Origin of the sequence: Antarcticirhabdus aurantiaca (genome assembly GCF_009765365.1) — a bacterium.
In the GTDB taxonomy this organism is placed as follows: domain Bacteria; phylum Pseudomonadota; class Alphaproteobacteria; order Rhizobiales; family Rhizobiaceae; genus Antarcticirhabdus; species Antarcticirhabdus aurantiaca.
This window is the reverse complement of the sequence record NZ_VTOM01000015.1, coordinates 55,744-109,383: the sequence shown is the minus strand read 5'-3', so window position 1 is coordinate 109,383 and position 53,640 is coordinate 55,744. Positions and strand designations below refer to the sequence as shown.

The window sequence follows — 53,640 nt, the reverse complement described above, 5'->3', positions numbered from 1 at the left end:
CGGGGTCCGCTTCCATGCGGGCCGCCATCTCCAGCATGGTCTCGGGCCGCATCAGCGAATCGGCGTCGAGGATCAGCATGTACTCGTAGGCGCCGCCCGAGCGGGTGACGAAGTCGGCGATGTTGCCGGCCTTGCGCCCGGTGTTCTTCTCGCGGTGCCGGTAGTAGAGGCGCCCGGAGGCGCCGAGCGCCTCGGCGACGCGCTGCGCCGCGCGCTTCTCGGCGACGACGCAGTCCGGCTTCGTCGAGTCGGACAGGACGTGCATATCGAAGCGATGCGAGGGGTCGATCTCCATCAGCCCGCGCAGCATGGCGGCGACGCGCGCGAAGACGGCGGTGGCGTCCTCGTTGTAGACGGGCACCAGCACGGCCGTTCGGCTCGACCCGCGCCAGGGCACGGCCGCCGAGCGGGGCGGCGTGCCCCGCCGGGACAGGATGCCGGCGACCGCGGTGTTGAAGCCCCAGGCAAGCCAGATGCAGCATACCAAGAGGAGCGCGACCATCGCCCAATGGATCGGCGAGGTACCGTTGGCCGTGATGACCACGCCGAACAGACTGGCCGCCGCGAAGGCGAGAAGGAAGGCGCTGCCGATGAACACGGCGCGCTTGAGGGTGATGGACCGCACGCGAACGCTCCACGAAGACGGGCCTCGCAAGGCCCCAGATACATCGACGGCCCGGCCGAGAACGGCCGGGCCTGCTCGCGACGTTCAGGAAGATAGAAGACGGCGAACGGTTATCAAACCTCGCCGCGCCGCGCCCATGCGAAGGGCACGATGCGGGGGAGGAAGCTGCGCGCTTCGCGCAGAAGCGGCTGCTGGTGCATGGAGAGCGGCGCCACCGGGGGCGGCAGAACCAGACCGTCGACGATCTCGCGCGCGTCCGGGTCTCCGGACATCGCAGCGGACAGGACGGTCTGGGGGTCGAGGTCCGAACGGCCGGTCATCGCGTTGCGCTCGGCAATCGACTGAAGCACGGCGTCGTCGGACAGATCCGGTCGGTTGACCATGATGCCGGGGGTCATGTCTTGGCGATCCTTTGGGAGAGGAAGCGTTCTAATGGCCGATTGGGGATGAATGCGGGATGAATGCGGATGCGTTCCGGTCGAGACCTATTGCTCTTCCGTCCACTGGTAGAGCCAGGTCTCCGTCTGAATGCGCTGCAACATGGAAAGTTTCCCGCTAATTTCAACGGGACCCGAATCTGTTCTTTCCAGCTCCACCGTCAGGCGCCATCCGCCGTCCGGCAGACGGTCGACGTTGGTGAAGTGGAGACGGGCATTGTCGCTGAGGCTGACGACCGGATCCGGCCGGGCGTCGTTGGGCAGGTTCGCCAGCGTGCCGCCGGCGAAGTTCACCGCGAAGCGCCGGGTGTTGACCGGGTCGCTCGACCCGCTGTTGCCCCCCAAGCCCGCATAGGTGCCGGTGACGTAGGCGAGGCCGTCCGTTTCCTGCGAGTGCATGCCCCAGGACATGCGGTAGCGGAACTCGTAGGTGCTGCCCGGCTGCGGCGCGTTCTCCGGCACCCAGAAGGCGGCGATGTTGTCGTTGGTCTCGAGGTCGGTCGGGATCTCGACGAGGAGCACGGAGCCCTTGCCCCACTCGCCAACCGGCTCGATCATCAGCGAAGGCCGCAGGTCGTAGCGCGACTCGAGATCCTCGTAGTGCGAGAAGTCGCGGTCGCGCTGCAGGAGACCGAAGGCGCGCGGGCTCGTTTCGCCGATCACGGAGAGCGAGAGCTGCTTGGGGTTCTTCAGCGGGCGCCAGAAGCGCTCGCCGTTCGACCGCTCGATCACCAGGCCGTCGCTGTCGTGGACCTCCGGGCGGAAGTCGTCGCGGTCCGGCGGATCGTTCTCGCCGAAATGGAACATCGAGGTCAGCGGCGCGACGCCCAGGCGCTCCACGGCGTTGCGGAAGTAGAGCCGGCAGGTCACGTCCATGACCGTCTGCGGGCCCGGCTCGATCCGGAAGGCGTAGGCGCCGGTCAGGCTCGGCGAATCGAGCTCGGCCATGATCGAGACGTGCTTGTCGCCGGGCTTGGGCGTCGTGACGTAGAAGGCGGTGAAGGAGGGGAACTCCTCGGGCGTGCCCGTCGCCGTGTTGATCGCGATGCCGCGGGCCGACAGGCCGTAGCGCGACCCCATGCCGAGCGCCCGGAAGTAGCTGGCGCCCAGGAAGGTGACGAGCTCGTCGAAGTAGTCCGGCCGCTCCAGGGGCGAATGGATGCGGAAGCCCGCGATGCCCGGCAGCGGGATGTTCTGGAAGCGCGCGGGATCGAGCGGCGGGTCGTAGGAGAAGTCGGCCGGACCGAAGTTCGCCGGCTGGAAGGTCGTGCCGTCGCCGACGAACAGGTGCACGGCGGTGCGGAACAGGAAGCCGGGATAAAAGGCGTGGAGCTGGAAGTTGACCGGCTGCTCGCGCCACAGCGCGTGATCCGGGCGGAAGCGGATCGAGCGCAACTCGTCATAGGTGAGGTCCAGCAGTTCCTGCGGCACTTCCTGCGGCGTCTGGTAGGGCGCCTTGGCGCGCTCGGCCATCCGGGCCGACAGCGCCTCGAAGTCGAAGGGCTGCGGCGGCGCGGGCGCCGCCTCGGGCGCCGGAGCCGGCGGTGGGGCAGGGGGCGCCGCGGGCGGCTCCTGCGCGACGGACAGGCCGCCCATGAAGGGCAGCATCGAGGCGCCGAGCGCAGCCTTCAGGGCGAGGCGCCGGGTAACGAAGCGGAATTCGATCACGGGAGGAAAGTCTTTGCGTGGCGATGCGTCTGCGGTGTGAGCATATGCGAAAAGAAGCCCCTTCGCCAGCCGCGGAACGGCGTTGCGGACGAGCGCCATGGCCGCGTGACCTGGCACCAAGGCCCTATCCGTCCAATCTTTCCGCCGAAATCAAGGCGGCAGCGCGAGCCTTGTCGCACTGCCGCATGGTTGTACAGTTAAAACTCGGTAAACCGGCCCTCGCCGGGGACCGTCAGCGCAGGCGCCGTAACTTCACGGCGAGAACCTCGTCGGTCTGGCGCAGGGTGCGCACCACCGAGCCGATCTCGGAGTTCTCGAGGGCCGCGCAGAGCTCGCCGTCGAGCCGCTCCCAGACGCTCCTCACCCGGGCGCGGACCGCTTCTCCGTCCGGCGTGATTCGCACCATGGTGCGCCGCGCATCTGAATCGTTCGAGCTGCGCTGCACGAGATCCTTCTCGATCAAGCGGTCCAGCATCTTGGATACGGTGGAGGGGCGCACGGACAGCTGGTCGGCCAGGAGCGACACGCTGATCGGCTCGCCCGGCACGAGGCGCATCAGGAGCTGGTCCTGACCCGGATGAAGGTCGATCTCGCTCAAAAGCAGGGCGAGAAAGGCGCGGGTCGATTTCGATATGGACAAAAGCAGCGGCACAAGCTGAGCACGCCCTTCTTGTTCCACGGGAAGGGCCGAAGCAGTCGACATGCCGATCACGCTCGCAAGATGACAACCATCCGCGCTTTATGGGAGATCCGAAGGCACCCGACATTATAGCGTTATAGTTTGGCACCCAATTTTTTCAGGGTTCCTTACTTTTTGGCGCGGAACGGACCGATTCGCCGGACAACGGGCTTCGAAACGGGTGTAAGAGCCCGGTGCGGGACCAGTCGGCGGGCCGAGCGGGACCCCGCGCGACGCTCTCGTTTCGGGGTTGCGAGGAGGGATGCGATGGCGGCGGATGTCAGGGTGATCTGCGCGATCGGGCGCAGCGGACAGCTCGGCCTGAACGGGCACCTACCCTGGGAGGGCAATCCCGGGCGGCCCTTCGTGGAGGACGTCGAGCGCTTCTTCGAGATCTCGCGCGGCCACGTCCTCGTCGCCGGGCCGACGACGATCGGGGCCGTGCCGGACTTCGCGCGCGAGACCCGCACCCTCGTCACCATCCGCTCGCACGAGGATCCGCGCGAGGTCCTGTCGCGCTTTCCCGACCGCGTCGTCTTCATCGGCGGCGGTCCGAAGGTGTGGGACGTCTATGCCCCCTTCGTGCGCCACTGGGACGTGAACGTCCTGCCCTATGACGGGGAAGCCGACCGCTGGTTCGATCCGGCCTGGCTCCTGGCCGGCGGCGCGGCGCGGCGCGGCTGATCGTCCGTCAGTCGGCGAGAGCGGCGCCCAGCGCGCGCGGATCCATCCCGCACTCCGCGGCGATCGCGGCGCAGACGCCGTCCGCGAGGCGGCGGAGGACCGGCGAGGCTTCGTGCGGCGCCTCGTCCAGCCGGGCGGGCGAGACGAGGCGCAGGCTGTTGGTGGCGAGAAGCGGCGCGCCGACGGCCTCCTCCAGGAGGAGCGGCCGCTCCTCGGCGGCAAGGCCCAGCCGGCCGGCATTGTCGAGGATCCAGCCGCGCAGGGTGCCGGGCAGGACGCCGTCCGCCAGCGGCGGGGTCAGAAGGACGCCCCGCCGCACCACGAAGAGGTTGGCCAGCGCCGTCGAGGCAAGGCGCCCGGCCGCGTTGAGGAACAGCGCCTCGTCGGCACCCGCGCGGCGCGCCGCGTGGTTGGCGAGAACGGCGTCGAGATAGGCGAGCGACTTCACGCGGCTCGTCGGCGACGTTTCGTTGCGGCGGATGTCGGAGAGCGCGAGGCGGAGCGGCGCGAACATCGCGGCGGGCGCGAGGGGCGCCGCCGAGCCGAGAAGGGTCGGGCGCGGCTCGGGCGGGAAGCCGAGGCCGCGCGGACCCGGCCCGCGCGTCACCGTCAGCCGGATCGAGCCGGTGCCGCAGCGCGCGGCAAGGGCGTCGTGCGCGCGCACGAGGGTTTCGCGCGGCACGGCGATCGAGAGCGCGGCGAGAGCATCGGCGAGGCGGTCGAGGTGGCGCTCGCGAAAGGCCGCGCGGCCGTCGATGACCAGCGCCGTGTCGAAGACCCCGTCGGCGAGAAGCAGCCCCCGGTCGGACGGGTCGATCGCGGCGTCCTCGAAGCGATCATTCCGCCAAACGACGCTGCCGCTCATGCCAAGCCTCCGAAAGGTCAAGGAAGTTGCGCAGCATCCGGTCGCCCTCCGGCGTCAGCACGGATTCGGGGTGGAACTGGATGCCGTAGGTCGGGTGCTCGCGATGACTGAGGCCCATGATCTCGCCGTCCTCCGACCAGGCGTCCGCGGCGAGGTGGCGCTCCATCTCCGGCGTCGGGCGCACGATCAGCGAGTGATAGCGGCCGCAGGCGGCGGGGGTGGGGAGGCCCGCGAACAGCCCGGCGCCCTCGTGCGAAACGTCCGAGGCGCGCCCGTGCATCGGCCGCCCGGCGCGCTCGACGCGGCCCCCGAAGGCTTCGCCGATCACCTGATGGCCGAGGCAGACGCCGAGGATCGGAAGGCGCCCCGACAGGGTGCGGACGGCCTCCAGCGAGATGCCGGCCTGGGCCGGCGCGCAGGGGCCCGGCGAGATCACCAGCGCTTCGGGCGCGAGGTCGGCGATGGCCGCCAGATCCAGCGCGTCGTTGCGCCGGACCACCACCTCGGCGCCGGCCCGCGCGAGGTAGCGCGCGACGTTGAAGACGAAGGAATCATAGTTGTCGACGACGAGGATCATGGGGAACCGGCGGACGGGCGCGCTCCGAAAGCGGACAGGATGCGGCCGGCCTTGGCCAGCGTCTCGCGATATTCCGCCGCACCCTCCGACAGGACCGTGATGCCGCCGCCGGCCTGGAAGCGGGCGGTGCTCTCGCTCATCGAGACGGTGCGGATCGCGATGTTGAGATCCATCGCCCCGTCGAAGCCGATATAGCCGATCGAGCCGCAATACGGGCCGCGGGCGGTGGTCTCGATCTCGGTGATGATGTCCATGGCCCGGATCTTCGGCGCGCCCGTGATCGAGCCGCCGGGAAAGGTCGCGGCGAGAAGGTCGAGGGCGTCGCGGCCCGGCGCGAGCCGCCCCGTCACGACGGAGGTGAGGTGGTGGACCGAGGCGTAGCTTTCCAGGCCACACAGAACCGGCACCGCGACCGAGTCGGGGTCGCAGACCCGCGACAGGTCGTTGCGCATGAGGTCGACGATCATGACGTTCTCGGCCCGGTCCTTCTCGGACGCGAGAAGCGCCTCGGCCGCTCGGGCGTCGGCCGCCGGGTCGGCGAGGTCGCGGGCCGCCGTGCCCTTGATCGGGCGCGTCTCGACGCTCCCGTCGGTCATGAGCTTCAGGAAGCGCTCGGGGCTGGAGGAGGAGACGGCGAGCGGTCCCGTTTCCAGAAAGGCCGCGAAAGGGGCGGGGTTCGCCGCCCGCAGCGCGAGATGGAAGGCGAAGGGGTCGAAGCCGTCCGGAAGCGCCGCTTCGAAGGTCTGGGCGATGTTGGCCTGGTAGATGTCGCCGGACAGGATGTAGTCGCGCACCCGCTCCACCGCCGCGGCGAAGCGCTCGGGCGTGAAGTTGGAGGTGACGGGAACGCTTCCCGGCGCCGGCGCGAAGGGGCGGGGCCGCGGCGGGGCCGGCCCGGTCAGCGCCGCCTCGAAGCGGGCGAGCCGGGCGTTCGCGCGGGCGCGGCGGGCGTCATCTTCCATTTCGGGGAAGCCGGACGCGAAGAGCCAGGCGCGCTTGTCGATCACGTCGAGCGCGACAACGGTGTCGTAGAGGCCGAGCCGCAGCGAGGGCTGCACCGCGTCGATGTCGGCCGGTGCGTCGAGCCGTTCCAGGTGGTGGGCGAACTCGTAGGCGACGTGGCCGAGCGCGCCGCCCCGGAAGGGCGGAAGGTCGGGCCGCGGCGCCAGGCGGAAGCGCGACAGGGCGGCGCGGATCGCCTCGATCGGGGGACCCGCCACGCGACGCCCGTCGACGAGCGCGCCGATCCGGTCGACCGCGAGGCGCGAAAACGGGTCGGCGGCGACGAAGGCGTGGCGTGCGAGCGTCGGATGGGGCATGGCGCTGTCGAGGAGCGCGAGGTCGCCGAAGGGACGCAGGCGCGCCGCCGCCTCGGCCGGATCGAGAAAGGCGATCTCGCGGATCAGCATGGGGGTCGTCGCCTCGACTGCACGTCTCCTCCCGCATGCCCGGTTTGGGCCTCCGCGTCAAAACCTCTTCGAGCCAGCCGCGCCAGATGCTTGACCACCCGGCCGACGGGGCGGGACGCGGCCCTTCACGCATCCTTTCGTCGCGCGTCATTGCACCGCCGCAGGATAGGATTAAGTCGGTGCCCGGCGCGGGCTCGGTCGAGCGATCCGACCCGCTTCAACAGACGAGCAGCCAGCCTCGCCCGACGAGGCCAGAACGATCGCCCGCCGACTTGCCGGCCCCGGCCGACAACAAGCGGAGCGGGCGAATGAGGAACGAGCAGACATGTCCCGCAGCCAGGCCGTCAAGGCCGCTCCCTCGCGCGCCCTCGTCGAGCGCTACGCAACGGTGCGCGCCCGGAGCCTCTTCCTCGCCGAGCCCCTGACCGACGCCGACGCGACGGTCCAGACCGGCCCCGACGCATGCCCCGCCAAGTGGCACCTCGCCATGCCCACCGCCTTCTTCGAGACGGTGGTTCTCAAGGCGCACCTGCCGAACTACCGTCCCTTCGACGAGCGGCTCCTGGCGCTGTTCGATCCCTTTCCCGAAAGCGCCGGCCCGCGGCTCGTGCGCGCCGTGCCGGGCCTGATCACGCGCCCCTCGCTCGACCGGGTGCGCGAGTGGCGCGCGCATGTCGACGCGGCCATGTCGACGCTGCTCGGCGAGGGGGCAGTCGGCCCGGACGTCGAGGCGGCGGTGGAGCTCGGCTGCAACCGCGAGGAGCGCCAGGGCGAGCTCCTCCTCGTCGACATCCTGCATCTCTTCTCGTGCAATCCCCTGAAGCCGAACTATCGCGAGGCCGAGCCGCGGCGCATGGAGAGCGCCAGCGTCGACATCCCGCTCTGGATCGGCTTTCCCGGCGGCATCGCCGAGATCGGCCGCGCGCCCGAGGACGGCGGCTTCGCCTTCGACGCCGAGCGCCCGCGCCACCAGGTGCTGCTGCGCCCCTTCGAGCTGGCCGACCGGCCGGTCACCAACGGCGAATGGATGGAGTTCATCGAGGACGGCGGCTACCGCTCGCCGCTGCTCTGGCTCGCCGACGGCTGGGAGCAGATCCTGTCCGAGAAGTGGTCGCACCCGCTCTATTGGGAGCGCCGCGACGGCATCTGGTGGACGATGACGCTGCGCGGCATGCAGCCGGTCGACATGAGCGCGCCGGTCGCGCATCTCAGCTATTTCGAGGCGGACGCCTATGCCCGCTGGGCCGGCCGCCGCCTGCCCACCGAAGCGGAGTGGGAACGGGCGGCCGAGGACGTGCCGGTGACGGGCAATCTCTACGAGCGCCAGGCGCTGCGCCCGCGCCGTGCCGACGGCTCCCAGCCGGGCTTGAAGCAGGTGTTCGGCGACGTCTGGGAATGGACCGCCTCCGCCTTCGCGCCCTATCCCGGCTTCAAGCCGTCAGCCGGGGCGCGGGCGGGATCGGACGCCCGCTTCGCCAACAACCGCTACGTCCTGAAGGGCGGCTCGTGCCTGACGCCGGCCAGTCACATCCGCGCGAGCTACCGGATGGCGCAGCAGCCGCACCGGCGCACGGCGATGGCGGGGCTGCGGCTGGCGCGCGACGCTTAGTCAACAGGAGGATCGCGGCGGGAACCCAATTGCGCCGCGATCCGTTCCGCTTGGGAGATCGGAGGGCGCCGTCCCACGCCGCGGTGCCCGGAAGAAGCGAGTCCCTCCATGCGCGCCATCGGCCCCCTCGTTCTGTCGGGCCTCGTTCTTGCCGGCTGTGTCGGCGACGGAACCACGCCTTATCCCAACCTCAACCCGATCGAGGGCGCGCGCGTTTCGGCGAACCCGTTCCCGCGCGGCAGTGCCGCCTTCTGCGCCCAGTACGGCCGCCAGACCGCCGCCAACCGCTACGAACAGCTCGTCAGCCGCAGCGAGAACGGGCTCGGCTACCGGCTCATCCTGGAGCAGCAGGCGCGCCGTGCCGGCGCGGATGCGGAAGCCCGCTGCCGCCAGCGCCAGGGGCGCCGCGGCTGACGCGCGGATCCCGGCCGGCAGGGCGCCCTCAGGAGGCGACGCGTTCCGACAGGAGGTAGAGGTCCGAGACCTGCCAGCGCGACATGCCCCAGCGCTCGAAGTGGAGCCCGTCGATCTCGCGCCGGGTCAGTTCCACGACGCCCATATGGCGCGGGTCGTGCCGGATCGTCTCGAACAAGGCTTCCACGCGGTCGCGCGGTCCTTCCAGGATCTGGACGCAGCGTCGGTCCTCGAAGGCGATGCAGCCGGTGATGCCAGCCTGTTCGTTGTTGCGCTTGGCCTGGGCGAGAAGAGCGGCGCGAGCGCCGGCGGACGCATCGAGGAGTTCGCTGGCGTAGCAGATGTGAAGAAAGGGCACGTCCTGTCCGTTGCACGTCGATCGGGCGGCGCGAAAGCCGTTAGATAGGCAATCGATCGGCGATGCCAAGCGGCGGGCCAGACGCCGCCGTCGGTTCAGCGGCTCTCGCCCGCTTCCCCGTGCGCGCCGTGCTCGTGCTCGGCACCCGCGCTGCCGGCTCCGGCATTGGGCGCTTCCACGGCGAGCTCGACCTCGACGCGTGCGCCCGACGCGAAGTCCAGCGTCATCGGCACGCGCGTTCCCTGCGCGAGCGGGGCCTTCAGCCCGACGAGCATGAGGTGCAGGCCGCCGGGCCGCACCGATACCGTTTCGCCGGGCGGCAGCTCGATGCCGGCCTTGATCGGCGTCATGCGCATCACGTCGCCCTGCATCGTCATCGAGTGGAACTCCACCCGCTCGGCGGCCGGCGTCGAGGCCGCGACGAGCCGGTCGGCGGTCGTCCCGTCGTTGCGGAGCGCCATATAGGCTCCTCCCACCGCGGCGCCGGGCAGCGTCGCCCGGGCAAAGGGATGATCGATGGCGATCGAGCCGGCGCGATAATCGTGCGCGGCGGCGAGCGCCGGACACAAGCAGAGAGCGAGGACGAGGCTGCGGAGTGACGGGCGCACGGGAGGTCTCCGACGGAACGGTGCAGGGCGCGCCGGCGGCTCCGAGATGCCGGTCGGCGGGTGTTGCCGGCCCCTCATGTCAGAGGAGCGCGTTCCTGTCATCGGCGAGGCGGCGCGCCGGGCGGCTTCCCCGCGGCTCCTGGCGTGCAGACAGGAAGCGAAATGGCGCCTTGCCGCCTTGGGCGACAGGCGTTTAACCCCGAAGGCGGGCCAAGCCGGAACCAGAATCAGATGATGCTTCGAGACGATCTGTCCTTACCACTGAAGGTCAGCGCGGACTCCGCGGAGCACGTGCTGATCCGCAAGCTGGACAGCATCTTCGACCTCGACGAGGAGGACCGACAGGCCCTGCTCGACCTGCCGGTGACGCTTCGCGACGTCGCGGCGGGCCAGGACATCGTCACCGAAGGCGACGAGCCGAGTCAATGCTGCATCGTCCTCGAAGGCCTGACCAACTGGTACAAGATGATCCCGGACGGCCGGCGCCAGATCGTCGCCTTCCACCTGCCCGGCGACATCCCGGATCTCCAGAGCCTGTATCTCGGCGTTCTGGACTGCAGCCTCGCCGCCAACACGCCCTGCCGCCTCGCCACCGTCCGGCACGAGGACCTGAAGGCCATATGCCGGGCGCGGCCGCGCATCGCCGCGGCGCTCTGGCGCTCCTCGCTGATCGACGGGGCGATCTTCCGCGAGTGGATCCTCGGCATGGGCCGGCGCTCGGCGCGCGAGAACGCTGCCCATCTCCTGTGCGAGATGCTGGTGCGGCTCGACGCGGCGGGTCTCGCCGTCGACCACCAGTTCGCCCTGCCGCTCACCCAGATCGAGATGGCCGACGCGCTCGGCCTGACGCCCGTCTCGGTGAACCGCGCGCTGCAGGACCTCAGGGCCGAGCGGCTCGTGGCGATCAGCCGCCGCTCGGTGCGGATCCTCGACTGGGCCGGGCTGAAGCGCGTCTGCCACTTCGACCCGGCCTATCTCCATTGCCGCAGCGCCCTGGCGAACGCCGACTGAGGCTTCTCAAAGAAGGCCGCGTTTGGCGAGGTTTCGCATGAGGTCGGCGGCGCCCATGGCGCCTCCTTCGACGGCGTCGGTGGGGGCGGTGCGGTTGACGAGGGCGCCGAGCTTGTCGGTCGCGATCGAGACGACGTCGCCCGCCTTGTGGGTGAAGCCGCGGCCCGGCTCGTCGCGGTCCTCGACGGGAGCGAACATGGTGCCGAGATAAAGCACGAGCCCGTCGGGATAGCGGTGGTGGGCGTTGATCGCCTGGCCGACGAGGTCGGCCGGGTCGCGGCTGATCTCGCGCATGGAGGAGCGGCCCGTCAGCGCGTAGCCCTCCTCGCCCTCGACGGTCAGGCTCAGCTCCAGGGCGCGCACGTCCTCGAGCGTGAAGTTGTCGTCGAAGAGCCGCAGGAACGGCCCGACGGCCGCCGCGCCGTTGTTGTCCTTGGCCTTGCCCAGAAGCAGCGCCGAGCGGCCCTCCACGTCGCGAAGGTTGACGTCGTTGCCGAGGCTCGCCCCGACGATGCGCCCGCTCGAGGCGGCGGCCAGCACCACCTCGGGCTCGGGATTGTTCCAGGTGGAGGCGGGATGAACGCCGATCTCCGCGCCCGAGCCGACGGTGGAGAGCGGCTGGCCCTTGGTGAAGATCTCCGCGTCCGGCCCGATGCCCACTTCCAGATACTGGCTCCAGGCGCCCGCCTCGATGAGGGCGGCCTTGAGGCGGGCGGCCTCGGCGCTGCCGGGCTTGAGCGCCCGGATGTCGGAGCCCACGAGGTCGAGGATGGTCTGGCGCACGCCCGCCGCCGCGCCCGCATCGCCCCGGATGCGCTCCTCGATGACGCGCTCCAGCATGGACACGACGAAGGTGACGCCCGCCGCCTTCACCGCCTGGAGGTCGATGGGCGAGAGGAGGTGCGGGCGCGCGGCGTTCCGGTTCCGCGGGTCGGCGTTGAGAGCCAAGTCGGCGACGCTGCCGAGGTCCTCGCCGGCGGGTGCGGCGCGAAGGGCGCTCGCGGGATCGTCGGTCTCGCACAGGTCGCGGACGGTGGGGAAGGCGGCGGTGAGGTCGAGGGCGCGGCCGTTCTGGATGCGCACGACGGCGGGGCCGGCGACGTCGGGGCGGAAGACGCGCCCGACCAGCGCCGCGCCGCTCGCGCCTGCCGCCTCGGCCAGAGCCAGCGTCGCCCGGTGATGCTCGTGTGTGATCATGCCCGTCCTCCAAGACGTCGAATGCCTGCCGCGCCTCCCGCGCTTCGGCCGGCTTATAGCCGCGCGGTGCGCGGCGCCGACAGGGGAATTCCCGCAGGCAGGCTCGCATTCTCCGGCGACCCGAGGTCTTTTCCAAACATCGTTCCGTTTTCGTTCTTGACGATATTCCTCGTTCGTTCTATTGATTCGGTTACGCGCAGCACTTCGGCGGGACGAGCGCCCGCCGATCAGAAGCGATCCCTCCGGCCCAGGACTGCTGTCGGCGGAGGCGTGCCAGGTAGCACCTGGAGCTGGTCACGACGGGAACCGGCTGGTGAGCGACAAGGGCCAGCGGATCTGCCGAGAGGCGCGTCCGCCGGGCCCTGTCAGCTCGTTCTCTTTCCCGCATTCCGTTTCGTATGCCGAGCCTCGTGGAATCGCCTCGATTGCTCGCTTCAGCGCTCGGCCGTCGCCTCGTCCTCGAGCACGGCGAAGAGGCGGGCCGCCGCCTCGCGCGCGGCGCCGGGCTGGCCGCGCCCTATCGCCTCGAAGAGCGTCCGAAAGACGGGAAAGGTCCGGCGCGCCACCTCGGGCTGCTCGAAGGCCGCGTCGTCGCCGCTGCCGCCGGCGCGCATCTGGTCGATGAGCTGGGCGAAGAGCGGATTGCCCGTCGCCTCGTGGACCGCCCGCCGGAAGGCGAGGATCTCGGGGGCGGCCGTTCCCCGCGCGCGGTGGGCCTCTTCCAGCGCGTCGAGCAGGCGACCCAGGCGCTCGATGTCGGCGTCGGCGGCCCGGCGCGCCGCCATCATCGCGGCTTCGACCTCCAGCGCGCGGCAGACGTCGAGCGCGTGGAGCGGCGAGCGGCTCGCCGGACCCGGCTCGATCGAGAGCGGCAGATGGATCGTCTCGGCCGACACGGGCTTGAGAAGAAACGAGCCCGAGCCGCGCCGCGTTTCGACGACGCCGAGCGCCTGGAAGTGGCGCATGACCTCGCGCACGGTGGAGCGGCCGATGCCGAGCGCCGCCATCACCTCGTGCTCCGAGGGCAGCTTGTCGCCCGGCTTCAGCGTCGAGCGGGCGATGTATTCCGCCATCACCGCGATCGCCTCGCGCATGCGGCTCGTCGGCGCCGCGCGCCTCGCATCCTCGCCCGTGCTGGTGCCCATCGCCGCCTCCGTCTCGCCGCCGACCTGTGGCGGCAAGGACGCGGCGCTGTCAACGCGCCGTCGATCGGGCGAAGACGGGGTTGGTGCCGCCGAGGCGGGCGATGCCGATGCCGGCGGCAGCGCGCCCTCGGTCGGCGGCGCCGCCGTCAGCGCCGCGCGCGGGCGCGATCGACGGCCGGGCTGATCCGGTCGCCGTCGGAGATGCGTCCGCCCTCCCGCGAGCGGCCGGAAACGCTGTACCACTCGCTGCGGGCGTCGTGCTGCTTCCAGATCACGCTGCCGACGCGGCGGTGGCTCCAGCATGACTTGTGCCGGCTGTCGCCGCCGGCAGTCCGCTGCCAGCGGATATCGACGCACAGCCGTCCCTTGTCGTCGACGCGCCAGCTGCCGGTGCCGACGCGCTCGTCGGGCGCGTTCTCGTAGGCCTGGAGCGCCCCGGACGGGGCGAAGTAGATTCCGGTCGGCCGTTTCTTCCACGCCCAGGTCTTTCCGGCATAGATCTGCCGTATGGCTGCAGCATCGGCCGGCCTGGATATTGCCGGAAGCTGGGCCGACCACGTGGAAGTCGATAGAAAAGCCAGTATCAGGAGGCTCGATTCGATAAGGCGATACGCAGGACTCATTTCATCCTCCCTTTCTTGTTGAGTAGGAGGAGCGTAAAGGCGCGACGAATCAATCGCCGAACTTGATCCAGGTTTATGGTCTTGCGAAAAAGCCGTTCTTGTTGTCAGCAGGCCTCAAGAAAAGGAGGCAGGCGTCGGCTGCCGGTCGAGCGAGCGCCGGATCTTTTCTTCGCGCCGGGCCGTTTCATCCCCCATTTGGGGGATCCCTCGCGAGGCTGCTCCCGTTAAAGCTTGACGTACCGGCAGATATGATATGCCGTTGGGGAATGGGCAGGGAGGCGGCATGTCGGTAGTCGATGCCCAACGGTTCGAAGCGGTCACGGGCGGCCTGTTGTCGGAGGACCGGCAGCACGTGCTGATCCGGCTGCGCGACGCCGAGGACCGGGAGCTGGTGATCGCGCTGCCGATCGCCGAGCTCCCCCGGCTTCTCTACCTCGCCGATTCGTTGAGCAGCCAGGATGCCGGCGGCGCGCGCGACGGGCGCAGGACCGTGTTCGGCGCCCATCGCGTCGAGGTGGGGGATTCGGAGGACGGCCGGCTCACCGTCCTGTCGCTGTTCGGCGCGTCCGGCGCCCCGTTCCGCTTCGCCATGAATCGCGCGACCGCCCACGACCTGCACGTCCAGCTCGCCGGAATGACGCCGAGCCTGGTGCCGCGCGCGCGGCGCAGCTGACGGCAGGAACGACCCGACCATGAGCGGACATCGCCCCATCCTGACACCCGCCGAGACGGCGCTGCTGGCCAGCATCGAGGACGGCTTCGCGCCGGAGGACAGCGTCGGCCGTCCCTTGCAGTCGATGACGGACCGGGAATTGCAGGTCGTCGACGCGCTGCTCGGTCGGCGTCTCTGCCAGGTCTCTCCCGGCTGGGGAGACGCCTGGTGGGTGCGCCTCACCGAGCGCGGCCGGCTGCGGATCCGCGAGATCGACCCGTCCGATCCCGTCAGTTGACCGGACCGGGCACGATGTCGACGTTCTCGACGATGTGGTAGCCGAGCGGGTCGATCGTGAAGCCCGTCACTTCCGCCCGCGTCGCCACCATGAAGTTGGCGTGCGCGATCGGCACCCAGGGCACGTCCTCGTGGAACAGGACCTGCGCCTCCTCGTAGAGCGCGCTGCGGCGGGCGACGTCGGAGCTCACCTTGGCTTGGGTCACCAGCGCGTTGAAGGCGGGGTTGCACCAGCGCGCGACGTTGTTGCCGCCGGTGCGCGCGGCCGGGCAGCCGAGCAGCGTGTGGAGGAAGTTGTCGGGATCGCCGATGTCGGCGAACCAGCCGAACAGGGCGAGCGAGAAGTCGCCGTCCTGCATGGCCTGCCGGTACTCCGCCCAGGGCATCGTCTTCAGCTCGACCTCGATGCCGATCCGGCCGAGATCGCTCGCCACCAGTTCGGCGACGCGCCGCCCGTCCGGGAGATAGGGCCGGTTGATTGGCGGGTACCAGAGGTCGAGGCTGATGCCCTTGGTGAGCCCCGCCTCCGTCATCAGCCGCCGCGCCTCGGCGAGGTCGTGCGGGAAGGGCGGAATCTCGGCATTGTAGCCCCACATGGTCGGCGGCATCGGGTTCGTCGCCTCGGTGCCGGTCGCCCCGTAGACGCTGGCGATGATCGAGGCCTTGTCGATCGCGGCGTTCAGCGCCCGCCGGACCCGCACGTCGTCGAAGGGCGGGCGCGTCGTGTTCATCGCGAGGTAGCCGATGTTCAGCCCCTCGGCGGTGTAGAGCCGGAGGTCGCGGTTGGCGCGCACCGTTTCGGCGTCCTCCGGGGTCGGAAAGGCGGAGATGTGGCATTCGCCGCCCTGCAGCTTGGCGAGCCGCGCCGTCGGCGAGGGGGTGATCGAGAAGACCAGCGTGTCGATCACCTGGCGGCCGCGCCAGTAGTCGGGAAAGACCCGGTAGCGGAGCGCCACGTCGGGACGGTAGTCGACGAGCATGTAGGGCCCGGTGCCGATGGGGCGGGTGTCGAGAAGCTCCGGCCGGCCGATCCGCTGCAGCGTCTGGGCGTATTCTGCCGACAGGACGGAGGCGAAGGGCAGGGCGAGGTCGGCGAGAAAGGGCGCTTCGGGGCGCGTCAGCCGGATGCGAACGGTCCGCTCGTCGAGCGCCTCGACGGCTTCGAGAAGGTCCTCCATGCCCGTATCGCGGAAATAATCGAAGGTGCCGCCGACCGGCTCGTGGAATGGATGGTCGCCCTTCCACTGGCGCTCGATCGAGAAGACCACGTCCTCGGCGGTGAGAGGGCGGGTCGGCGTGAACACGTCGTTGGCGTGGAAGCGCACGTTCTCGCGCAGGCGGAAGGTGTAGGTCCGCCCGTCCGGCGAGATGGTCCAGGACTCGGCGAGCGCCGGCCGGATGTTGGTCGTGCCGATCGCGTATTCCACCAGCGTGTTGAACATCGGATGGGCCGCGTCCATCGCCGTGCCGGTGACGGCGAGCTGCGGGTTCAGCGTTTCGGGGCTGCCCTCGGAGCAGAAGACGAGGGTCTTGGCGGCGGCGGGAAGGGGGATGAGGGCGGCGAGCCCGACGAGAACGGAAAGAACGGCTTGCCGCCAGCGGACTGTCATGAACGGGGCCCCGCTCGATCGTTGAAACGCGCGCCGCGTCGTCGCTCCTCGCGAGCTCGCGCGCAGGATGAAACGGCTAGCGCGGCGATGTTTCAGGACGATTGCGCCTGACGATGCGGCCCCCTCAAGGGGCGAGCGCCTCGACGAGGCGGGCGGCCGGGACGGCGAGCGCCACCGGCCGGCCGTCGGCGAGCGCCGAGGCCACCGTCATGCCGACGAGGGTTCCGGTTTCGGCGTCGAGGAGCGGCCCGCCGGAAAAGCCGTGCGAGGCGTAGCAGTCCGATACGATCAGCCCCGCGGGATCGGTCCCTTGCAGGCTGCAGGGCGGGGCGGAGGACAGGACCTCGCTGCGCTCCTGCGCGTAGCCGGCAGCGGTCAGCGGACGCCCCGGATCGGGCAGGCGCTCGGCCAAGCGGGCCGGCGCGAAGGCTTCCGGCACGGCTTGCGCGAGCCGGAGCACCGCGAGATCCTTCGGCAGGGCGGTGGCGGGCGCCTTTGGATCGTAGCCGTCGGCGATCTCGATCGCGGCGACGGTGGCGTGGAAGCCGTAGCTGCCGCGGTCGAAGCCGAAAAGCACGTGGATCGAACCGGCTTCCAGGAAGCGGCCGCTGCGCCGGTTGAACAAGCAGTGCGCGGCGGTGACGGCGACGCGCGGGCCGAGGAGCACGGCGGCGCAGCGCCCGTAGGCGCTGTTGTTCATCCGCCCGACCGAGGTCCAGGGGGCGGCGCGCGCGTCGAGGGTCGTCAGCGACGGCGGGGTCGCCGGCTCTTGCGCGCCGGCCGGCGAGACCAGGGCGAGCCCGAGGACCAGGACCGGAGCGAAACGGGAAAGCGGGGAAAGCGTCGTCACGACACGGAGCTTAGCGGCTGCGGGCGGCCTCGGCCAGCTTCGCGCCGGGTCGGGTCGGCAGACTGGATCGACGCGTCTTGAGGCGGCGCCAGAACCGCCGACGCGCCTGCACGAACCGGAGGACCTTCGCGATGCCGCTCCTGCCCTTGTTCTATCTTCATCACCGCGCCGACGGCACGGCCGTTCTGGTGTCGCGCGGCCAGGGCCACGGCCAGGCTCAGGCCGCCGAGGCGAGCCGCGACGTTGTCGCCCGTCTCCCCGAGCGCCCGGCCACCGCCGGCCTGCTCGCCGCCCACGCCTGAAACGCCGCAACCAGGCGTTCAGCAAAGGTTCAGGCAGGCCGAGGCCATATGCCGGTCCGGCTTTCGCGCGGGTAACGTCTTGAGGGCGCCGCCGCGTCGCGTCGCCGGCAGGCCGAGGCCCCGCGCCCGTCGAGCGGCACTCCGCCGCGCGCCGCGTCGTGTCGGGCGCGTCGGCGCAGCGGAGTGCCCATGAACCGTCGATCCCTTCTCGGCTCCCTTCTCGCTCTCGCCGCCTCGCCGGCGCTCGCGGCGCTGGCGCGCGACGCCTTCGCGCCGGCGGAGCCGTTCTCGTTCGAGGCGCTCAAGGTGCGGGCGGCCATGCTGGCCGAGCGTCCCTTCGCGCAGCGTCCGAAGGTCGCCCCGGAGATCGTCGGCCGCATCTTCTACGACGACCACGGCGCGATCCGTCCCGTGGCCGAGCGCGCCCTGTTCCGCGGCGAGGCCTTCGAGGTCACGCCCTTTCACCTCGGGCAGTTCTTTCCGCGCCCCGTGCGCCTCCACGTCGTGTCGGGCGGTCAGGCGCGCGAACTCGTCTACGACCGCACGATGTTCCGCATGCCGGCGGACAGCCCGGCCCAGAAGATGCCGGACGATGCGGGCTTCGCGGGCTTCCGCGTCCATGAGGCGGGTCGCGGGGCCGAGGACGGCGACTGGCTGGCCTTTCTGGGCGCGAGCTATTTCCGCGCCTCCGGCGACCTGTCGCAATACGGCATCTCCGCCCGCGGCATCGCGATCAACAGCGGCGGTCCGGGCACCGAGGAATTTCCCGAGTTCACCGAGTTCTGGATCGAGGCGGCGCAGAACGGCCGCGGCCCGACGGTCTGGGCGCTTCTCGACGGGCCGAGCGTTTCGGGGGCCTTCCGCTTCGAAACGCAGCGCGCCCCCGAAACGCTGACCGACGTCGAGGCGACGCTGTTCTTCCGCCGCAGCGTCGCGCGGCTCGGCATCGCGCCGCTCACCTCGATGTTCTGGTACGGCGAGGGCGAGCGCGAGGCGACCTACGACTGGCGGCCGGAGGTGCACGACAGCGATGGGCTGCAGATCGAGACGGGGCGGGGCGATCATCTCTGGCGCCCGCTCGACAATCCCCGCCACCTCGCGCTCAGCGCCTTTTCCGACGAGAACCCCAAGGGCTTCGGCCTGATGCAGCGGGACCGCAACGGCGATCATTATCTGAGCCAGGTCTTCTTCGAGCGCCGGCCGAGCCTCTGGGTCGAGCCGCGCGGCGATTGGGGGCGCGGCTCGGTCCAGCTCGTGGAGATCCCGACGAGCGGCGAGTTCATGGACAACGTCGTCGCCTTCTGGACGCCGGAGCGGGCGCCGGAAGCGGGGGAGCGGCTGGACGTTTCCTACCGCCTGCGCTGGTGCGAGGACTGGTTCGCCGGCGGCGGACTTGCCCGCGCGACCGCCACCCGCCTCGACATGCCCAAGCGCGACGGCGGCAAGCTGCACCGGATCTTCTACGTTTATTTCGACGGTGCGGGCCTCGCGGCCCCGGGACCCGTGGAGGCCGTGGCAAGCGCGTCCGACGCCGAGGTCGCGGGCCTGTCCGTGCAGGTGCCCCCGCAAGGCCCCCGAACGGCTCGGCGCGTGACGTTCAACCTCGTCGTCGACGGGGCGCGCAAGGACCCGGTGGAGATCTCGCTCCACCTCACCCGCGGCGGCGCGCGGGCCTCCGAAACCTGGCTCTACCGGCTGGAGGTATCAAACGACGTCGCGCCGGAACAGGCATCCGCCGGCTGAGAGCCGGGCGGCCTTTCCGGCTTCGAGGCGCCTTCACATCAGCCGGGCGAACGCGTCCTCCCGCAGGCGTCCGGCCTCGTGCGGCTGGGGCTGCCACAGCATGCGCCGCATGAAGGCGGCCTCGCCGCGCGGCGCTCCCTCGCCGTACCAGGGCTGGGCGGGATCATAGACCCTTCGTTGCTCGCGCGCCGCTTCCAGCCAGTGCTCCAGGGCCCGCCCGTCCGGGCAGCCCTCGCTCATCCAGATCTGGTGCGCGCGGCTCCGGAGAGCCTCGGTGTCCTCGTAGAACGTCATGGCGGACCCTCGTCCTTTGCGCCTCCCTTGGATCCATGTAGACAGGGAACAATGTCGGGCAAATGGCGGGCGGCCGCGGGTTCGTTTACGCGGCTATGAAATCCGGGCGCCGACCTTCGGGATCACGGGAGCGGGCATGACAATCTACGCGCTCGACGGCATCGCGCCTCGCCTGCCGGCCGGCTTCTGCTTCGTGGCGCCGAGCGCCGAGGTGATCGGCGACGTGGTCCTGGGCGAGGATGTCGGCATCTGGTTCGGCGCCGTGCTGCGCGGCGACAACGACCTGATCACCATCGGCGCGCGCACCAACATCCAGGACATGACGATGGTCCACGTCGATCCCGGCCTGCCGGTGACGATCGGCGAGAACTGCACGATCGGCCATCGCGCCATCGTCCACGGCTGCACGATCGGCAACAACACGCTGATCGGCATGGGCGCGACGATCCTCAACGGCGCGCGCATCGGCTCGAACTGCCTGATCGGCGCCGGCGCCCTGATCACCGAGAACAAGGTGATTCCCGACGGCTCGCTCGTCATGGGCGCGCCGGGCAAGATCGTGCGCGAGCTCGACGCGAACGCGGTCGAGGCGCTGAAGCGCTCGGCCGACGTCTACGTCCTCAACGCCCGCCGCTTCGCCGCCGGCCTGTCGTCGCGCTGACGCGAGGCGCCTCGCGCAGCATTCATTTTGCCGGCGGTCCAGAAAGCCTTTAAGCTGGACGCCGATGTCCGACCTTTCGCTTTCCAAGCCCTCGCGCTTCGCCATCCTCGCCAATCCGACGCGCTTCCTGGAGCTGTCGGGGCGGCTCCAGCCCTGGCTCTACGGGCTCGCCGCGCTGCTTCTGGCGGCGGGGCTCGTTCTCGGCTTCCTCGCGCCCGAGGACTACCAGCAGGGCCGGACCGTGCGGATCATGTTCATCCACGTGCCCTTCGCCTGGCTCGCCATGATGGCCTGGACCGTGATGAGTGCCTCGGCGCTCGGCACGCTGGTCTGGCGCCACCCGATCGCCGACGTCTCGATCAAGGCGGCGGCGCCCATCGGCGCGGCCTTCACCTTCCTCTGCCTCTTCACGGGCTCGGTCTGGGGACGGCCGATGTGGGGGACGTGGTGGGTCTGGGACGCGCGGCTGACCAGCGTCTTCGTGCTCTTCATCATGTATCTCGGCCTGATCGCCCTGTCCCGCGCGGAAGAGGAGCCCGGCCGCAACGCTCGCGCGGCGGCCGTCCTCGTTCTCGTCGGCTTCGTGAACCTGCCGATCATCAAGTTCTCGGTGGACTGGTGGAACACGCTGCACCAGCCGGCGAGCGTCCTGCGCGCCGGCGGGCCGACGCTCGATCCGGCCTTTCTCTGGCCGCTTCTGGTCTGCGCCGCCGGCTTCACGACGCTGTTCTTCGCCCTCCACCTCAACGCCATGCGCACGGAAATCCTGCGCCGCCGCGTCTTCGCGCTGCAGCGCCTCGCCGCCCGCCGCGCCGAGGCGGCCTGACCGCAGCGCTTCTTCGGAGAGTCCGCTCCCATGCATTCCGACTACTTCGCCTTCGTCGCCGCGGCCTACGGCGCGACGGCGATCGTGCTTCTCGCCCTGTTCGCCTGGATCCGCCTCGACGCCCGCGCGCAGCGCCGGGCCCTGGCCGCCCTGGAAGCGCGGGGACTGCGCCGCCGCTCGTCCGGCGCGCCGCCGGCCGGGGAGGGGCAGTCGTGAGCGACGAGGCCCCGGTCACGGCACCCCCGTCGCCACCCGCGCCGCGCCGCCGCGCGAGCCGGCTCGCGCTTCTGCCGGTGGCGCTCTTCGCGGGGCTCGCCGGCGTCTTCCTCTTTCAGCTCCTGTCGGGGCACGATCCGCAGTCGATCCCGTCGGTTCTCGTCGGCAAGAGCGCGCCGCAGACCGTGCTGCCGCCCCTCGACGGCCTGACCGACGCGGCCGGCCGGCCCATGCCCGGCCTCGATCTCACCGGTTTCGGCGACGGGCGGCCGGTGCTCGTCAACGTCTTCGCGTCCTGGTGCGTGCCCTGCCGGGACGAGCATCCGCTGCTGATGGACCTTGCCGGGGACGGGCGGCTGTCGATCGTCGCGATCAACTACAAGGACGAGCCCGAGAATGCCCGCGCCTTTCTCGCCCAGCTCGGCAATCCCTTCGACGCGCTCGGCGTCGATCCGAAGGGCTCGGCGACGATCGACTGGGGCGTCTACGGCGTGCCGGAAAGCTTCCTCGTCTCGGCCGACGGCGAGATCGTCTACAAGCAGACCGGCCCCTTCACGCCCGATTCGATGCGCACCGGCCTTCTGCCGGCGCTGGAGAAGCTCGTGCCGTCCGGCATCCCGGCCGCGGCGGGCGAAGGGCCCGCGCCGGAGCGCGCGGGATGAGCGAGCCGCTGACGCCCGCCTTCTCGCGCCGGGTGGCGCCCGGCGAGGACCGCGAGCGCGCGGTCTGCGACCATTGCGGCTTCGTGTCCTACGAGAACCCGAAGATCGTGGTCGGCTCGGTGGTGCGCCACGAAGGGCGCATCCTCCTGTGCCGCCGGGCGATCGAGCCGCGCTCCGGCTTCTGGACCATCCCGGCCGGCTATCTCGAACTGAACGAGACGCCGGAGGAGGGCGCCCGGCGCGAAGCGCGCGAGGAGGCCAACGCGGTGCTCGCGCTCGACCGCCTGCTCGCCGTCTATGCCGTGCCGCGCATCAGCCAGGTCCAGCTGATCTACCGCGCGCGCCTTGCCAATCCGGCCATCGCGGCGGGGCCGGAAAGCCTCGACGTCCGGCTCTTCGCCCCCGACGAGATCCCCTGGGACGAACTCGCCTTTCCGTCCGTCCACTGGGCGCTGGCCCACGACGCGGCGGCCGAGGCGGGCGCGCCGCCCGTGCCCTTCACCAATCCCGAGGGCGAGAGCGGCGCGCGCATGCCGGACGGCACGCCGCTCGCCCACGAGGACATGTGAGGCGGCGTCCGGAGCCGCCGCCTCCCGGAGCGCCGAGCCAGCGTCAGGCGATAACGTCGCCCGTGGTGCGGTGGATCTGCGCGACGAGGTCGGGGGCGAGGCGCAGCGCGTCGGCGAGGCGCTTCAGATAGGCCTGCTCGGCCGGATGGTCGGGATCGATGGCGATGAGCGAAGCGGTATAGACCTCGACGGCGATCTCGGGCGAGGTCGCGCGCGCGGCGAGCTCGCTGATCGACATCGGCCGGCGCATCTGCTCGGCGAGGAAGCCCTGCTCCTCGGCGTCGAGGCCGATCTCGTCGATGCGCCCGAAGATCGCCCGCTCCTCGTCGGCGTCGATGTAGCCGTCGGCCTTGGCGGCCGCGATCATCGCCGACAACATCAGGCTGGCATGCGCTTCCTCCTGGCCGCCCGGCAGGAAGGGCGTGCCGTGGGCCTGCGGCAGCGTCGCGCCGTTGTCGAGCGCGATCGAGCCGGCGGCCGCCCCGCCCTGCGGCAGGAAGCCCTGGCCGGGGCGCTGGTTCTGCTGGTTCGCCTGCCAGGACTGGTAGGCCTTGTAGGCGATGCCCGCGACGAGCGCGGCGCCGCCGAGCTTCAGGGCCGAGCCGCCCATCTTGCCCATCGACTTGCCGCGGAAGAGCTGGGAGGCGAGGCCGCTGGCGAGCGCACCGGCGATCGCCGAGTTGATCCCGGAGCCGCCGCCCGAGCCGCCGCGCTTGCCGCCCAGAAGCGAGCCGAGCTGGTCCACCACCGAGCCGCCGGAGGAGGGGGCGCCGTAGTTGCCGCCGGTCTGTCCGAAGCCGCCCTGCCCGTGGCCGCTTCCAAGGCCGGAGCGGCCGCCTGCGCCGAGGAACTGGTTGAGAAGCTTCTGAACGTCCATGGATCTCGTCCTCCGGTTGAATGAGCGTGGTCGCTGACCCCGCATATCGGGAGGGACGAGGCCGGGAACAATGCGCCGGGGCGCGAAAAGGGCCCCGCTCAGGCCTTGGGCGGCTCGGCCGGCCCGCCGATCGGCTCCAGCGAATGGCGCTTGATCAGCGGAAACTGGAACAGCGTGAAGATGAAGGTGATGGGCATCGTGCCCCAGAGCTTGAAGTTCACCCAGAAGTCGTCGCCAGCCTTCGTGTCCAACGCGAAATGAGCGTCGGCGCCGCGCCAGACGGCCTCGTTGAGGATCGCCAGGAACACGAAGAACAGGCCCCACCGGAAGGACAGCTTCTTCCAGCCCTCCATGTCGAGCTTGAAGGCCTGGTCGAAGACGTAGCCGAGGAGCGGCTTGCCGAAGGCGAGGCCGCCGAGCAGCACGGCGGCGAAGAGGCCGTTGATGATCGTCGGCTTCATCTTCACGAAGACCTCGTCCTGAAGCCAGATCGCCGCGACGCCGAACACCACGACGACGCCGCAGGATACGAGAGGCATCAGCGGCAGGGTGCGCATGATTGACCAGGACACGGCGAGCGACAGCGCCGTCGCCAGCATGAACAAGGTGTTGGCCAGGAGCAGCGGCCCGCCGAAGACGCCGAGCGCCGGGAAGCTCGCGATGAGCTGCTCGCCGCGCAGGTTGGCGAAGAAGAAGACCAGGATCGGCCCGAGCTCCAGCACGAGCTTCAGCAGCGGATTCATCTCCGGCTTGCCGGGCGCGTTGGGCTTGTCTTCGATGATGCGGTCGGACATCGGGATCTCTTCTCGGGCAGGATCGCGCGGCCTCATCTGGGCGCGCGCTTCGCGTGCTGCCACGCCAATGCGGCCGAATGAGCGCGAAAGGCAAGGCGGATTGCGCCGATCCCTCCGGGCTTCCATAAGGACGCCTCGATTCAGCACACCGGATCCGCCCCGATGGACTTCTCGCTCGCTACCTGGAACATCAACTCGGTGCGGCTGCGCCTCGATCTCGTTCTGCGCTTCCTCGCCGAGCAGGGGCCGGACGTTCTCTGCCTCCAGGAAACGAAGTGCCCGAACGAGCTGTTCCCGGAAGAGGCCTTCCGCGCCGCCGGCTACGAGCACGTCGCGCTGCACGGACAGAAAGGCTATCACGGCGTCGCCATCCTGTCGCGCCACCCCTTCGCCGACATCGTGCGCCAGGAATTCTGCGCCATCGCCGATGCGCGCCACCTTTCGGCCCGGCTCGACGTGAACGGCCGGCTGATCCGCGTCCACAATTTCTACGTTCCCGCCGGCGGCGACGAGCCCGATCCCGAGATCAACCCGAAGTTCCGCCACAAGCTCGACTTCCTCGCCGAGCTTCGCGGGGTGTCCGCCGAAGCCGAGCCGGGCACGCCCGCGATCCTCGTCGGCGACCTCAACGTCGCGCCGCTGGAAGCGGACGTCTGGAGCCACAAGCAGCTCCTCAAGATCGTCTCGCACACGCCCGTCGAGACCGAGGCGCTGACTCTCGCCCAGAGCGAAGGGGCCTGGCGGGACCTGATGCGTCAGGCGATCCCCGAGCCGACGAAACTCTACACCTGGTGGAGCTACCGCGCGAAGGACTGGGAAGCCGCCGATCGCGGTCGCCGTCTCGACCATATCTGGAGCTCGGCCGACATCGCCGCCGACCTCACCGGCATCGAGGTCCTGAAGGATGCCCGCCGCTGGGAACGCCCCTCCGACCACGTGCCGGTCGTCGCGCGCTTCAACTGGTGAGGCCGCACGACCATCGCGTGCGTTTCGCCACGGCGGTCCTGCCTGTGGACGGCGCGCGCGCGACGCGATAAGCCGGACGCGTCGTCCCGTCCGGGACTCCTTCCTCTCGTCCGTCAGGAGAGCGCTCGCGTGACCCAAGCCACCGCCCTCAGCCCCGCCGGTCTCATCGGCGCCCGCTCCGTTCCCACGAAGATCCTGGCCGTCGGCCTCGGCACCCTGTTCCTGGCCGCCTCGTCCTATGTCGAGGTGCCGATGGTGCCGGTGCCGGTGACCATGCAGACCTTCGCGGTGCTGCTGATCGGCGCGCTCTACGGACCGGGCCTCGCCTTCGCGACGATTCTTGCCTGGCTCGGCGAGGCGGCGCTCGGCCTGCCGGTCCTGTCGGGCGGTGCGGGCGGTCTCGCCTACATGATGGGTCCGACCGGCGGCTACCTTCTCGGCTTCGCGCTCGCCGCGCCGCTCGTCGGCTGGCTCGCCCAGCGCGGCTGGGGCGGCGAGGACATGTTCCGCTCCTTCCTTGCCATGCTCGCCGGGCATGCCGTCCTGTTCGTGCCGGGCGTCCTGTGGCTGTCGAGCTTCGTCGGCTTCGAACAGGCGATCGTTCTCGGCTTCACGCCCTTCCTCGTCGGCACGGTGCTGAAGTCGGCGCTCGCCGCCGCCTGCGGCCTTGCCGCCGGCCGGGCCGTCGCGCGGCTTCTCGCCCGCTGACGACGTCGCCGGGCGCCGCCGCCACCGCCTTCGTTCGGCTGCGCCCGCACCACCTTTTCTGCCTTCTCACCGATATCGGCCGGGGCTACAGCCCCGGCTTCGTCGCGACCATGGACGGGGTGGCCGCGCGCCTCGCATCGGGCGTGCCGGCACGGATCGTGACGGGCGCGGACGACATCTGCGCCGGCCTCTGCCCGCCGGCCGAGCGCCATTGCGAGCTCGAAAGCGCGTCGGCCCGCGATGCGCGGGCGCTGTCCGGCGCCTCGGAGATCCTCGGCCGGCCGCTCGGCGAGGGCGACGAGGTCCGCCTCGACCGCGACTATCTCTCAACCATGCGCGCCGCCTTCCGCGACGATCCCGCGCGCGGCCGCACGCCCTGCGGCGATTGTCCCTGGTTCGATGTTTGCACCGATATCGCCGCCAACGGCTTTGCCGGGGCGCGGCTCTAGCTAGCTGCTGAAGCGCTCTTCCATGGCGAGGAGCTGCGCCGTCATCTCGGCCAGCTGATCGGCGAGGCGGGCGTGGAGTTCGGCCGCGATCTCCGGATATTCCTCGAGCATGCGGCGGAAGATCTGGCGGCTGATCCGAAGGATGTCGCAGTCGGTCTCGGCACGGGCAGTCGCCGGCCGCCGCGTCTCGGTGACGAGCGCCAGTTCGCCCAGAACCGTGCCGGGCCCGAAGGTGCCGACCTGCACCTCGCCGGAGCGCCGATTGCGGAAGAGCCCGACCTCGCCGCTCGCCACCACGAAGCCGGCATCGGCCCGCGCGTCGGCGCGAAACAGGATCTCGCCGCGGCGCAGCCGCCGGTGCTCGGCGCCGAAGGCGAGCAGGCGGAGCTGATCCAGGCTCAGGTCTTCGAACAAGGACACGTTGCGAAGGACGGCGATGTCGCTTTCGAGGCTCATCCCGACTCGCAAATGCCTCCCGTTTCCCATGCTGGTCCGGCCACGGGCGGGACGTCCGAAGCCGAATCATCCTTAGCATGGCATGACTAGGAAACGGCAAGTTCCTGGCGCGAAGCCGGAGCGTCGAGCCGACAGGCGCGACCGGATCGCCTCACGGCATCAGCTTGTAGCCGCCCGCCTCGGTGACGATCAGCCGGGCGTTGGAGGGCTCGGGCTCGATTTTCTGGCGCAGCCGGTAGACGTGGGTCTCCAGCGTATGGGTGGTCACGCCCGAATTATAGCCCCAGACCTCCTCCAGGAGGACGTCGCGGGTGATCACCCGGCGGTCGGCCCGGTAGAGGTAGCGGATGATCGCCGTTTCCTTCTCGGTCAGGCGGATCTTGCCGCCCTTCTCGTCGAGAAGCACCTTCTGGCTCGGCTTGAAGATATAGGGACCGACCTGGAAGGTCGCGTCTTCCGACTGCTCGTGCTGCCTCAGCTGCGCCCGGATGCGGGCGAGGAGCACGGCGAAGCGGAAGGGCTTCGTCACGTAGTCGTTGGCGCCGGCCTCGAGGCCCAGGATCGTGTCGGCGTCGGTATCCTGGCCGGTCAGGATGATGACGGGCGCCTTGAAGCCCGACTTGCGGAGCACCTTCACCGCTTCGCGCCCGTCCATGTCGGGAAGCCCGACATCCATGATGACGAGGTCGACGAGGCCGCCGCGCGCGGCGTTGATCCCCTTGGTCGCCGTCGGCTCCTGGGAAACGTTGAACTCCTCGTGCAGCGACAGCTGGTCCGCCAAGGTCTGACGGAGGTCGTCGTCGTCGTCCACGATGAGGATGCTGCGTGCGCTCATGGCTTGTCGTATCGCCTGGGCTGGGGCTAGGTCCGGATGTGGAGGGCGGGCGAGCCGCCGGTTTCGTACAATGTAGGGGCGTGATGGCCGGATTCACAGGGCGAAAGACGCGCCTTCGCGGTGAAAAGCCGGGAAAGCCGCCCGTTCTGGCCGTGCGGCCGGCGCCCGGCGCCGGAAGGCCGAGCCGCGGCATCCTCCAGGCCGGGCCGCACCGCATCCCCTGCGCGCTGGGCCGCGGCGGCGTCACCGCCTTCAAGCGCGAGGGCGACGGCGGAACGCCGATCGCCCGGATGCGGATCCTGTCGGCCTTTCGCCGGCGCGGGCGGCTGCCCGGCCTCGCCGTGTCGCTGCCGGTGCGCTGGGTCGACCCGGCGCGGGACGGCTGGTGTGACGCGCCGAGCCATCCGGCCTACAACCGTCCCGTCCGCCTGCCCTTCGCGGCGAGCCACGAGACGCTGGCCCGCGCCGACCGCCTCTACGATTGCGGTCTCGTTCTCGACTGGAACGTGTCCGCGCGCGCGCGCCACCGCGGCTCGGCGATCTTCCTCCACATCGCCAAGGCGGGGTATCGCCCGACGGAGGGCTGCGTCGCGCTGCATCCGCGCGATCTCCTGCGCATCGCGCCACTCCTGCGGCCCGGCGTGGCGCTGATCGTTTCGCGCTGAGCGGCGCTGCGCCGCGGCCCGGGTCCCGGAACCTTCGCCGACCTGGAACTCTTCCAAGCCAAATGATGGCCGGGCGCGCAGGCGCGCCGGCCGCGTTCGCAAGAAGGCTTGTTCCCATGAAGCGCAGCGAGATCACCGACCGCCCGACCGTCGAGCCCTACGACCACCCGACCGGCGGCTGGGGCTCGGTGAAGAGCCTCGTGGAGAAATCGTCCGCCGAGGGGCTCCTCGCCTCCGGCGTCTGGGCGGAGCTGAGCCGCCAGAACAAGCCGGACGGCTTCGCCTGCGTGTCCTGCTCCTGGGCCAAGCCCGCCGAGCCGCATCCCTTCGAGTTCTGCGAGAACGGCGCCAAGGCGACGATCTGGGAGATCACGCCCAAGCGCGCCGACCGCGACTTCTTCTCCCGCCACAAGGTCTCCGAGCTTCTCGACTGGACCGACCACGAGCTCGAGAAGCAGGGCCGCATCACGACGCCGATGCGCTACGACGCGGGGCTCGACCAGTACGTGCCCGTGAAGTGGGCCGACGCCTTCGCCGAGATCGGCGCCGAGCTGAACGCGCTCGAGCCGACGAGCGTCGTCTTCTACGCCTCCGGCCGCGCCTCGCTCGAGGCCTCTCACATGTGGCAGCTGTTCTCGCGGATCTACGGCTCGAACAACCTGCCGGACTCCTCGAACATGTGCCACGAGTCCACCTCGGTCGGCCTTCCCGAATCCATCGGCTCGCCCGTCGGCACCGTGGTCCTCGACGATTTCGAGGCCTGCGACATGATGTTCTTCTTCGGTCACAACACCGGCACCAACGCTCCGCGCCTCCTCCACCAGGTCCACGACGCGCGAAAGCGCGGCGTGCCGGTCATCACCTTCAACCCGCTGGAGGAGCGGGGCCTGATGCGGTTCAAGGACCCGCAATCGCCGGTCGAGATGCTCTCGCCCGACGAGGGCGTGAAGATGTCGAGCGACTATTTCCAGCTGCGCGCGGGCGGCGACGTCGCCGCCATGACGGGCATCGCCAAGGCGCTCTTCGCCCTCGACGACGCGGCGAAGGCGTTGGGCGCGCCCCGCGTTCTCGACGCCGACTTCATCGCCGAGCACACGGCCGGCTTCGAGGACTTCGAGCGCTTCGTGCGCGACACCGAGTGGAGCGCGATCGAGGCCCGCTCGGGCCTGTCGCGCGACGATCTGGAGCACACCGCGCGGGTCTACGCGCGGGCGACGAAGGTCATCGCCAATTACGGCATGGGCCTCACCCAGCACCGGCACGGCATCGACAACGTCCAGATGCTCGTGAACCTCCTTCTCATGCGCGGCAACATGGGCAAGCGGGGCGCCGGTATCTCGCCGATCCGCGGCCATTCCAACGTGCAGGGGCAGCGCTCGGTCGGCATCACCGAGAAGCCCGAGCTCGTGCCGGTCGACAAGCTCGAAGCGCTCTACGGCTTCACCGTTCCCAAGGAGAAGGGCCTCGACACGGTGGAGGCGTGCCGAGGCATCATCGACGGCTCGGTGAAGGGCTTCGTCGCGCTCGGCGGCAACTTCTCGCGCGCCGTGCCGGAAACCGCGCTCGTCGAGGAAGCCTGGCGGCGGATGCGCCTGTCGGTGCAGATCTCGACCAAGCTGAACCGCAACCACCTCCTGCCGGGCGAGGTCACCTACATCCTGCCCTGCCTCGGGCGCATCGAGCGCGACACGCAGGCGAGCGGTCCGCAGACCGTCTCGATGGAGGACTCGACCGCCTGCATCCACGCCTCCGACGGCCGGCGCGAGCCCGCGTCGCCCGAGCTCCTGTCGGAGCCCAAGATCGTCGCCGAACTCGCCAAGGCGACCATCGCCGGCCGCGGCCGGGTGCCCTGGGACGAGTGGGTCGCCGACTACGCCAAGGTGCGCGACGCGATCGAGAAGGCCTATCCCGCCGACTTCAAGGACTTCAACGCGCGCTTCCGCACCCCCGGCGGCTTTCGCCGCGACATCGCCGCGGCGCGGCGCGAGTGGCGCACCGACACGAAGAAGGCGAACTTCAAGGTCCCGAACGGGCTCGATCCGAACCCGGACATCGACACGAACGGCGCCGATGTCTTCAACCTGATGACGGTGCGCTCCAACGACCAGTTCAACACCACGGTCTACGGCTACGACGACCGCCTGCGCGGCATTTCGGGCTCGCGCATGGTGATCCTGATGAACCGGGAGGACATGGGGCGGCTCGGCCTTCGCGACCAAGACCGCGTCGACGTCGAGACCCATGCCGACGACGGGGTGTCGCGCCGCGTCGAGAACTACATCGTCCACGGCTTCTCGATCCCGAAGGGCGACGTCGCCGGCTATTATCCCGAGCTGAACCCCCTGATCCCGCTCTGGCACCATGCCGAGCGCAGCCACGTTCCCGCGGCGAAGTCGGTGCCGGTGCGGATCCTGAAGCGGGAGGTGCGAGCGGCGGCGGAATAGGCCGGCGCCCGCATCCTTCGCGGATGCGCCCGCTTCAAGCCGCAGCGCGCTTCCAGCCGAGCGCCAGAAGGCCGGCGCCGATCATCGCCGCGCCGCCGGTGCGGTTGACCGCCCGGCGCACGCCCGGGCGCGTCACGGCGCGCCGGGCGGCGAAGGCGAGGCCGGCGTAGAGGCTGGCATTGATCGTCGCGAGAACGAGGAAGGTCGTCTCGAACACTACCATCTGCGGGAGGAGAGGCGCGGCCGGGTTCAGGAACTGCGGCAGGAAGGCGACGAAGAAGACGATGCTCTTCGGGTTGAGGGCCGTCACCGCGTAGGTGTGGAGGAAGATGCGGCGCGCGGAGACCTCCTCGTCGTCCGCGGTCGTCGTCTGCGCGCCGTCGCCGGGGATCGGCGCGACGGGGGCGCGCCAGAGCTTCACGCCGAGCCAGATCAGGTAGGCGGCGCCGATCCACTTCAGCGCGGTGAAGAGAAGGGCCGAGGTCGCGAGCAGGGCGCCCAGGCCCAGCATCGAGGCGGTCATGGCGGTGAAGTCGCCGAGGGCGACGCCCGCGACGGAGGCCCGCGCGACGCGCCGGCCGTGGGCGAGCGCGTGCGTGATCACGAGAAGCATGGTGGGGCCGGGAATGACGAGAAGCACCGCGGAGGCGGCGGCGAAGGCGAGCCAGTGTTCGACGGTCATGGACGTCTCCAAAGAAGACGATCAATCCATAGCCGCGACTGCGTGGCAAGCAGGCCTTCTCAGCGCCCGACCATCCAGCGCCAGACGGTGGTTTCCTTGATCTCCGCATCCTCCAGCGCCCGCGTCACCGGCACGCGGTAGGTCGCCTGGCGGGTCAGGCGGTCGCGCGGCAGGTAGGCCCGGCCGGGATCGCCCACCAGGATCGTCATCTCCGCCGACGAGAGAGCATCGAACCAGGGCACGAGCCGGTCGGCGAACATCCGGTCGAAGAACACGTCGCCAGCGAGCAGCACGTCGGCGCCGACCTCGCCGGCCGGCACGCCGACGAGGTCGGCGATGCGGGCTTCGATCGAGACGCCGTTCAGCGCCGCGTTCAGGCGCAGGGCGGGCGCGGCGAAGGGGTCGATGTCGACCGCCACGACGCGCGCCGCCCCTACCTTCGCCGCGGCTACGGCGACGACGCCGGAGCCGCTGGCGAAATCCAGGACGCGCCGGCCCGCGACCATGTCCGGATGGTCGAGGACGAAGCGGGCGAGGCCCTGGCCGCCCGCCCAGGCAAAAGCCCAGAAGGGCGGCGGCAGGCCGATCGCGGCGAGCTCGTCCTCCGTCTTCAGCCAGAGATCATGCGCCTCGTCGGCGATGTGCAGCCTGATCTCCGGCACGTGCGGAACGGCAAGAACGGCCGTGTTGGCGAGGATGAAGTCCTGCGCCCGTGCCGGATCGAGCCGCTCCGGCGCGCCGCTCAGGCCGACTTCAAGCGCTTGCTCTGCCCCTGCAACTCGTCGATCAGCTTCGAGGCGTCCGCCTTCGACAGGGTCTCGTCGAAGGCGTGCCCCGTCTCCTCGCAGAGCGTCTTGAGGTAGGAGGCCTGCGCGCCCGTCATCGGCTCGCCGCCCGTCGTCCAGTCCGCCGGGTCCTTTTCGGCGTTGGAAGGGGCCTCGGTCTTCGGGTTCTCGGTCTTCGCGCTCATCGCGTCGCCTTTCCATATCGGTGTGTTCCCTTAATGTTCCGGACCGCGACTAGGTTCCCGCACGCCGCCGGTTCATATCACCTCGACGCGCGGTCGGCTGCGACGGACTACGTGGCGTCCGGTCCGGCGATCATCCCTGCGGAACCGACCCTGTAAAAAGAGCCGCCTGCACCAGTGCATAGGTAAAAGTGCGTCTGTGCGGTCCGTGGCTGTCCACCACTTAGGCAGGAACAAGCGGCCCGCGGATGGGCCGCCTCCATCAGAGCAGGAAGGGCAGCCTTATCATGACGATGTTCGAAGCGAATGCCGGTCTCGGGCCCGCGGGCGTGGGTGCGGGACCGGTGACCGCGCAGGCGGCGCTCGCCAACAAGGTGTCCTGGGGCGCCATCTTCGCCGGCGTCACCATCGCACTCGTCGTGCAGGTGATCCTGACGCTGGTCGGGACGGGCATCGGTATCGCCACGCTCGACCCCGCCGCCGGCGCAGCCGACAATCCGTCCGCCTCGAGCTTCTCGATCGCCGCAGCGGTCTGGGCTCTTGCTTCCGCGCTGGTCGCCGCCTTCGTCGGCGGCTATATCGCCGCGCGCCTGTCCGGCCGCATCGACCGCACCGCGTCCGCGCTTCACGGCCTGACGACCTGGGCGTTCACCACCCTTCTCGTTCTCTACCTCCTGACCACCACGATCGGCTCGCTCGTGGGCGGCGCGGTGGGCGGCGTCACCTCGGCGCTCGGCAGCGTCGGCCAGAGCGCGGTCCAGGCCGCGGCGCCCGCGGTCGCGAACTCGAACGTCAATCCGCTCGACGCCATCGAGAACGAGGTGCAGGCCACCGGCACCGACCCGGAAGCCCTGCAGGCGAACGCCGTCAACGCCATTCGCGCGCTCGTCACGGGCAGTCCGGACGGCGCCGACCAGGCCCGCAACGAGGCGGCCGAGGCGCTTGCCCAGGCCCGCGGCATCCCCGTCGAGCAGGCGCGCCAGGACGTGACGCGCATCGAGACCGAGACCCTCGCGGCGATCCAGAGCGCGCAGGAGACCGCCACCCAGGCGGCCGAGACGACGGCGTCCGTCGTGTCCAAGGGCTCGCTCCTCGCCGCGCTCGCGCTCGTCCTCGGCGCCCTTGCCGGTTGGCTCGGCGGACGCGCCGGCGTCGCTCCGGCCAGCACCTACGCCTACGGCCGCACCTGAGGCAGCGAGCACGAAACCCGTTGAACGTCGCGGCGGCCGTTTTGGCCGCCGCGCGAGGATCGACAGACATGGACAAGAACGCGATCAGAACCGCGACGAGCGAGCGCCAGGCCCTCGTCGAGAGCGGCGCCGAAGCCGCGCGCCGTGCGGCGCGGCGCAGCGACAATCCCCACGCCGTCGACTCGCCGGAATGGCAGGCCTGGATGGACGGCTACGACCACCAGGCGGTCTGGCTCGAGCTCGGACGCGGCAGCTACGGGCTCGCGCCCCGAACCGCGCTGGTGCCGCGATGATCGACAGCCGCACCTGCCGGGCGGCGCGCGGCTTCCTCAACTGGTCGACCCGCCGCCTCGCCATCCAGGCCGACGTGCCGGTGGCGCGGATCCTCGACCTGGAGGGCGACCGGCCGATCGAGGCGCCCTGGCTGCGCCGCCTGGCGGAGACCTTCGCCAGCCATGGCGTCGCTCCGATCGTGGAAAACGGCCGGCTGGTCGGGGTGCGGGAGTTTGAGAACCGGGCCGAGGCGGTTCGGCAGGCCCGCCGCGAGACCGCCGAGACCACGCTCATCGCCGCCGGTCCAGCTCCGGGCGAGGGCTGAGAGCCGGCGCCGCCGGGCCTGCGGCTGCTGCGAACCGAATCCGATTGCACGGGAAAGGATCATGGTCGACACACTTGATGGCCGCACGGTCGAGCGTCGTCAGCTCCAGCAGATCATCGCCGGGCTGACGGAAGGCGTGATCCTCATCGATCCCGACCAGACGATCAGCTGGGCGAACGACGCCGCGCTCCGCATGCACGGCGTCGCCGCTCTCGCCGATCTCGGGACCACGGTCGACGATTACCGGGACCGCTTCCAGCTCCGCTACCGGAACAACCATCCGCTGGCCGAAGGGGACTATCCGACGGATCGCGTCGTGGCGGGCGAGGTCTTCGTCGACGTCGTGGTGGAGGTCGCGCGGGCGGGCTGCGACGAGCCGGAATGGGTGCACCGGGTCCGCAGCCTCGTCCTCACCGACGCGCGCGACCAGCCGGACTGCCTCGTCCTGATCGTCACCGACGCCACCGACGAGATGCAGGCGATCGAGCGCTTCGAGCGCTCCTTCAACGCCAATCCGGCCCCGGCCCTGATCTGCCGCGTGTCCGATCTTCGCTATATCCGCGTCAACCAGGGCTTCCTCGACATGACGGGCTATGCCCGCGAGGCGGTGATCGGGCGCTCGGTCTACGACCTCGACGTGATGGAGGCGGCCGACAAGCGCGAACTCGGCAAGCAGCGGCTCGCCGAATGGGCGACGATCCCGCAGATGGAGTCCTGCCTCCAACTCCCGGCCGGCGAGTCCAAGCTGGTGATCACCGCCGGCCAACCGATCGAGATCGGCGACGAGAAGTGCATGCTCTTCACCTTCGCCGACCTCGAACCGCGGCGGAAGGCCGAGAGCGCGCTTCGGAACAGCGAGGAGAAGTTCGCCAAGACCTTCCGCCTGGCGCCCGTGCCGATGAAGATCTGCACGCTCGATGGCTTCCGCATCCTCGACGTCAACGAGGCGTTCCTGAAGGAGACCGGCTGGTCGGCCGACGAGGTGATCGGGCGCAGCCCCGCCGAGATCGAGCTGTGGGAAGCGGCGTCCACCCGGCGCAAGCTGGAAAAGGAGCTCGTCGAGGGCGGCAGCTTCCGCGGCCGCGACGCCAAGCTGAAGACCAAGGACGGCGCGGTGATCGACTGCCTCGTTTCGGCCGACACGGTGACCATCGGCGGCGCGGTCTGCGTCCTCGACGTCTTCCAGGACATCTCGGAGCGCAAGGCCTCCGAGCTCGAGCTCGTGGCCGCGATCGAAGAGGTGATGACCGACACGACCTGGTTCAGCCGCGGCGTCATGGAGAAGCTCGCCACCATGCGCTCGCCCCAGCCGGCCGGAGCGCTCAAGGCCGACCTCAGCCCCAAGGAGCGCCAGGTGCTCGGCCTCGTCTCGCAGGGGCTGGACGACGCGGAGATCGCCGACAAGCTCTGCTTGTCGCGCAACACGATCCGCAATCACGTCGCGCGCATCTACGCCAAGATCGGCGTCCACCGCCGCAGCGAGGCCATCGTCTGGGCGCGCGAGCGCGGCATCGTCGGGCCGGACGCCGAGCGCCGCAAGCCGGCCAAGGCCTGAGCCTTCGTCAATCGTCCTCGACGGGGTCGCGCACCTTCACCTCGGCATCCGCGCTGAGCCGCTGGTAGACGCCGAGCCCGACGATGAGGAGCCCGCCCGCCAGGAGCAGCATGGTCGGGTAGATCATCAGGCGCGGATCCTCCTTGCCGGCCTCGAACACCGTGACGAGGGCTTCGAGAAGAACGGCGATGATGATCGTTGAGATGAACTTCGTCAGGCTGCGGCGCGCCTCGCCGGCATTGCGCATCTCGCGACCGCGGATCGCCTCCTCCTCCAGGAGGTACTTGCCGACGTCGAAGACCGCCGTCGCGATCACGGTGTAGCCGACCGCCTCCAGCGCGGTGGCGCCGATGCTGCGGTCGGGCACGCGAAAGCTCTCCCAGACTCCCGATCCGGCATAGAAGATCAGCGCGCCGGCGAGGACCATGAGAACGAGGCTCGCCAGGCCGAAGGCGATGCGTGTCAGGATTTCAAAGGCGCGCACCGAACCGTTCCATGGCCGAGTCCTATTGGTTCTGCCGATACGATGGAGATCGTTTGCCGGCAAGGCGACCATCCGCCTTCGAACGGTTTGCGCGGCCAAAGAACGAGGGGCGGGGCGAAAAAGAAGCGGCTGCATCAGCCCGCCTGATGCAGCCGCTTCTGCGAAAAAACGGGGGCGCTCCATACATCGTCCGCGAGGCCGGTTGATGGTCTCCGCGTTCGGCGGGGCCGCTTCGAGGCCGGTTCCATCTGAGGAGAAGACCCATGGACAAGGATCGCATCGAAGGCGCCCGCAAGCAGGTCGTCGGCTCGGTCAAGGAAGCGGTCGGCAAGCTAACGGGCAATGAGCGCGTCGAGGCCGAGGGCGCGGCGGAAAAGACCGCGGGCAAGGTGCAGGACAAGGTCGGCGAGTCCAAGGACAGCCTGCGCGACGCGTTCCGCAAGTGATCGGTCCGGAGGCCGCCGTTTGCTCCGGCGCGGCGGCCTCCGGCGCAACGAAGGCCTATCGGTGCCAGCGAGATGATGACGTTCAACCTGTTCCGGAAATCGGGCGCGCTGCCCGTTCACTGCGCGGTGCCGGACGGCGGCGCCATGCCCGCCTTCCTGCGCGGGTCGGACTGGTCCTTCGAGGGCAAGGTCGACGACCTCGCCTCGCGCCTCCTGGAGATCGACAAGGCGCTCTACGAGCGCGTGGTGCAGGAGACCGGATACTTCATCTTCTCCGTGCCCTGAGCGCCGGCGCGCTCGGACGGGGAGCCCGCCTCACCCCGTCCAGCCGGGCAGGGCGTGCAGGAGGGCGCCCGCCGCCGCGCAGGCCGCGAGCGTCGGGACGACCCCCGCCTTGAAGCGGAACAGCGCCAGCATGGCCGCCGCGAACAGGGCGAGCGCGAAGGGATCGAGGCTCGACAGGCGCGGAACGTCGAGCGAGACGGGGCCGAGGCGCGCCTCCTCCACTTCGCGAAACAGGACGTGAAGCCCGAACCAGACCGCGAGGTTGAGGATCACGCCGACCACGGCGGCGGTGATCGCCCCGAGCGCTCCCGCCAGGGCGCGGTTGCCGCGCAGCCGCTCGATGAAGGGCGCGCCGAGGAAGATCCACAGGAAGCAGGGCATGAACGTCACCCAGGTCGTCAGCAGCCCGCCGAGGGTCGCCGCGACGTAGGGGTTCATCGCGCCGGGCTCGCGGAAGGCGCCGAGGAAGCCGACGAACTGGGTGACCATGATCAGCGGTCCCGGCGTCGTTTCGGCAAGGCCGAGGCCGTTCAGCATCTCGCCCGGCGCCAGCCAGCCGTAGTGGTCCACGGCCTGCTGGGCGACATAGGCGAGAACGGCATAGGCGCCGCCGAAGGTGACCACCGCCATCTGGCTGAAGAAGACGCCGATGTCGGCGAAGACGCTGTTCGGCGCGAGAACGAGAAGCAGGGCGATCGGCACCAGCCAGAGCGCCAGGAAGGCCGCCGAAATCCGCAGCGACCAGGACACGTTCGGCCGGGCATGCTCGGGAACGCCTTCGCCGAGCGCGGAATCGGCGTCGGCGAGGATGTCGCCCTTCGCCGGGCCGTGCCCGCCGCTTCCCGAAAAGGCGGCGCTGCCCAAGCGCGCCCCGAGCCAGCCGAGCAGCCCCGCCCCCAGAACGATGGCAGGGAAGGGCACGTCGAACAGGAAGATCGCGGCGAAGGCGGCCGCTGCGATGGCGACGGCCGTCCGGTTGCGGAGCGCCCGCTTGCCGATCCGGCTCACCGCCTCGAGCACGATGGCGAGCACCGCCGCCTTCAGCCCGAAGAACAGGCCGGCGACGATCCCGACGTTGCCGAAGGCGACGTAGACGAAGGACAGGGCCATGATCGAGACGAGGCCCGGCAGGACGAAGAGGCCGCCGGCGATCAGCCCGCCCTTGGTGCGGTGCAGGAGCCAGCCGATGTAGGTGGCGAGCTGCTGGGCCTCGGGGCCGGGCAGGAGCATGCAGTAGTTGAGGGCGTGGAGGAAGCGCGCCTCGCCGATCCAGCGCTTCTCGTCGACGAGGACGCGGTGCATGAGGGCGATCTGCCCGGCGGGCCCGCCGAAGGACAGGCAGGCGATCTTGATCCAGACCCGCACCGCCTCGCCGAACGGAATGCCGTGGCTGGGCGCGGGCCGCACGTCCGGGCCGTGGGCTGGGGCGATCTCGACCATCTCATGCACCTTCCTTGCGGACCGGCGATCCGGCGATTCGGCCGTCGCCCGGTTGGTAGCATCGATGGCGCGCGCCGGGGAGGCGTGGACCCTTTCCCCGAACGGTTTCCGTCGGGCCGGCGCGGCGGGGCGGCCGTTCGCGGCCATCGAGATCGAGGCCGACGGCACGATCGGATCGCCGGTCGGGCGCGGCCTCGGCTGCTCCGTGCTTCCCGCCCATGCCATCCGTCGCGAAAGGCTGAACGGCACGCTCCGCGCTTGACCCTTCGAGCCGGCCTTCCTGCGCACCGTTCGACCCAGTCGAGCCGATCGACCGCCCGCTCTCGCACGCCGTCCAGGCCGCCGAGACGCTCTGCCGGCGCGCGCTGCGCGCCCTCGCGCGTCCGGGCGAATAGAGCGGTGCGCAGATGCGCGTGAGTGGCTAAGCTCGCGAGGCGCTCAAGCGAATAGGCTGGAGGATCGAGGTAGCGAATGCTGCATCACGTCGAAATCTACGTCTCCGACCTTGAGGCCTCGCATGTCTTCTGGTCGGGCATTCTGGCCAAGATCGGCTACGAGGAAGCCGGACGCTGGAGCGACGGCTTCACCCTCCGCCGCGATGACGACGCTTACCTGACCTTCGTGCAGGTTGCCGACAAATACCGCGCCCTGCGCTACCATCGATGCGGCGTCGGCCTCAATCATCTCGCCTTCAGGGTCGAAAGCCGGGCTCTCGTCGACGAGCTGCTGGCCTATTGCCGCGCGAACGGCATAGCCACGCTTTACGACGAGACCTATCCCTTCGCGAACGGTGGACACGACTACTACGCCTTGTACGTCGAGGACCCCGACCGCATGAAGGTCGAGTTCGTCGCTGCCGACTGACGTCCTTTCAAGCGGACCTCTTGCGTTGCGAGGGCGGCAAGCTTGTGGAGCACCGGGCGCTGCTCCTAATCTCGGCCTCCTGAAGCAGATCGGAGTGACTGCGAAATGACCGGACGCCTCGCGGGAAAATCGGCCCTCGTCACGGGCGGGGCCTCGGGCTTTGGCGCGGCGATCGCCAGGAGCTTCGCCCGCGAGGGCGCGAGGGTCACGATCATGGATCTCGACGAGGCGGGGGCGGCGCGCGTCGTCGGCGAGATCGGAGAAGCCGCCGCGAGCATCCGCGGCGACGTGACGAGCCGCGCCGACTTCGACGGCGCCATCGCGCACGCCGCCGGGCACGGCGGGCAGCTCGACATCCTCGTCAACAATGCCGGCTGGACCCACCGCAACAAGCCTCTGGAGGAGGTGAGCGAGGAGGAGTTCGACCGGGTCTACTCGATCAACGTCAAGTCGATCTACCATTCGGTCCAGGCGAGCCTGCCGGTCTTCACCGCCCAAGGGGCCGGCGTGATGATCAACATCGGCTCCACCGCCGGCATCCGCCCGCGGCCCGGCCTCACCTGGTACAACGGCTCCAAGGGCGCGGTGAACATCCTGACGCGCTCGCTCGCCGCCGAGCTCGCCCCGCGCGGCATCCGCGTCAACGGCGTCGCTCCCGTCATGGGCGCGACGGCGCTTCTGGAAAGCTTCATGGGCCTGCCGGACACGCCGGAGAACCGCGCGAAGTTCATCGCGACCGTCCCGCTCGGCCGCCTCTCGGAACCCGAGGACGTCGCTGGCGCCTGCCTTTATCTCGCCTCCGACGAGGCCGCCTTCGTCACCGGCGTGATCCTCGAAGTCGACGGCGGCCGCACGATCTGAGGCGCTAGCGGACGGTCCGGGGCGCTGCCGGACGGTTCGAGGCGCTGCCGGACGGTTCGAGGCGCTGCCGGACGGTTCGAGGCGGCCAAGCGTCCGCGCGCTTTCGCTTCGCAGTCGCGCTATATCGCGGCGGCGCAACGGAGTTCGTTCATGCAGCCGCCCACCAGCTATCCCATCGGCATGCTTCCCGCCCTGACGGGGCGTTCGCTCGGGCGCTGCCTCGAGATCGTCGAGGCCGGACTGGTGCGCACCCTCGACGTGCCCTTCGGCGACCGTTCGAAGGACGAGAACGGGCGGCGCCGGGCGATCCTCGTTCCAGCCGGCCGCGTCCGCTCCATCCTGCAGATCCCCGAAGGCGAGGTCGCGCCCGTCGCCGACGAGGACGATGCCGAGCGCATCGCCCGGATCGCCTCCGCCCGGGCCGAGGTCGTGGTGCGCGTGCGTCGCGGCGCGGATACGACCTTCGTCGGCTTCGAAGTCGAGGTTCCCGTCTTGGCGCCGATCTTCCCGGCGGCGCGGGAAACGCTTCTGATGGCCTTCGTGCGGCTGCGCGCGCCCAAATCCGTGCGCCAGCGCCTCGCCGACGACGAGATGCTGCGGGACGAGGAGGTCGCCTCCGCCGTCGACTTCATGTCCGACCGGGCTGCCGAGACGGAGGCTGCGTGCCGCGCGGCGCTGGTCGCCGTCGCGCAGGACTATGCGCGGCGCTTCGGCGAGGCCACGCGCGACCTCGAAGACCCCGCCGCCTTCCTGAAGGCCGCGACGCAGGCCGACATCGAGCGTTTCGTCTTCGCCGCGCAGGCGCCGAGCGAGGAGGAGGTGCGCCGCGCGGCCGACAAGTGGTTCGACAAGGTGCTCGGCTCCATGCGGGCGCTCCGCCGCCAGAGCCGGCGCCGCGCGAGCTTCGCCGAGGCGACGGGCTACGACCGCTATCCCAGCCTCTTCCCGCTCGCCCGCTCGATCGGGCGCAGGCTCCTGTTCCTCGCCGGCCCGACCAATTCCGGCAAGACCTTCGAGGCCATGCGCCTCGCGATCGAGGCGCCGACGGCGGAAGTTCTCTCGCCGCTGCGGCTTCTCGCCCACGAGCACCGCGAAACGCTGGGCGCGGCCGGGCTTCGCGCCGGCCTCATCACCGGCGAGGAGCGCGACGCGCCCGAGGACGCGACGCACATCGCCCGCACGATCGAGACGATCGATGTCGGCCGGCGCGTCGACGTCTGCGTCGTCGACGAGATCCAGATGCTCGCCGACGAGCAGCGCGGCTGGGCCTGGACGCAGGCGCTCTTCGCCGCGCCCGCCGATCTCGTGGTGATGACCGGCTCGCCCGACGCGATCCCGGTGGTGGAGCGGCTCGCCGGCGTCCTCGGCGAGCCGCTGGAGATCCGCATCCTGGAACGCAAGAACCCGCTCGAGGCCTGGCCGCGACCGGTCGCGCTGACGGACCTGAAGCGCGGCGACGCCGTCGTCGCCTTCTCGCGCGCGGCCGTCCACGAGCTTCGCGAGGAGATCGTCCGGCTCGGCCTGAAGGTGGCGATCGTCTACGGCGCGCTGAGCCCGGAGGTGCGGCGCGCCGAGGCCGCGCGCTTCCGGCGCGGCGAGGCCGACGTCGTCGTGGCGACGGACGCGATCGGCATGGGTCTGAACCTTCCCGTGTCCCGCGTCTTCCTGGCGAGCCTCGACAAGTTCGACGGCACCCGTCGGCGAGGGCTCCTTCATTCCGAGATCCGGCAGATCGGCGGTCGCGCCGGGCGCTTCGGCATGTTCGAGAAGGGCTGGGTCGGCGTGATCGGCGGGGGCACCCACGGCGTCGATAAGATCCGCGCCGCGCTCTCGACGCCCCCGAAGGAACTGACGGGCCGCGCCTTCGTGCGTCCGAACCGCGAGAGCGTCGCGCTGGCCGCCGAGTTCCTGGAAACCGACGATCTCGCCCAGGTCCTGACCTTTCTGCGCTCGCGCATCGTCATGGACCATCCCGACCTCAAGATCGGCGACATGGACGAGGAGATCGAGAAGGCGCGGCGCCTCGCGGGCGTCACGCTGCCGCTTCTCGACCGGCTGTCCTATGCCGTCGTGCCGGTGTCGCTCCGCCATCCCTGGTTCATGGACACGGTGCTGACCTGGGCGCGGGCGCACGCGGCCGGCAATCGGGCGCCCAAGCCGCCCTTGCGCTCGGGCGACCTCCAGCGCCTGGAGGACGGCGTCAACCTCGCCACCGCCTGGCTCTGGCTCGCCCAGCGCTTTCCGCAGGTCTACGCCGACGAGGACGAGGTGCGCGACGGCGTCGCGGCGCTCAACGGCGAGATCGAGCGCAATCTCGTGAAGCTCTCCGCCATGCGCGGCGGCAGAGCCGGGGCAGTCGCCTCGAAGCCCCGCACGCGGCGGGGCCGCAATCCGCGGCCGCGGGCACCGGCGCCCACGGCCGCCTGAGCCGGCGGCGAGCCCCGCCCCGGCGGGTCAGGCCGCCTGCGTGGCGCCCTTGAGCGTCGCCATGTCGATCACGAAGCGGTATTTCACGTCGCTCTTCAGCATCCGCGCGAAGGCCGCCTCGATGTCGTGGATGTCGATCATCTCGATGTCCGAGGTGATGCCGTGCTCGGCGCAGAAGTCGAGCATCTCCTGCGTTTCCGCGATGCCGCCGATCAGCGAGCCGGCAAAGGAGCGGCGCTTCCAGATGACGGAGAAGGCGGCGACGGAGAGCGGCTTCTCCGGCGCGCCGACCTGGCACATCGTGCCGTCGCGCCTGAGGAGGTTGAGGTAGGCGTTGACGTCGTGCTCGGCCGCGACGCAGTCGAGGATGAAGTCGAAGCTGTTCGCATGCGCGTCCATCTGGCTCGGATCGGTCGAGACGATCACCTCGTCCGCCCCGAGGCGCCGGGCGTCCTCCGCCTTGTTCGGCGAGGTTGTGAAGAGGACGACGTGCGCGCCCATGGCGTGGGCGAGCTTGACGCCCATGTGGCCGAGGCCGCCGAGCCCGACGATGCCGACCTTCTGGCCCGGCCCGACCTTCCAGCGGCGCAGCGGCGAATAGGTGGTGATGCCGGCGCAGAGCAGCGGCGCGACGGCGGCGAGATCGAGCTTGTCCGGGATGCGCAGCGTGAAGCCCTCGTCGACGACGATCGCTTCGGAGTAACCGCCGAAGGTGGTCCCTCCGGTCTGCGGCTCGACGCCGTTATAGGTCGCGACGAACCCGTTGTCGCAGTACTGCTCCAGCCCGTCGGCGCAGTTCGGGCAGTTCTGGCAGGAGGCCACCATGCAGCCGACGCCGGCCAGATCGCCGACCTTGAACTTCGTCACGGCCGGACCGACGGCGGAAACGCGCCCGACGATCTCGTGGCCCGGCAGGCAGGGATAGACCGTGTTCTGCCAGTCGTTGCGGGCCTGGTGGAGGTCCGAATGGCAGACGCCGCAATAGAGGATGTCGATCTTCACGTCGCGCTCGCCGACGTCGCGGCGATCGAAGGAGAAGGGCGACAGGGGCTGGTCGGCGGCCGGGGTGGCGAAGCCTTCGCAACGGAACATGGGATTACCTCGTGATGGATCGGCGGGGCGGGACGTGGGAGCGTCCCGGCCGCCATGCGTTCTGGACCGGCCGGTCAGCGGCCGGCATAGTCCTCGTCGGACACGTGCTCCAGCCACTCCACCACCTTGCCGTCCTGTTCTTCCTGGATGGCGATGTGGGTCATGGCGGTGGTCGGGCCGGCGCCGTGCCAATGCTTCTCGCCCGGCTCGAACCAGACGACGTCGCCCGGCCGGATCTCCTCGACCGGGCCGCCCTCGCGCTGGGCGAGGCCGAGCCCGGCGGTGACGATCACGGTCTGGCCGCGCGGATGCGTGTGCCACGCCGTGCGGGCGCCGGGCTCGAAGGTCACGCTCGCCGCGGCCCCGCGTCGCGCCGCGTTGGCGGAGAAGAGCGGGTCGACGCGAACCGCGCCGGTGAACCACTCGCCCGGACCTTTGCCCGAGGGACGCGAGCCGTTTCGGATGATGTCCATGGCGGTGCGTTCCTTCGGCGTGGCGTGTCCGGCCTTCGATGCAGGGCGGCTATCTATGGCGGCGGGTCCGCTTGGATAGCGGCCTCGTCGCCTTGGAAAGCGGAGAGCGGGGCGCGAAAATCCGTGGCCGCCGACGCGCTCCGCCCAAACGGGCGCGCGAGGTTCGGCCGGCGACCCTCCTCGTCCCTCTCGACGCCCGATGCGGGGACGCCTTTCGGCGGGAGGACGCGTCGTCCCGCCTCAGCGTCGTTTCAGAGCGTCGGCAGGGCGCCGACGATGCGCAGCGACAGGCCTTCGTAGGGGTCGAGGTTGATCGTCAAGGCACCGTCCTCCTTGAGGTCGCCCTCGATGGTCTCGGCGATCATGTCGACCACGGGGCCGGGCCGCGTGCCCGGCAGCATCGCGACCTCGCTGATCGGCTCGGGCCCGAAGTTGAGGGCGGTGACCTGCGTGCCGCGCCCGTCCGGCAGCTCGTGCACCATCACGAGGAGGCCGGGCGCCGTCACGTCGGGGATCGCCGTCTGGCGGCTCGCGGCGATGCCGTAGGCGTCGCGCACCGCCATCAGGCGCTTGAGCTGCGAGGCGAAGGAATCCGGGCGCGTGAGCTGCTCGGGGATCGGGCCGTAGAGGGCGCGCGCCCGCGGCATGCCGTCAGCCGAGCGCGCCTCGTCCGGATTCTGGCCCGTGAGGTCGTAGGCGCCGCGCTCGATCCAGCGCGTGTCGCCGTCGCCCATCAGGTGCGACACGGCCTCCGGCGGCAAGGGCAGTGCGCCGACGAGGTCCCAGCCGGAGAGCGCGAAGATGCCGGGCTGGAAGGCGTTGTACATGGCGAGGAGCAGGTGGACCTTCTGGATGAGGCGCGTCGTCTCCTCGTCGATGGTGGAGAGGTCCGAGATGCCGAGCGCCGCCGTGATGACGCTCGCCGTCGTGCAGGCGATGCCGTTGGTGACGAAGGGCAGGTTGTAGGGCGCGTTGGTGCCCGACAGGCGCTCGCGGATGACGTCGCGCAGGTGCATGCGGAGCGTGCGGCCCTGCCAGGTCTGGCCGGCGAAGGTGTAGATGTCGTCGGCGTGGAGCGTCCAGAAGTGGACGAGTTCCGTCGTCAGCTCGTCGTGGTTCTGCAGCGCGTGGATCAGCGAGGCCGGGTCGATCCCGAACTCGTGGACGGTGCGCAGCATCAGCCGCAGGAACTCGGTGTCGCCGGTTAGCAGCGCGTGGTGGTAGGCAGGGCGCGTGATGAAGTCGTAGGAGAGATCCGCCCCGCCCTTCGACATCGCCGCGATGTCGTCGACGGTGAGGTTCAGCTCCTGGAAGGAGAAGCCGCCGGCCTTGCGGACCATGCCGGCGAGGAGCGCGTTGCCGGTCACCGACAGCGGATGGCTCTCCGACCAGGCCGGGCCGTCGATGCGCCGTTCGACGCCGAGGAAGCCGTTGGCGTCGAGGCGCAGGCCCCGCGCGCCCATGTGGTCGATCGAGTGCAGCGCGTCGCCGATGATCATCTGCTGCGCGGCGAAGGAGGGGTCGAGCCAGTTGAGGCTCGGCTGGCCCTCCTTGAAGTAGTGGAGATAGACCCAGCGCCGCACCTTGCCGTCGACGCCCGCAACGGGACCGGTGGCGCTCCAGTCGGTTTCCTTGACGCCCGGCTCGAAGAAGATGACGCGCTGGAGCTGGCCGACGATGAGGCCGCGCTCCTTGAGCGTGTCGACGACCGGCGGCGGCAGGTTCACCGCGTCGCGCCCCTCCGGCACCTCGGGCAGGAGGGCCCAGTCCTCCTCCGGGATCTCCACCATGTGGTAGAGGCCGGGATAGGAGGAATGGTTCATCTCGGCGAGGCGGAAGTCCGGCCCCTTGCCGGTATGGGCGGGGATGACGTCGTCGATGACCACCGCGTTGTGGGCGGCGGCCATGCGGCTGATCGCGACGAACTCCTCCGTGGTGCCGAAGCCGGGATCGATCTCGAAGCCGATGCGGTCGAAATTGCCGTCGATGGTCGGCGTGTAGACCCCGTCCTTGAGCCCGCCGGCCCGCTTCATCGGGCCGGTGTGGATGCCGCGCACGCCGATCGAGGAGAGGGCCGACCAGAGGAGCGGGTCGCCGAGGGTCTTCAGGACCGACTCGCCGGGACGCGTGATGACGGAGGCCGGATAGGCCGTGAACCAGACCGGCGCGATGGCCGAGGCGACGCGCGGCCGCGTCTCGGCATAGGGGCGCTGCCAGAGCCGGCCCTGGCCGCCATAGGTTTCCGCGAACTTGCGCGCTTGGTGCAGCATGGACAGCGCGACGAGGTCCTCGACGGCCTGCGTGGTGGTGGCGGTGGCGGCCGGTTCTGTCATGACGATCGTCGTCCCCTCGCTCTCGTTCGTTGGCAGGCCATCCAACGCGCCCGCTCCCCGATGTTTCCGCCCGCCCGCGCCGAAGCCCGATCGGGCTCCCCTCGACGGCGCGCGGACATGCCCGATCTCGGATGCGGGACCGGCAGAACGAGGGATGTGGCATGAACGGCGCGCGGAGCAACAAGGAACTGATGCTGGCGGGCGAGGCCTACTCGCCTTTCGACGAGGAACTCGGCCGCGACCACCACCGCGCGCAGGATCTGCTGCACCGGTTCAACGGCCTTCCCTTCGACCGGTTCGACGAGGGGCAGGCGCTCCTGCGAACCCTTCTCGGCGGCATGGGCGAGGGCGCCGTCCTCAAGGCCCCGTTCCGCTGCGACTACGGGTGCAACGTTTTTCTCGGCGCGCGCTCCTTCGTGAACGGCGACTGTTACTTCCTCGACTGCAACCGCGTGGTGATCGGCGAGGACGTTCAGATCGGCCCGCGCGTCCAGATCTACAAGCCCGTCCACCCGATCGACCCTGCCGCGCGCCGCACCGGCACAGAATGGGCGCTGCCGGTGACGATCGAGGACGGCTGCTGGATCGGGGGCGGCGCGATCCTCTGCCCGGGCGTGACGATCGGGCGCGACACGGTGATCGGGGCGGGCAGCGTGGTGACGAAGTCGATCCCGGCGCACGTCGTCGCGGCCGGCAATCCGGCCCGCATCGTCCGCGAGATCTGACGCGCCACCCTCGATGCCTCGCCCCTCACGCGCCGGCGGGGAGCGCGAAGCGCAGGGTGAAGGGGTCGAGCGTGCCGGGCAGGGGCCTCGCCGGATCCAGCCGCTCCGGATCGCACAGCACGAGGCGCCGTCCGCTTGCCAGGAGCCGCGCCAGGACCATGCTCGCCAGCATCGGCACGAGGTGGCGCGCCGGGCAGGCGGCCGGGCCGGCGCTGAAGGGCAGGAAGGGAGGCGCGTGCGCCGGGTCCCTGTTCAGCCAGGCCTCGGGAGCGAAGCGGTGGGCGTTCGGCAGACGCTCGTCGTCGCGGTGGAAGAAGGGCGCGAAGATCAGGATGCCGGTGCCCGCGGGAAGCGTGCCCTCGGTCCACTCGGTCTCGCGCGTCGTTTGGCGCAGCACCATGGGCGTCGTCGGGTAGAGGCGCAGCGCCTCGACCAGCGCGGCGCGCAGAAAGGGGAGATCGGAGCGGGGCGCATCCGATTCCGCCTCGCCGCGGGCTCGGGCGAGCGCCTGCGGATGGGCGAGAAGGAGCGCCAGCGCCCGGACGGTCGCCATGCCCGCGGGATCGAAGGCGAAGAACCACTGCGCCATCTGCTGCGTCGGCTCGGCTGCCGCCGCGCCGGGCATCCGCGCGACCACCGCGGCGAGGCTGCCCGGCTCGGCCCGGGCGAGGTGGCTCGCCAGCCGCTCGTGGAAGGCGGCGCGCAGGCGACGATTGATCGGCACGGCGAAGGCCCAGTTCGCCCGGCCGCGCAGGCGCGCGATCATGTCGGTCAGCTCGCGGTCGTCGGCCGCCCCCGAGCCGAGAACGACCCGCCGCACGATGCGGAACCAGCCCTCGAAGACGGTCGTCCAGCCGATCTCGCCGAGCGAGCCGGCGCGCGCCAGGATCGCGTCCGTTTCTGCTTCGACGATGCCGGTCCAGTGGCCTGCCAGATGGTGGACCGGACAGTTGCTCTCCAGCGCCGCGTCGTGGAAGGCGCGCCGCGGCGCGCGCTCGGGGCCGCGGGTGATCAGCGCGTTGTGCGGCTCGAAGTGGGACAGTGCCGCGCGCTTCTCGCTGCTGGCCGGCGTGAAGGACTCGGGCGCGCCGTCGAGGACGCGGCGCACGTCCTCGCTGCGCAGAAGGATCGCCTGGGGGCGGATCGGATTGCGCACGAGAAGCGGACCTTCGCCGTAGGTCGCGCGCAGCCGCTGCATCTGCCTGACGGCGCGCGCGTCGACGTCGAGGCGCTCGGCGAGGGCGGTCGCCGCCTTGCGACGGATGATGATGCCCTTGGCCCAGGTGGGAAGGGCGACGCCGCCGACGAAGGCGGCGGATTCGGCGGCGGACATGGTGGGAAAGGTTCGCGGTGGCGCCACGCGGCACGGCTCCGGTCGTTGCGGGGGTCGGGTGCCTAACGGCAGCCGCGCGGGCCCGGTTCGCGGCGCGTTGTGCAGGCGTCTACGCGACCGGGCGCCCTTCCGGCGAAGCCGGGCCGCGCCGCTCGAAGCCGAGCATCCGTGTCAAAAGCCGCCGCGACCGGCTCCGGACGCCTTCGAGCACGCTGAACAGCGAGGGCACGAAAAGCAGCGACAGCAGCGTCGAGAGAAGCAGGCCGCCGATCACCGCCACCGCCATCGGCGCGCGGAACTCGCCGCCCGTGGCGCTGCCGATCGCCGAGGGCACCATGCCGGCGGCCATGGCGATGGTCGTCATGATGATCGGGCGCGCCCGCTTGTGGCCGGCATCGATCATCGCCGCGGCGCGGGTCTCGCCCCGATGCATGGCCTCGATGGCGAATTCCACCAGCATGATCGCGTTCTTGGTGACGATGCCCATCAGCATCAGGAAGCCGATCACCACCGAGATGCCGATGCCCGCGCCGTAGAGGTAGAGCGCGAAGATCGCCCCGCCGATGGCGAGCGGCAGCGAAAGGAGGATCGTGACGGGCGTGATGAAGGACGAGAAGAGGAGGACGAGGACGATGTAGACGAGAAGGATGCCGGCCCCCATGGCGAGGGCGAAGCTTTCGAAGATCTCGTTCATCGTCTCGACGTCGCCGCCGGCCTCCATCGCGGTGCCGTCCGGCATGTCGAGGGTCGTCGGCAGCTGCATCACGGCCGCGGTCGCCGGGCCGAGCAGGGCGCCCTCCGCGAGGTCCGCCTCGACGCTCGTGCGGTACTGGCGGTCGTAGCGATCGATCGAGCTCGGGCCGGTGGACAGGCGCACGTCCGCCACCGCGACGAGCGGCACGGGCGTGCCGGTCTCGGTCGGCACGCGCAGGCCCGCGATGCGCATGAGGTCGTTCCGGGCGCGCTCCTCCAGCCGCACCACGATCGGGATCTGCTCGTCGCCGGCGTTGAATTTGGCGAGGTTGGTCTCGCTCTCGCCGATGGTCGCCGTGCGCACGGTCGAGGCGAGGCTCGCCGCGGTGATGCCGAGTTCGGCGGCGATCTGGGGCTTGGGCGTGATCTGGATCTCCGGCCGCACGAGCGCGGCGTCCGTCGAGGCGTCGCGAAGCTGGGGCAGGGTGCGCATCTCCTCGGCCAGGGCGCGTGCGGCCGCGGCGGTGGCGTCCTGGGTGTCGCCCAGGACGTTGATCGAGATGTCGCGCTGCCCGTTCTCGTTGAGGACGAAGAGGCGGACGTCGGCGATGTCGGCGAGGCGCTCCTCGATCTCGGCGGTGATCTCCGGCGCGGAGCGATCGCGCTCGTTCTTCTGGCCGAAGTCGACCTGGACGTTCGCGGCCGTTTCGGAATCCGTGCTGACGAAGACGGAGCGCACCTCGGGAATGTCGTCGAGGCGGGCCGTCACCTCCTGCGCGACGGTTCGCGTTTCCGACAGGAGCGAGCCCGGCGGCAGCTCGACCGAGACGCGCGCCCGGCCCGTGTCGGTTGCGGGCAGGAACTCGGTCGGCAGAAGCGTCGCCGAATAGATCGAGCCCGCGAAGATCATGGCGCCTGCCAGCAGCGTGACGAGCCGGTGCCGCAGGGTCCAGCCGAGGATCGCGAGATAGGTGCGCATCAGCCAGCCGTCCTTCGCCTCGCCCATGCCGTGGCCGTTTCGCAGGAAATAGGCCGCGAACATCGGCGTGATGAGCCGGGCGACGAGCAGCGAGAACAGGACGGCGACGGCGACGGTGATGCCGAACTGCTTGAAGAACTGCCCGGCGATGCCGCCCATGAAGGACACCGGCGCGAAGACCGCGACGATGGTGAAGCTGATCGCGATGACGGTGAGGCCGATCTCGGTGGCGGCCTCCTCGGAGGCCTCGTAGGCGGGCTTTCCCCCCTGCATGTGCCGGACGATGTTCTCGATCTCGACGATGGCGTCGTCGACGAGGATGCCGGTGACGAGCGTGATGCCGAGAAGGCTCACCGTGTTGAGGGTGAAGCCGAGAAGGTCGAGGACGATGAAGGTCGGCAGGATCGACAGCGGCAGGGCGACCGCCGTCACCAGGGTCGCGCGCCAGTCCCGCAGGAACAGGAACACGACGATCACGGCGAGCGCCGCGCCCTCGTAGAGCGTGTCCATCGCCGAGTGGTAGCTCGCCTCGGTATAGATCGTGGCGTCGTCGACGAGGGCGAAGCGCACGTCCGGATAGTGCTGCGAAAGCGCTTCGAGGCGCGCCTTGGCGTTCTCGGCCGCGAGGAGGTCGCTCGCCCCCGTCGCGCGGAACACGCCGAAGGCCACCACCGGCTGGGCGTCGAGGAGCGCGAAGCTGTCGAGCTCGCTCGCCCCGTCGCTGACGGTGCCGAGCTGGTCGAGGCGCACCGTGTCGCCCGTCGGCAGGCGGATCGCGGTCGCGGCGAGGCCCTCCAGGGTTTCGGCCGAGCCGAGGGTGCGGATGGAGTATTCCTGGCCGGCGAGATCGCCGCTGCCGCCGCCCAGATTGATGTTGGCGCGCACGAGCTGCGCGTTGACGTCCGCCGCGCCGAGGCCGAGCGCCAGGAGGCGGTCCGGGTCGAGATCGACGAGGATCTGCCGCTCCGCGCCGCCGAAGCGCGTGACGCGCCCGACGCCCGCGGCCAGCTGGAGGTCGCGCGCCACGACGTCGTCGACGAAGGTCGACAGGTCCTGGATCGAGCGCGTCGGGTCCGACACGGCATAGGTCAGGATCGCCTGGCCGGTGACGTCGAGGCGCTGGACCAGGGGCTCGGTGGCGCTTTCGGGCAGCTCGTCGCGCACGCTCGCCACCGCGTCCTTCACGTCGTTGAGCGCCCGGTCGGTGTTCGTGCCGATGGCGAACTCGATCGTGAGATTGGCGGAGCTGTCGGTGGCGCTCGCGCTGACGTGGCGCACGCCCGTCACGTCGCCGACCGCGGTCTCGATCGGCCGGACGATCTGGCTGACGATCTCGGACGGCGCGGCGCCCGGCTGGGCGACGGCGATGGTGACGATCGGAATGTCGACGTTCGGCATCTGCGTGACCGGCAGGCGCATGAAGCTGACCCAGCCGGCGATGCAAAGGACGAGAAACAAGGCGATCGGCGGGACCGGGTTGCGGATCGCCCAGGTGGACATGTTCATCGCACGATCTCCGAAGCCTCGCGCGCGGGCGTCGCCGCCCCGTCGCGGGTCGGCCGGATCCGGTCGCCGCTGCCGAAGAAGGCGCCGGCCCGCGCCACGACCTCGTCGCCGGGCGCGAGGCCCTCCACGATCTCGCGCCGGCCCTGCCAGATGAGGCCGGCCGTGACCGGGCGGCGCTCCAGGACGCCGTCCTCTACCCGCAGCACGTAGCTGCCTTCCGCGTCCGTGATGACGGCGGTCGCGGGAACGGTCAGGCCGCGCCGGTTCTCGGTGGTGATCCAGCCGCTGGCGAAGAGGCCGGGACGAAGGCCTTCGCGGTTCTCGAGCGCGATCCGCACGCGGCCGAGGCGGCTCGTCGGCTCCACCACCGGCCAGATGAGGCGCACCGTTCCCTCGACGCGGCCGAGGCCCGCGACGGTTAGCTCGGCGGGGTCGCCGGCGCCGATCAGGCCGAGCTCGGTCTCGATCACCTCCACCTCCGCCTCGACGGCGCCGTCGCGGATGATGCGGAAGATCGGCTCGCCGGCGGAGCTCGCGACGGCGCCGACCTGGCCGTTGCGCGCCGAAACGATGCCGGCGACGGGGGTGCGGATCTCGGCATTGGCGAGGTTCAGCCGCGCGATGTCGAGGTTGGCGCCGGCGCGCTGGAGCTGGGCCTGGGCGACGGCGAGGCCGGCTTCCGCCGACTGGATCGCGGCCTCGGCGGTCTGGCGGTTGGCGAGGGCCTCGTCGAGGGTCGCCTGCGTCCCCGTGCCGGTGCCGCGCAGCTGCTCGGCCCGCTGGAGCGCCTGGTTGGCCTGCGTCTGCCGGGCCTGCGCCGAGGCGATCTCGCCGCGCGCCTGGGCGACGCTGGCTTGCGCCTGCGCGTGGTCGGCTTCGGCCTGCGCGAGCTGCGAGCGCAGCGCCCGCTCGTCGAGGAGGGCAAGAACGGCGCCGGCCTCGACGCGGTCGCCGACGTCCGCGTTGAGCTCGGTGAGAACGAAGCCCGTGGCTTCGGGAAAGATCAGCACCTCGTCGCGCGGCAGCAGCGCGCCGGCGACCGAGATGCGGCGCTGGATCTCGGCCTCCTCGGCGCTCGCCACCGTGACCGCCGGCAACCGCGCCTCCGCGGCCGGCTCCGCCACCTCCTGCGCGGCGAGCGGCGCCGTTCCCGCCATGAGGCCGGCCAGGCAGAGAGCCCCGACGATGCGTGCCCAGGCGGCTTTGGCGAGGCTGCGGGGGCGGGCAGGGCGAGGGGCGTCGTTGGGCATGCTTGTATCCGGCCGATCAGTCATGAGCGGGCCGGATGTAGGAACGAAGTCTCGTCAGGGGAACCCGGACGCCGCTGCGAGGGCCGCACGAGGAGTGACTTCGCGGCGCGGCGCCTCGAATGGGCCGGCCTGAACGCCGCGGCTCCGGTCGTCGGCGCGGTGCGGCGCGGAAGGGAGTGGAAAAGCGGGCCGGAAGTTGCCATCTTTGCCCCATGAGCGAAAGGCTGCACTTCTTGGACAAGCACAACGTCATGGGCATCGGCAGGTCGAAGGACGAGGAGGGCGGGGAAGGCTCCCTTGAGGGCCACTTCCTCATCGCCATGCCCGGCATGCAGGACGAGCGCTTCGCCCGGAGCGTCGTCTACGTCTGCGCCCACTCGGCCAACGGGGCCATGGGCTTCATCATCAACAAGGCCCAGCCCTTCACCTTCGCCTCGCTCCTGACGCAGCTCGATATCGTGTCCGACGAGAACGAGATCCGCCTGCCCCGCAAGGGCCAGGAGGTTTCGGTCTGCATGGGCGGGCCGGTGGAGAAGGCGCGGGGCTTCGTGCTGCATTCGAGCGACTACGATTCCGACTCCACGGTGCCGGTGTCGGAGGACATCTCGCTGACGCCGACGCTGGACATCCTGAAGGCGATCTCCCGCGGCGTGGGTCCGACCACGGCGATCA

59 protein-coding genes (2 of these 59 cut by a window edge) are annotated in these 53,640 nt (G+C 70.4%); 29 read left to right on the top strand and 30 right to left on the bottom strand.

Annotated elements, in window-relative coordinates:
• The 4 genes from mdoH to FZN60_RS17950 form a co-directional block, all read right to left on the bottom strand.
• A protein-coding gene (gene mdoH, locus FZN60_RS17965; RefSeq protein WP_246726927.1) for a glucans biosynthesis glucosyltransferase MdoH crosses the window boundary here: on the bottom strand, positions 1 to 625 show its 5' end (the start). It extends 1,169 nt beyond the left edge of the window; only the first 625 of its 1,794 coding nucleotides appear in the window; the start codon lies at positions 623 to 625; the stop codon falls past the left edge of the window.
• Between the two features lie 113 nt (positions 626 to 738).
• Positions 739 to 1,023, bottom strand: coding sequence for a hypothetical protein (locus FZN60_RS17960; protein WP_158874873.1), 285 nt, complete (start codon positions 1,021 to 1,023; stop codon positions 739 to 741).
• Positions 1,024 to 1,110: 87 nt separating this feature from the next.
• Positions 1,111 to 2,730, bottom strand: coding sequence for an OpgD/OpgG family glucan biosynthesis protein (locus tag FZN60_RS17955; RefSeq protein ID WP_246726923.1), 1,620 nt, complete (start codon positions 2,728 to 2,730; stop codon positions 1,111 to 1,113).
• Between the two features lie 232 nt (positions 2,731 to 2,962).
• Positions 2,963 to 3,433 (bottom strand): MarR family winged helix-turn-helix transcriptional regulator, encoded by a 471-nt coding sequence (locus FZN60_RS17950; protein ID WP_246726922.1) that lies wholly within the window; start codon positions 3,431 to 3,433, stop codon positions 2,963 to 2,965.
• A gap of 243 nt (positions 3,434 to 3,676) precedes the next feature.
• Between FZN60_RS17950 and FZN60_RS17945 the strand changes: the two genes are divergently transcribed.
• A complete protein-coding gene (locus tag FZN60_RS17945) occupies positions 3,677 to 4,093 on the top strand; it encodes a diacylglycerol kinase (RefSeq protein ID WP_158874872.1) in 417 nt (138 codons plus the stop codon).
• Positions 4,094 to 4,100: 7 nt separating this feature from the next.
• Here the strand turns inward: FZN60_RS17945 and FZN60_RS17940 are convergent, their stop codons facing one another.
• From FZN60_RS17940 to FZN60_RS17930, 3 genes are read right to left on the bottom strand one after another with little or no spacing between them, the layout of a single operon-like run.
• Entirely contained in the window at positions 4,101 to 4,958 is an 858-nt protein-coding gene (locus FZN60_RS17940) for an aminotransferase class IV (protein WP_158874871.1), read from the bottom strand.
• Positions 4,930 to 5,535 (bottom strand): anthranilate synthase component II, encoded by a 606-nt coding sequence (locus FZN60_RS17935; RefSeq protein WP_158874870.1) that lies wholly within the window; start codon positions 5,533 to 5,535, stop codon positions 4,930 to 4,932. Before FZN60_RS17935 ends, FZN60_RS17940 begins: the two co-directional genes overlap by 29 nt.
• Complete coding sequence (locus FZN60_RS17930; RefSeq protein WP_158874869.1) at positions 5,532 to 6,944, bottom strand: anthranilate synthase component I family protein; 1,413 nt, start codon at positions 6,942 to 6,944, stop codon at positions 5,532 to 5,534. Before FZN60_RS17930 ends, FZN60_RS17935 begins: the two co-directional genes overlap by 4 nt.
• Before the next feature lie 325 nt (positions 6,945 to 7,269).
• Here FZN60_RS17930 and egtB point away from each other — a divergent pair, with 325 nt between their 5' ends.
• Both egtB and FZN60_RS17920 read left to right on the top strand, forming a co-directional pair.
• Entirely contained in the window at positions 7,270 to 8,553 is a 1,284-nt protein-coding gene (gene egtB, locus FZN60_RS17925) for an ergothioneine biosynthesis protein EgtB (RefSeq protein WP_158874868.1), read from the top strand.
• Positions 8,554 to 8,661: 108 nt separating this feature from the next.
• Positions 8,662 to 8,967, top strand: a complete 306-nt coding sequence (locus FZN60_RS17920; RefSeq protein WP_158874867.1) for a hypothetical protein — start codon at positions 8,662 to 8,664, stop codon at positions 8,965 to 8,967.
• 28 nt (positions 8,968 to 8,995) lie between these two features.
• On the opposite strand, the gene FZN60_RS17915 is transcribed toward FZN60_RS17920, so the two are convergent.
• Together FZN60_RS17915 and FZN60_RS17910 are read right to left on the bottom strand one after the other, a co-directional pair.
• Positions 8,996 to 9,325: a BLUF domain-containing protein gene (locus tag FZN60_RS17915; RefSeq protein WP_158874866.1), complete on the bottom strand. Its 330-nt coding sequence runs from the start codon at positions 9,323 to 9,325 to the stop codon at positions 8,996 to 8,998.
• 95 nt (positions 9,326 to 9,420) lie between these two features.
• A complete protein-coding gene (locus FZN60_RS17910) occupies positions 9,421 to 9,933 on the bottom strand; it encodes a copper chaperone PCu(A)C (RefSeq protein WP_246726920.1) in 513 nt (170 codons plus the stop codon).
• 291 nt (positions 9,934 to 10,224) lie between these two features.
• Between FZN60_RS17910 and FZN60_RS17905 the strand changes: the two genes are divergently transcribed.
• Entirely contained in the window at positions 10,225 to 10,944 is a 720-nt protein-coding gene (locus FZN60_RS17905; RefSeq protein ID WP_246726919.1) for a Crp/Fnr family transcriptional regulator, read from the top strand.
• Positions 10,945 to 10,950: 6 nt separating this feature from the next.
• Here the strand turns inward: FZN60_RS17905 and FZN60_RS17900 are convergent, their stop codons facing one another.
• From FZN60_RS17900 to FZN60_RS17890, 3 genes are all read right to left on the bottom strand, one after another.
• Positions 10,951 to 12,141, bottom strand: coding sequence for a fumarylacetoacetate hydrolase family protein (locus tag FZN60_RS17900; RefSeq protein WP_158874864.1), 1,191 nt, complete (start codon positions 12,139 to 12,141; stop codon positions 10,951 to 10,953).
• A 434-nt stretch (positions 12,142 to 12,575) separates the two neighbouring features.
• Complete coding sequence (locus tag FZN60_RS17895; RefSeq protein ID WP_158874863.1) at positions 12,576 to 13,286, bottom strand: FadR/GntR family transcriptional regulator; 711 nt, start codon at positions 13,284 to 13,286, stop codon at positions 12,576 to 12,578.
• A 146-nt stretch (positions 13,287 to 13,432) separates the two neighbouring features.
• The gene (locus FZN60_RS17890) at positions 13,433 to 13,909 is read right to left on the bottom strand and encodes a DUF995 domain-containing protein (RefSeq protein ID WP_158874862.1); all 477 of its coding nucleotides are present in this window, start codon (positions 13,907 to 13,909) and stop codon (positions 13,433 to 13,435) included.
• Positions 13,910 to 14,192: 283 nt separating this feature from the next.
• Between FZN60_RS17890 and FZN60_RS17885 the strand changes: the two genes are divergently transcribed.
• On the top strand, positions 14,193 to 14,582 hold the full coding sequence (locus FZN60_RS17885) for a hypothetical protein (RefSeq protein ID WP_158874861.1): 390 nt from the start codon (positions 14,193 to 14,195) through the stop codon (positions 14,580 to 14,582).
• A gap of 19 nt (positions 14,583 to 14,601) precedes the next feature.
• A complete protein-coding gene (locus FZN60_RS17880; RefSeq protein ID WP_158874860.1) occupies positions 14,602 to 14,859 on the top strand; it encodes a hypothetical protein in 258 nt (85 codons plus the stop codon).
• Here FZN60_RS17880 and FZN60_RS17875 read toward each other — a convergent pair.
• Positions 14,852 to 16,468, bottom strand: coding sequence for an ABC transporter substrate-binding protein (locus tag FZN60_RS17875; protein WP_158874859.1), 1,617 nt, complete (start codon positions 16,466 to 16,468; stop codon positions 14,852 to 14,854). The genes FZN60_RS17880 and FZN60_RS17875 overlap by 8 nt on opposite strands.
• A gap of 124 nt (positions 16,469 to 16,592) precedes the next feature.
• Positions 16,593 to 17,318, bottom strand: a complete 726-nt coding sequence (locus FZN60_RS17870) for a trypsin-like serine peptidase (RefSeq protein WP_158874858.1) — start codon at positions 17,316 to 17,318, stop codon at positions 16,593 to 16,595.
• Positions 17,319 to 17,449: 131 nt separating this feature from the next.
• On the opposite strand from FZN60_RS17870, the gene FZN60_RS17865 reads away from it, so the two are divergent.
• Together FZN60_RS17865 and FZN60_RS17860 are read left to right on the top strand one after the other, a co-directional pair.
• A complete protein-coding gene (locus FZN60_RS17865) occupies positions 17,450 to 17,620 on the top strand; it encodes a hypothetical protein (RefSeq protein WP_158874857.1) in 171 nt (56 codons plus the stop codon).
• A 189-nt stretch (positions 17,621 to 17,809) separates the two neighbouring features.
• The gene (locus tag FZN60_RS17860; protein WP_158874856.1) at positions 17,810 to 19,363 is read left to right on the top strand and encodes an OpgD/OpgG family glucan biosynthesis protein; all 1,554 of its coding nucleotides are present in this window, start codon (positions 17,810 to 17,812) and stop codon (positions 19,361 to 19,363) included.
• Between the two features lie 33 nt (positions 19,364 to 19,396).
• Here the strand turns inward: FZN60_RS17860 and FZN60_RS17855 are convergent, their stop codons facing one another.
• Positions 19,397 to 19,657 (bottom strand): DUF2934 domain-containing protein, encoded by a 261-nt coding sequence (locus FZN60_RS17855; protein ID WP_158874855.1) that lies wholly within the window; start codon positions 19,655 to 19,657, stop codon positions 19,397 to 19,399.
• 136 nt (positions 19,658 to 19,793) lie between these two features.
• Between FZN60_RS17855 and FZN60_RS17850 the strand changes: the two genes are divergently transcribed.
• From FZN60_RS17850 to FZN60_RS17830, 5 genes are all read left to right on the top strand, one after another.
• Positions 19,794 to 20,318, top strand: coding sequence for a gamma carbonic anhydrase family protein (locus FZN60_RS17850; RefSeq protein WP_158874854.1), 525 nt, complete (start codon positions 19,794 to 19,796; stop codon positions 20,316 to 20,318).
• A 64-nt stretch (positions 20,319 to 20,382) separates the two neighbouring features.
• A complete protein-coding gene (locus FZN60_RS17845) occupies positions 20,383 to 21,144 on the top strand; it encodes a heme ABC transporter permease (RefSeq protein WP_158874853.1) in 762 nt (253 codons plus the stop codon).
• A 30-nt stretch (positions 21,145 to 21,174) separates the two neighbouring features.
• On the top strand, positions 21,175 to 21,360 hold the full coding sequence (ccmD, locus tag FZN60_RS17840) for a heme exporter protein CcmD (protein WP_158874852.1): 186 nt from the start codon (positions 21,175 to 21,177) through the stop codon (positions 21,358 to 21,360).
• Positions 21,357 to 22,022 (top strand): DsbE family thiol:disulfide interchange protein, encoded by a 666-nt coding sequence (locus tag FZN60_RS17835; RefSeq protein WP_158874851.1) that lies wholly within the window; start codon positions 21,357 to 21,359, stop codon positions 22,020 to 22,022. The genes ccmD and FZN60_RS17835 overlap by 4 nt, the downstream gene beginning before the upstream one ends.
• Positions 22,019 to 22,591 carry an NUDIX hydrolase gene (locus FZN60_RS17830; protein ID WP_158874850.1) on the top strand — a complete coding sequence of 191 codons (573 nt, stop codon included), beginning with the start codon at positions 22,019 to 22,021 and terminating at the stop codon, positions 22,589 to 22,591. The genes FZN60_RS17835 and FZN60_RS17830 overlap by 4 nt, the downstream gene beginning before the upstream one ends.
• Positions 22,592 to 22,634: 43 nt before the next feature.
• Here FZN60_RS17830 and FZN60_RS17825 read toward each other — a convergent pair whose 3' ends face one another.
• Both FZN60_RS17825 and FZN60_RS17820 read right to left on the bottom strand, forming a co-directional pair.
• Complete coding sequence (locus tag FZN60_RS17825) at positions 22,635 to 23,468, bottom strand: tellurite resistance TerB family protein (protein WP_158874849.1); 834 nt, start codon at positions 23,466 to 23,468, stop codon at positions 22,635 to 22,637.
• A gap of 98 nt (positions 23,469 to 23,566) precedes the next feature.
• Entirely contained in the window at positions 23,567 to 24,262 is a 696-nt protein-coding gene (locus tag FZN60_RS17820) for a septation protein A (RefSeq protein WP_158874848.1), read from the bottom strand.
• Positions 24,263 to 24,424: 162 nt separating this feature from the next.
• On the opposite strand from FZN60_RS17820, the gene FZN60_RS17815 reads away from it, so the two are divergent.
• From FZN60_RS17815 to FZN60_RS17805, 3 genes are all read left to right on the top strand, one after another.
• Entirely contained in the window at positions 24,425 to 25,228 is an 804-nt protein-coding gene (locus FZN60_RS17815) for an exodeoxyribonuclease III (RefSeq protein WP_158874847.1), read from the top strand.
• Between the two features lie 129 nt (positions 25,229 to 25,357).
• Entirely contained in the window at positions 25,358 to 25,936 is a 579-nt protein-coding gene (locus FZN60_RS17810) for a biotin transporter BioY (RefSeq protein ID WP_246726918.1), read from the top strand.
• A complete protein-coding gene (locus tag FZN60_RS17805) occupies positions 25,888 to 26,385 on the top strand; it encodes a DUF1284 domain-containing protein (RefSeq protein ID WP_255476057.1) in 498 nt (165 codons plus the stop codon). Before FZN60_RS17810 ends, FZN60_RS17805 begins: the two co-directional genes overlap by 49 nt.
• Here FZN60_RS17805 and FZN60_RS17800 read toward each other — a convergent pair whose 3' ends face one another.
• Positions 26,386 to 26,841, bottom strand: coding sequence for a cyclic nucleotide-binding domain-containing protein (locus tag FZN60_RS17800; protein WP_158874845.1), 456 nt, complete (start codon positions 26,839 to 26,841; stop codon positions 26,386 to 26,388).
• A 151-nt stretch (positions 26,842 to 26,992) separates the two neighbouring features.
• Positions 26,993 to 27,676, bottom strand: coding sequence for a response regulator transcription factor (locus FZN60_RS17795; protein ID WP_158874844.1), 684 nt, complete (start codon positions 27,674 to 27,676; stop codon positions 26,993 to 26,995).
• An 83-nt stretch (positions 27,677 to 27,759) separates the two neighbouring features.
• Here FZN60_RS17795 and FZN60_RS17790 point away from each other — a divergent pair, with 83 nt between their 5' ends.
• Positions 27,760 to 28,341 carry a L,D-transpeptidase family protein gene (locus FZN60_RS17790; RefSeq protein WP_158874843.1) on the top strand — a complete coding sequence of 194 codons (582 nt, stop codon included), beginning with the start codon at positions 27,760 to 27,762 and terminating at the stop codon, positions 28,339 to 28,341.
• A gap of 116 nt (positions 28,342 to 28,457) precedes the next feature.
• Positions 28,458 to 30,785, top strand: a complete 2,328-nt coding sequence (locus FZN60_RS17785) for an FdhF/YdeP family oxidoreductase (protein ID WP_158874842.1) — start codon at positions 28,458 to 28,460, stop codon at positions 30,783 to 30,785.
• A gap of 34 nt (positions 30,786 to 30,819) precedes the next feature.
• On the opposite strand, the gene FZN60_RS17780 is transcribed toward FZN60_RS17785, so the two are convergent.
• From FZN60_RS17780 to FZN60_RS17770, 3 genes are read right to left on the bottom strand one after another with little or no spacing between them, the layout of a single operon-like run.
• A complete protein-coding gene (locus FZN60_RS17780) occupies positions 30,820 to 31,467 on the bottom strand; it encodes a LysE family translocator (RefSeq protein WP_158874841.1) in 648 nt (215 codons plus the stop codon).
• Positions 31,468 to 31,526: 59 nt separating this feature from the next.
• Positions 31,527 to 32,213 (bottom strand): class I SAM-dependent methyltransferase, encoded by a 687-nt coding sequence (locus FZN60_RS17775; protein ID WP_158874926.1) that lies wholly within the window; start codon positions 32,211 to 32,213, stop codon positions 31,527 to 31,529.
• Positions 32,210 to 32,437 (bottom strand): DUF3072 domain-containing protein, encoded by a 228-nt coding sequence (locus FZN60_RS17770; RefSeq protein WP_158874925.1) that lies wholly within the window; start codon positions 32,435 to 32,437, stop codon positions 32,210 to 32,212. The genes FZN60_RS17775 and FZN60_RS17770 overlap by 4 nt, the downstream gene beginning before the upstream one ends.
• A gap of 284 nt (positions 32,438 to 32,721) precedes the next feature.
• Between FZN60_RS17770 and FZN60_RS17765 the strand changes: the two genes are divergently transcribed.
• From FZN60_RS17765 to FZN60_RS17750, 4 genes are all read left to right on the top strand, one after another.
• Positions 32,722 to 33,624, top strand: coding sequence for a PhnA-like protein (locus FZN60_RS17765; RefSeq protein WP_246726917.1), 903 nt, complete (start codon positions 32,722 to 32,724; stop codon positions 33,622 to 33,624).
• Positions 33,625 to 33,692: 68 nt separating this feature from the next.
• Entirely contained in the window at positions 33,693 to 33,917 is a 225-nt protein-coding gene (locus tag FZN60_RS17760; protein ID WP_158874840.1) for a hypothetical protein, read from the top strand.
• The gene (locus FZN60_RS17755; RefSeq protein ID WP_158874839.1) at positions 33,914 to 34,222 is read left to right on the top strand and encodes a hypothetical protein; all 309 of its coding nucleotides are present in this window, start codon (positions 33,914 to 33,916) and stop codon (positions 34,220 to 34,222) included. Before FZN60_RS17760 ends, FZN60_RS17755 begins: the two co-directional genes overlap by 4 nt.
• A 61-nt stretch (positions 34,223 to 34,283) precedes the next feature.
• Complete coding sequence (locus tag FZN60_RS17750) at positions 34,284 to 35,777, top strand: helix-turn-helix transcriptional regulator (RefSeq protein WP_158874838.1); 1,494 nt, start codon at positions 34,284 to 34,286, stop codon at positions 35,775 to 35,777.
• A 7-nt stretch (positions 35,778 to 35,784) separates the two neighbouring features.
• On the opposite strand, the gene FZN60_RS17745 is transcribed toward FZN60_RS17750, so the two are convergent.
• The gene (locus FZN60_RS17745) at positions 35,785 to 36,261 is read right to left on the bottom strand and encodes a GNAT family acetyltransferase (protein WP_158874837.1); all 477 of its coding nucleotides are present in this window, start codon (positions 36,259 to 36,261) and stop codon (positions 35,785 to 35,787) included.
• Positions 36,262 to 36,524: 263 nt separating this feature from the next.
• Here FZN60_RS17745 and FZN60_RS17740 point away from each other — a divergent pair, with 263 nt between their 5' ends.
• Entirely contained in the window at positions 36,525 to 36,707 is a 183-nt protein-coding gene (locus FZN60_RS17740) for a CsbD family protein (protein ID WP_158874836.1), read from the top strand.
• A gap of 72 nt (positions 36,708 to 36,779) precedes the next feature.
• Positions 36,780 to 36,992: a hypothetical protein gene (locus tag FZN60_RS17735; RefSeq protein WP_158874835.1), complete on the top strand. Its 213-nt coding sequence runs from the start codon at positions 36,780 to 36,782 to the stop codon at positions 36,990 to 36,992.
• A gap of 30 nt (positions 36,993 to 37,022) precedes the next feature.
• On the opposite strand, the gene chrA is transcribed toward FZN60_RS17735, so the two are convergent.
• A complete protein-coding gene (gene chrA, locus FZN60_RS17730) occupies positions 37,023 to 38,432 on the bottom strand; it encodes a chromate efflux transporter (protein ID WP_158874834.1) in 1,410 nt (469 codons plus the stop codon).
• 471 nt (positions 38,433 to 38,903) lie between these two features.
• Here chrA and FZN60_RS17725 point away from each other — a divergent pair, with 471 nt between their 5' ends.
• The 3 genes from FZN60_RS17725 (at position 38,904) to FZN60_RS17715 (ending at position 42,584) form a co-directional block, all read left to right on the top strand.
• Positions 38,904 to 39,296, top strand: a complete 393-nt coding sequence (locus tag FZN60_RS17725; protein ID WP_158874833.1) for a VOC family protein — start codon at positions 38,904 to 38,906, stop codon at positions 39,294 to 39,296.
• Between the two features lie 105 nt (positions 39,297 to 39,401).
• On the top strand, positions 39,402 to 40,157 hold the full coding sequence (locus FZN60_RS17720) for a glucose 1-dehydrogenase (RefSeq protein WP_158874832.1): 756 nt from the start codon (positions 39,402 to 39,404) through the stop codon (positions 40,155 to 40,157).
• A gap of 150 nt (positions 40,158 to 40,307) precedes the next feature.
• The gene (locus FZN60_RS17715; protein WP_158874831.1) at positions 40,308 to 42,584 is read left to right on the top strand and encodes a helicase-related protein; all 2,277 of its coding nucleotides are present in this window, start codon (positions 40,308 to 40,310) and stop codon (positions 42,582 to 42,584) included.
• Between the two features lie 27 nt (positions 42,585 to 42,611).
• On the opposite strand, the gene FZN60_RS17710 is transcribed toward FZN60_RS17715, so the two are convergent.
• The 3 genes from FZN60_RS17710 to treS all read right to left on the bottom strand — a co-directional run bounded on the left by FZN60_RS17710 (position 42,612) and on the right by treS (position 46,482).
• Positions 42,612 to 43,676, bottom strand: coding sequence for an NAD(P)-dependent alcohol dehydrogenase (locus FZN60_RS17710; RefSeq protein WP_158874830.1), 1,065 nt, complete (start codon positions 43,674 to 43,676; stop codon positions 42,612 to 42,614).
• A 74-nt stretch (positions 43,677 to 43,750) separates the two neighbouring features.
• Positions 43,751 to 44,149 carry a (R)-mandelonitrile lyase gene (locus tag FZN60_RS17705; RefSeq protein ID WP_158874829.1) on the bottom strand — a complete coding sequence of 133 codons (399 nt, stop codon included), beginning with the start codon at positions 44,147 to 44,149 and terminating at the stop codon, positions 43,751 to 43,753.
• 251 nt (positions 44,150 to 44,400) lie between these two features.
• On the bottom strand, positions 44,401 to 46,482 hold the full coding sequence (gene treS, locus FZN60_RS17700) for a maltose alpha-D-glucosyltransferase (RefSeq protein ID WP_158874828.1): 2,082 nt from the start codon (positions 46,480 to 46,482) through the stop codon (positions 44,401 to 44,403).
• Between the two features lie 161 nt (positions 46,483 to 46,643).
• Here treS and FZN60_RS29175 point away from each other — a divergent pair, with 161 nt between their 5' ends.
• Positions 46,644 to 47,207 carry a sugar O-acetyltransferase gene (locus tag FZN60_RS29175; RefSeq protein ID WP_158874827.1) on the top strand — a complete coding sequence of 188 codons (564 nt, stop codon included), beginning with the start codon at positions 46,644 to 46,646 and terminating at the stop codon, positions 47,205 to 47,207.
• Positions 47,208 to 47,232: 25 nt separating this feature from the next.
• On the opposite strand, the gene FZN60_RS17690 is transcribed toward FZN60_RS29175, so the two are convergent.
• The 3 genes from FZN60_RS17690 to FZN60_RS17680 form a co-directional block, all read right to left on the bottom strand.
• Positions 47,233 to 48,567 (bottom strand): cytochrome P450, encoded by a 1,335-nt coding sequence (locus tag FZN60_RS17690; protein ID WP_199266591.1) that lies wholly within the window; start codon positions 48,565 to 48,567, stop codon positions 47,233 to 47,235.
• Positions 48,568 to 48,649: 82 nt separating this feature from the next.
• The gene (locus tag FZN60_RS17685) at positions 48,650 to 51,718 is read right to left on the bottom strand and encodes an efflux RND transporter permease subunit (protein WP_158874826.1); all 3,069 of its coding nucleotides are present in this window, start codon (positions 51,716 to 51,718) and stop codon (positions 48,650 to 48,652) included.
• Positions 51,715 to 52,968, bottom strand: coding sequence for an efflux RND transporter periplasmic adaptor subunit (locus tag FZN60_RS17680; protein WP_158874825.1), 1,254 nt, complete (start codon positions 52,966 to 52,968; stop codon positions 51,715 to 51,717). The genes FZN60_RS17685 and FZN60_RS17680 overlap by 4 nt, the downstream gene beginning before the upstream one ends.
• A 251-nt stretch (positions 52,969 to 53,219) precedes the next feature.
• On the opposite strand from FZN60_RS17680, the gene FZN60_RS17675 reads away from it, so the two are divergent.
• Positions 53,220 to 53,640 carry the 5' portion of a YqgE/AlgH family protein gene (locus tag FZN60_RS17675; protein WP_158874922.1) on the top strand. 188 nt of this gene lie beyond the right edge of the window, so only the first 421 of its 609 coding nucleotides appear in the window; the start codon lies at positions 53,220 to 53,222; the stop codon falls past the right edge of the window.

Bases quoted from the DNA above. Each gene is read 5' to 3' on its own strand.
- FZN60_RS17720 (WP_158874832.1), top strand. From the start codon at position 39,402: ATGACCGGACGCCTCGCGGGAAAATCGGCCCTCGTCACGGGCGGGGCC.
- FZN60_RS17900 (WP_158874864.1), bottom strand. From the start codon at position 12,141: ATGATCACACACGAGCATCACCGGGCGACGCTGGCTCTGGCCGAGGCG.
- FZN60_RS17715 (WP_158874831.1), top strand. From the start codon at position 40,308: ATGCAGCCGCCCACCAGCTATCCCATCGGCATGCTTCCCGCCCTGACG.
- FZN60_RS17680 (WP_158874825.1), bottom strand. From the start codon at position 52,968: ATGCCCAACGACGCCCCTCGCCCTGCCCGCCCCCGCAGCCTCGCCAAA.
- FZN60_RS17755 (WP_158874839.1), top strand. From the start codon at position 33,914: ATGATCGACAGCCGCACCTGCCGGGCGGCGCGCGGCTTCCTCAACTGG.
- FZN60_RS17740 (WP_158874836.1), top strand. From the start codon at position 36,525: ATGGACAAGGATCGCATCGAAGGCGCCCGCAAGCAGGTCGTCGGCTCG.
- FZN60_RS17790 (WP_158874843.1), top strand. From the start codon at position 27,760: ATGGCCGGATTCACAGGGCGAAAGACGCGCCTTCGCGGTGAAAAGCCG.
- FZN60_RS17890 (WP_158874862.1), bottom strand. From the start codon at position 13,909: ATGAGTCCTGCGTATCGCCTTATCGAATCGAGCCTCCTGATACTGGCT.
- FZN60_RS29175 (WP_158874827.1), top strand. From the start codon at position 46,644: ATGAACGGCGCGCGGAGCAACAAGGAACTGATGCTGGCGGGCGAGGCC.
- FZN60_RS17930 (WP_158874869.1), bottom strand. From the start codon at position 6,944: ATGCTGATCCGCGAGATCGCCTTTCTCGATCCGGCCGAGGCGGCGGCG.
- chrA (WP_158874834.1), bottom strand. From the start codon at position 38,432: ATGGTCGAGATCGCCCCAGCCCACGGCCCGGACGTGCGGCCCGCGCCC.
- FZN60_RS17940 (WP_158874871.1), bottom strand. From the start codon at position 4,958: ATGAGCGGCAGCGTCGTTTGGCGGAATGATCGCTTCGAGGACGCCGCG.
- FZN60_RS17920 (WP_158874867.1), top strand. From the start codon at position 8,662: ATGCGCGCCATCGGCCCCCTCGTTCTGTCGGGCCTCGTTCTTGCCGGC.
- FZN60_RS17705 (WP_158874829.1), bottom strand. From the start codon at position 44,149: ATGGACATCATCCGAAACGGCTCGCGTCCCTCGGGCAAAGGTCCGGGC.
- FZN60_RS17725 (WP_158874833.1), top strand. From the start codon at position 38,904: ATGCTGCATCACGTCGAAATCTACGTCTCCGACCTTGAGGCCTCGCAT.
- FZN60_RS17795 (WP_158874844.1), bottom strand. From the start codon at position 27,676: ATGAGCGCACGCAGCATCCTCATCGTGGACGACGACGACGACCTCCGT.
- FZN60_RS17735 (WP_158874835.1), top strand. From the start codon at position 36,780: ATGATGACGTTCAACCTGTTCCGGAAATCGGGCGCGCTGCCCGTTCAC.
- FZN60_RS17895 (WP_158874863.1), bottom strand. From the start codon at position 13,286: ATGGGCACCAGCACGGGCGAGGATGCGAGGCGCGCGGCGCCGACGAGC.
- FZN60_RS17950 (WP_246726922.1), bottom strand. From the start codon at position 3,433: ATGTCGACTGCTTCGGCCCTTCCCGTGGAACAAGAAGGGCGTGCTCAG.
- FZN60_RS17710 (WP_158874830.1), bottom strand. From the start codon at position 43,676: ATGTTCCGTTGCGAAGGCTTCGCCACCCCGGCCGCCGACCAGCCCCTG.
- FZN60_RS17855 (WP_158874855.1), bottom strand. From the start codon at position 19,657: ATGACGTTCTACGAGGACACCGAGGCTCTCCGGAGCCGCGCGCACCAG.
- FZN60_RS17785 (WP_158874842.1), top strand. From the start codon at position 28,458: ATGAAGCGCAGCGAGATCACCGACCGCCCGACCGTCGAGCCCTACGAC.
- egtB (WP_158874868.1), top strand. From the start codon at position 7,270: ATGTCCCGCAGCCAGGCCGTCAAGGCCGCTCCCTCGCGCGCCCTCGTC.
- FZN60_RS17780 (WP_158874841.1), bottom strand. From the start codon at position 31,467: ATGACCGTCGAACACTGGCTCGCCTTCGCCGCCGCCTCCGCGGTGCTT.
- FZN60_RS17820 (WP_158874848.1), bottom strand. From the start codon at position 24,262: ATGTCCGACCGCATCATCGAAGACAAGCCCAACGCGCCCGGCAAGCCG.
- FZN60_RS17760 (WP_158874840.1), top strand. From the start codon at position 33,693: ATGGACAAGAACGCGATCAGAACCGCGACGAGCGAGCGCCAGGCCCTC.
- FZN60_RS17750 (WP_158874838.1), top strand. From the start codon at position 34,284: ATGGTCGACACACTTGATGGCCGCACGGTCGAGCGTCGTCAGCTCCAG.
- FZN60_RS17845 (WP_158874853.1), top strand. From the start codon at position 20,383: ATGTCCGACCTTTCGCTTTCCAAGCCCTCGCGCTTCGCCATCCTCGCC.
- FZN60_RS17800 (WP_158874845.1), bottom strand. From the start codon at position 26,841: ATGAGCCTCGAAAGCGACATCGCCGTCCTTCGCAACGTGTCCTTGTTC.
- FZN60_RS17815 (WP_158874847.1), top strand. From the start codon at position 24,425: ATGGACTTCTCGCTCGCTACCTGGAACATCAACTCGGTGCGGCTGCGC.
- FZN60_RS17880 (WP_158874860.1), top strand. From the start codon at position 14,602: ATGAGCGGACATCGCCCCATCCTGACACCCGCCGAGACGGCGCTGCTG.
- FZN60_RS17770 (WP_158874925.1), bottom strand. From the start codon at position 32,437: ATGAGCGCGAAGACCGAGAACCCGAAGACCGAGGCCCCTTCCAACGCC.
- FZN60_RS17860 (WP_158874856.1), top strand. From the start codon at position 17,810: ATGAACCGTCGATCCCTTCTCGGCTCCCTTCTCGCTCTCGCCGCCTCG.
- FZN60_RS17685 (WP_158874826.1), bottom strand. From the start codon at position 51,718: ATGAACATGTCCACCTGGGCGATCCGCAACCCGGTCCCGCCGATCGCC.
- FZN60_RS17825 (WP_158874849.1), bottom strand. From the start codon at position 23,468: ATGGACGTTCAGAAGCTTCTCAACCAGTTCCTCGGCGCAGGCGGCCGC.
- ccmD (WP_158874852.1), top strand. From the start codon at position 21,175: ATGCATTCCGACTACTTCGCCTTCGTCGCCGCGGCCTACGGCGCGACG.
- FZN60_RS17960 (WP_158874873.1), bottom strand. From the start codon at position 1,023: ATGACCCCCGGCATCATGGTCAACCGACCGGATCTGTCCGACGACGCC.
- FZN60_RS17765 (WP_246726917.1), top strand. From the start codon at position 32,722: ATGACGATGTTCGAAGCGAATGCCGGTCTCGGGCCCGCGGGCGTGGGT.
- FZN60_RS17865 (WP_158874857.1), top strand. From the start codon at position 17,450: ATGCCGCTCCTGCCCTTGTTCTATCTTCATCACCGCGCCGACGGCACG.
- FZN60_RS17850 (WP_158874854.1), top strand. From the start codon at position 19,794: ATGACAATCTACGCGCTCGACGGCATCGCGCCTCGCCTGCCGGCCGGC.
- FZN60_RS17885 (WP_158874861.1), top strand. From the start codon at position 14,193: ATGTCGGTAGTCGATGCCCAACGGTTCGAAGCGGTCACGGGCGGCCTG.
- FZN60_RS17945 (WP_158874872.1), top strand. From the start codon at position 3,677: ATGGCGGCGGATGTCAGGGTGATCTGCGCGATCGGGCGCAGCGGACAG.
- FZN60_RS17830 (WP_158874850.1), top strand. From the start codon at position 22,019: ATGAGCGAGCCGCTGACGCCCGCCTTCTCGCGCCGGGTGGCGCCCGGC.
- FZN60_RS17935 (WP_158874870.1), bottom strand. From the start codon at position 5,535: ATGATCCTCGTCGTCGACAACTATGATTCCTTCGTCTTCAACGTCGCG.
- treS (WP_158874828.1), bottom strand. From the start codon at position 46,482: ATGACAGAACCGGCCGCCACCGCCACCACCACGCAGGCCGTCGAGGAC.
- FZN60_RS17875 (WP_158874859.1), bottom strand. From the start codon at position 16,468: ATGACAGTCCGCTGGCGGCAAGCCGTTCTTTCCGTTCTCGTCGGGCTC.